The organism is Virgibacillus sp. FSP13 (assembly GCF_054048505.1).
The window spans coordinates 173,015-230,685 of sequence record NZ_JBSVKG010000003.1 but is presented as its reverse complement, the minus strand read 5'-3'; the positions used below and the strand labels follow the sequence as shown (position 1 = coordinate 230,685).

The window sequence follows — 57,671 nt, the reverse complement described above, 5'->3', positions numbered from 1 at the left end:
GGGAAGGTTGTTGTAGTGTTACTTTCTTCCTATTGCTTGAAATCAGTCTTCCATCTTATATCCTCCCCTCATTCATAGTGTATTAATGGTAGCACGGTCGACATTTTTCAATAAGCGAACATGATATGAAATTTCACTGATAATAAGGGTGGAAAAGAAGTTTTACGAGAGAAAAAAATAGATTTGTGTCGCTATACGAAGCACATTTAACTTTTACCGAATCATTTGCGTATATCCTCAACCATCAACTCTACCAATGCTTCCTGATACCCAGCTTTTCTCAAACTTCGCATCTCATCAGCAACCAAGCTTAAATCATCATCTGTAATCCCATTTAATTTCTCCAAGCGCTCAGCACCTAATTCTTTCACTGGAGCAGTTTTCTGATAGGCAGCAACATCCATCCGCCATAATTTAGAAGAATTAGGATATCTGTCCAACAGTCTTTGAGCCATACCAAGTCCTTCTGGATCGAAATCTCCAGCATAATGAAGGGTACATCCTTCCTTCGCCAATAAGTCCATCAACATCAGTGCTGCTAATTTAAACTGACCATTCGTGCAAATTATTGTCATGTCAGGTTCGTAATCCAATAATGTGGAACAAACACCTGAATTTTCAACGATCCATACATCATTTCCTTTTTCGGGATAAACGCGACTCAACGATGCCAGTTCGCGCAATGGAACATTTTGCACTGTATGGCTATTCACTGCGGCCTGCCATACAGGATGAATAGATCCATTACCAGTTTCTGCATAAAACCCTGCACAGGTGACGAAATTCAATAAATCATCACGGTAAATGTGATAGTTTTTCAACAGCTCATTAACTGCTTCGGTGCTAGATGGGACGCCAATCTCTTCATTCTTCTTAATAGCTAAAACGTGCAACAGCATCTTCCCAAGATCAGTATGTAAATCAAATGCATGGGGATTAGCAGTAATGCGTTGGCTGAACATTGGGAGCCGCTCAGCTGTAGTAGGCAACGAATCAAGAGCTGCTGCCAGCACATCTACTAACTGGGAAAATTGACGCGGATCATCCTCTGCAATCCGGAGAATCCAGCGTCCTTCCACTGGTGCACTTAAAAGATTGTCGAGCCAGAACGACATCACAGGATATTCCCCTTTTAAGTTACATAAAAGTGTATGCAATTTTTCTTCCGTATTTTGCTTCAACTGCTTTTTTGAAATAAGCGTCTCACCAAAATAAGCATCAAGTAGTTGCTTCAAACTTACACCCTGAAAGCGCGTATTCTGAAGTTGTTGCTCAAATGCCACAACGGAAATCGACTTTTTTGCCTTCAGCTTGTCCACTGACACGCCAAAAAATCTACCAATTATCTCAAGCTCATTACGGGAAAACAACCGAACGGGGATAGTCCCCCCGATACGGCCAAGTGATTCATATTTTTTCCGAAATTGCTTAAAGAGTGATTGATATGCTTTTTCATTTTTAAAAAATGCTGTAGCTTGTTGTATATTATTTCTCATCATAATCCCTCGAATTTAATTTTTTGTTTGATGCGCAAGTTTTGCCTGGGCAGTGCGCGGCTTCTTCGCCCGAGTGCGCGGCTTCTTCGCCCGAGTGCGCGACTTCTTCGCCCGAGTGCGCGACCCCGGATCAGATCTGTTCCGTATCCTTCCTAATCAAACCTCACTTGCCGCTGCAACTTCTTCATCGACAACTAGTGACCGCTTATTCCCATCCCAATGATAGCGAATCACGGTTACGAAATCTTTATTCTTCGGGCGAACGAGTTCACAAATCGATAGGGAGGAAATCGTTTCATAATCACCCCATAGCACTTGCGAGTTCATCATATAGTCAAATCCAAGTTCCTCGACGATGCGGAACATGACACTGATATTATCTTCATCAACCCCGGCAAATGCCTCATCCAGTGAAATGATATATGGCGCTGTTTCGTCTGCTTCCAAATAACGGGAATAACACGCAGTAAATAATGGTATATACATTGCCATTGCTTTTTCTCCACCACTAAATTGGTAAAAGGCATGATTTGTTAATTCGCGTTTCGGTTCACCTTCCCGTTTAAATGACAAGACAAACGAGAACCAGTTACGGTAATCAAGCACATCTTTCAGCACCTGCAAGAGTGTGTTTCCTTCCCCTTTCATTTCAACGATTTCCTTGGCCCGGTCAATTTTCGAGCGGAAGTGGTCAATTACTTGGTCAATGTCCTCATCTTTCAATAGACGTGGATCACGGCGCAGCAAATCGACAAGTTCCTTTGTGTCAAGTTCTGCTTCTGTCTCAGCAGTTCGCGGTTTCCAGCGAATCGAGAATGCGAGACCTGATGAAGAATCACTGTTTTCCATTAATTTATTCATTTTCTCTGTCCAATTCTGGGCACGTCCGATCCGACTGCGGAGTTTTTTTCCGACTGAATCGAATAAAATTTCTTCGTAAAGTTTGCGGTCCTGATCATCCAATAGATTCTGCTGGCGCAATTGATCTTTTTCAACCGTTTCCTGAATGTAGTATGGACTGACCCGCTTTCCTTGAAAATCAAGTTGGATCAAGCGTCGTGTTGCTTTTTGTCGCCAATTATTAATCTGAATTTGCTGCTCATCAGTCCATTCATCATTCATCCATGGAAAATCGAGTGCCGGCACTTGCGTATCAGTCATCCGGTATTCCATTAAATCGGTTTGTTGTTCGAAAAATGCACTTGTTAACTGACCTTCAATTTTTGCTTTATCCTTATCCTTCAGCACCTGTTTATACGTTTTATCAACCCAAACAGCAAGCGATTCATTCGAGTCCAGATCTTCCGGAAATGTCATAAATCCATAATTTACTTCTTGGGAAAATGCCTCATACCATGCTTCGATTAGCTGTTCCAGAAAGTGCATTTTTTGTTTCTGTTGATCAATTTCCCCTTGTAATGTTTCACGTTTCGCTTCTTTACGAGGCAATACGGAATTATTTTTGGCTAGCTCCTGATTTGCAGATTGCAGTGATGTTTGAACATCTTGGATTTGCTTTCGAATATCTGCTGCCCCATGCATTTCCAGTTGTTTCTCGATTTCGGTAATATTTTGCGAAATCCGGGTCTTTTTATCGCCCAGCAAATTCAATTCCCCATTCAAATCATCCACTTCTAAACTTAGTTCGTCTAAACGTTGCTGCAATTGATTTATATTCTTCTGCTGATGACGGTAACTTGTATGCACAGTAATTAACGTCTGTAGATCCTTTTCATAGCGACGCATCACTTGCTTTGCTTCTGCATATGCATCATAGGAAAACGCTACATTGAGATCTCGTGTTTTCGTATCCAATCTCCGCTTTACGTCATGGAATTCATGTGATGTTGCCTGCATTTCTTCATCAAGCCGCTGCAATTCTTTACCTAATTGATCAATAAAAAACCGTTTTTCCTTCATTTGTTGAAAACTAACTTGTAGATCTTCATCATTAGGGAAAAGTCCCATAGCATCGCGTGCAGCTTGAATCTTTCCATATAAAACATCAATCGAGCGAGTTACTTCCTGTTGTTCCTTTATTAACAAAGAAATTTCATTCATAATTCGTGATATCTGTTCTTCCCGGTAACGTTTCCGAGCATTGCGTCCGATAAACCGCACTGCCTCAACGGGTACCGCATGCCCACTTAATAGCCCAATTTGATAAGCACCGTCTTCTTGAATCTGAAAACCGGCATCTTCTACCACATCATCGACCAAAATACTCCGTAATACCTCATCAACCATCACCGCTGACACGGCTGCATCAGCTTCCAGATCCGGCATTAAGTAGTCGGCAAGCGTGTGGGCCATCATGTTCGGACGTGCTTGAATAACGCGATCATGTGTTATCGGCGTGCCCTCTGCCGTGATTAACGCATCAAGCAAACCACTGTCAAGTAATGCCGCCTCAATCCGTTTGCGAACATCATCTGACACATGTTCTTGAAATTCGACAGCTTCATAAAACGGCACAAACTTGTAACCTCCCTCATGTAAAATCCGGCGTGCTTCTTTTGTAGCAGCCTGTTGATTCGGTGGCTCTGGATCACGTTTTGCCTTCCATTCGGCTAGTTCCACTTCTTTCTCCTCCACCGCTGTCTTTAATTCGGTCAGCTTACTTTTCGTTATCGCGATCGTCTCATTAACATCCATTTGAAATTCGTTATTCACATTCATAAATGGCTTGCGAATTGTTTCATATGAATGTGGCTCATAAAGTTGATCAATACTGCGGGATGCTTGTTGTAAAACTGCTTCGTCTATAGCAAAAAAGGAAAATTGCTCTGCCCACTTATAGATTTCATTCAACTTTTCCTGCTTATCTTTTTCAAAAATAGCTAGCCAGTCTTTTTCTTCCTGTTTCGCCTTGTCGATGTCCAACTGCATATCGGCAATTTTTTTCTGAAAATCAGTAATCCGTTGTTTCAACTGTTCATACGTACGCAATTGCTCGCTTATCGTTTCCAGCTTTTGATAGTGATTTTCCGCTTCCTGGCTCCAAACCGTGAAATCAAAATCTCCTGCTTTATTTCGAATGAAGTCCTGTTCATTTAATGCATGCTGTTCAAATGATGCTTCATCCGCATCAGCCTGCAAATCGAGCAGCATGTCAGCAATGTTTTGCTCGTTCTCTTCCAGTTCCCCATCCAGCTTTTCCAGGTTTGCTTTTGTCGTTAGCTCCTGCCGCTTTTTCTCTGTTACCTGTTGATCTTTTTTAGCAAGTTCACTCTCCGCTTCATGTAATGCATGTTGTTCATCAGTTCGTTCCTGTTCTAAATTCCATACTTTATGATTTTGCAGACGTGTCCGTTTTTGCTCTAACACTTCAACAGATCGCTCAAGCTCCTGATTACGCACACCAAGTTCGCTAATCTCCTGACCAAGTACCCCCTCCATGTCCATTTTCTCCTGTGCAACATGTTCCACCTTCGCAAATTGCTTTTTCGCCTGAACATATTCATGTGCTTTGTCAGCAATACCATATTCGTTATAGGCATCATAGCGTTTGATTAACTTGTCCAACGCCTGGTGCTCACGCTCTAGTTGTTCGATCTGCTGCTTTGTCTGGTCCATGTGTTCGATCGTATCTGATAAATGACGTAAATCCTCATCCGTTAACGGTGGCAGTGCCGCTTCCAAAATTTCATAAATAACAGTCGGCTTGAAATCCTTTGATAGCTTTGGACTGCGTAATTGAATCAATAATTTGATCAAGTCCTCGTATGCTTCGATCGTTTCAAAACCAAAAATATACTTATTTACCAGTTTCATATAGTCGCCCTGTGTCCTGACAACATGCCCACCAGTACCGATTCGATTCTCCAGCTGCACACGGGATAATGGAATCTGTTGTTTTTCGCCAGCATTACGCTCCACTTCATATAAGGCAAAATCTTTTCCGATACGACGATTATCCGTAATGACAAACCCCCAGAAATTCATGGTTTTGTGACGGCGCGCCTGTAAGCCAATTCCGGTCGTTATATATTGATTCGTATCCTCCCGCTTATACTCAAGAAATAAATAACCTGTCCGCTCATCCCGGTCAACAATATCTTTTTCACCTAACAAGTAATCTTCCATTTTCCGAGCCTTTGAGCCAAACGGATCAAGCCTGTCAGGGGACTTTTTCCCATCTAGCAAAACAGGTAAAATACTTTGCATCGTCACCGACTTCCCTGATCCGTTACTTCCACGGAGCAATAACTTCCCGTCAGCAAAGTCAAAAATTTCATTGTCATAATACCAAAAATTTAACAATCCAGCCCGGTTCATTTTCCATTTATTTTGCTTCATCATGTGTTTGACCCTCCTTAGCTACGAAGTCTTTCGGAAATCTCCCAACGAACCTTCCTAGCAATGGTTTCAGAATATAAGCATTCGTCACTGCCTCTATTTCTAGCATTTCCCAATCCTCTAGCAAATTGATCAGTTCATTCATTGTGCTGTTAATTGTTCCTTCACGATATTGTTTACTCCACCCTTTTCCGTATAACGCATGTAATTCCGTAACAATCTGTTCAAACGTAACCCTCGTCAAGTGGACGTTTCCTAGTGCATCAGGTGGATATTCATTTGATCGTTCACGTAAAAAAGTAGCAAAATGAAGCGCTACATCCATGATTGCCTTTTGGTCAGGAAACAATGTCAATTCTTGCTTTTTCTCATCCGTCACAAGCAAGGCCGCATTTTTAAACACTTCAAAGCGAAACATCGTGTGCTCCTCCAAGTCATCACGCAAACGGTTCCGGTAGTTGCGAATGTATGCGAAATCAGGGTCATCCTCACTCTCTCGATGAACAACTGGAGAAATTAAAAGTTTACGATATACCCGTTTTCGCCGTTCATCCGCTTCATGTCGAGCCCATTCACTTTGCAAAATTTCCTCTGCTGAGTCGTATTCAAACAAATCTTTCGGATACGACCGCATAAAATAGCGTGCGTACACCGTAACTTCATAGAGAACTTCCTGCTCCTCGTTCATGGCAAATTGTTCGATTTCCCCTTCAACCGATGTCAAGATTGATAATTTTTCTAGCTGTCTAATCACCCTCACAACTGATTTGCGATGGTTATAATTCGTCCAATCAAGCGGAAATTCGCCTGGATACAGATCTTTAATATCCTCGCAAATATCCGAAAGTAAAAACTGCTCATCAACCGAACGATTTTCCGTAAATGCCAGAGCACAGCAAAACATCGCATAATCACGCGGTTCCTGAAATTCTTGCATCCCCATCCAGCTTTTTGCCTCAACAGGAATTTTTTCCAATTTAATAAAATGCTGATGCACAATTAAATCAAAACCGAACTTCTCATCAACGTATCGTTTCAATACTTTTTCCCGTTCACGGACAAGTTGATATAATTCGGGTTCTTTTGACCGGAGTATCCAGAACTTTTCCAATAACAGCCTTAGTGCCGTCTGTGCTTTATCATCAAAAATATTAGCTTCCATTTATACGTTCACCTCGTCCATGAACTGAAATGTTACAGCAGGCATTTCCATTACACCATCTTCTGCATGCAACAAGATTCGTTCATCTTTCGCAACCAAAACCTTCACATTCCGTCCGTGTTCCGTTTTAAATGTATGATCCTTTTTTGCCATCGCCTTACCGATCCAGCCTAACAACATTTTTCGAACGTGGGTCTCAATAATAGGAAGTGCATCTAAACGTATTTCGTTACCCTGCATGTACTTCTCTAACGCTTCCTGCTCTGCTAACTTATCCTGTAAATATTCCTGACGTGCTTCTTCTTTTTTCTGTTGTTGACTAACAATGGCACCGGCACGTGTTTTCTCCCGATAATTGCGTATCCGTGGTTTTGTCTCATGTGTAATCGGTTGTTCATCCCAAATATCCGTGTAAATATCATCGGTTGGCACATGATCACTGAACAAGTGCCGTGTGTGGAAAACCCCGAATGCAACTGCTGACAATTCGTGGGCTTCTTTTACAGAATCAAGGGAATCAAACCATTTTGCCAGATACAAATAATCCTTTTTCCGACTGCGAAAATACTGGTGACGCTCGCCTAAGCGCTGGACAACTCTTGTAATGCGGCGAATTTGCTCGTTTGTCCGTAACTCCAGCATTTCATACTCACTCTCACCATGTGCATTTCCTAGAAACCACGTAATCAGTGTCTGCCATTTTTGTTGTTGCTCATCGACTTGTTCTCTTTCATCTAAACCGAGGTCTTCAAATCTCGGAACCTGCTGCTGATGGATGATTACCTGGTTAATCAGTGGTGTGAGTTGTTCTGATGTAACAGTTTCCAAGAGTTGCTGAATTTTTAACGCCGTTTGTTTCAGGCCAATAATAAAATCGCGCAAATAAGTGGTAAATTGATCTTTATAAGCCAGAAACGCTTCTGTCTGCATACGCTCCTCGGCTTCTTCACTGTTGATATGGGCAATATAGTCAGAAGTATTTTTCGTTATCGCCCGAAAATACGTAAACACATCATTCCACAGCTGTGAACACTCATCAGCAGGTGGAAGTGAATCTTTTTTCAAAATCGATTCAACTTCAACAAGTGCTTGATATAACCGTTCGAACTCTTTCTTTTCCAGTGACCCACCAAAGACCTCGCCACCTTTTTCCATCTCCACAAGCATCCGCTCAAACTCAACCGTGTATGGTGTACATTGATAGCGAAACTTTTTCTTTTTAAATTCCTCAATCGTATGCGCCCGGCCCATTTCCTGACGGGCAATTAGGTTGTTCCATTTGACAAGCTGATCCAAATCCTGGTGTAGCTGTTCTTCGGTATAGTCACCAAATCCTTGATTATCCTTAAGATACGCATAGATCTCTTCCGGAAAAAGAAACTCACGCATCCGCTCATGCTGTATATAAAAATAACGCAAAATAGCTCGATAACTCCAAGCCTTTTCTGCCGTTAAATAACTCGCTTCGGTAACTTTTCTAAATGGTTGCACGTGCATGTGTACTCACCTACAATTTTCGACTTTCTTCTATTTTAATTTGTCGCACGAGATATGTCTATGGAAGGAAATCTCAATGTGGATAATATGCTGCTTTCTGCCTCGCATCCCGTATATACTTCGCTTTCCGAGGGCGGCTCAAGCATTACTCTATGCCCCTAACAAATATTAAAGCATAAAAAAGTGCTTAGGCCCTAACCCAAGCACTGTTAAGCAGGAAGATTACTTCAACCAAGCAGACGTAAACACTTTCGGCTGCTTTTCACGATATTCGACTTTTTTATCGCTATCGATCGATGCTGCCCAACCAATTTTGTCCACTTTCCATTGTTCATTGTCTTTATCATATATTAGTTCATAGCCATATTGCTCAGAAACCTCTTCCAGTTTTGGTTTTTCATCCTCTCCATACCAGGTATCCTGTTCATAAATCGTTGCTGTTTCTACTTCTACCGTCCAGCCATCACCATAATTCGTTATCTCAAAGGAATCAGAATTAAAGTCAACCCCAACAAATTTACCTTTGTAATACTTCTCATTTTCTTTTGCATTTTTAGCGTCATCAATAATATCTTTTACAAGATCTTCTGACGCTACTGTTAATTTCTTCTTATCAGCGGTGGTTGCTGCCGCTAAAAATTCCTGATTAAACTTGATAATCGTATCCTTCATTGCTTGCCTCACATCATCATTAACAGTAAAATCGGCCTCAACATAATACGAATCAATTGGAACTTCCTCTGTTTTCATTGTACCCCAAGGAAATTCACCTTCAAAGGATGCTGTAATAGAACCATCCGTAAGCAGCGGTCCAAATGTATCTTGTTCCATAATATTGATTCCGGTGTCTTCTCCATTGATGTAAAGTTTTACATTATCCAGTTCCTCACCAAATGGTTTCCTGAATGTTACTTCTTCCCCTTCAATACCAAGGTCAACATGATCAGAAAATCCGGGGTCAAAATTGGTACTATCCGCTTCAGCAGTCAATTCGACAAAATCATTTTTATATGTTGCAGTAAATGTGTATGTACCAGGAAGGAATGGACCTACTTCTTGGGTGAATTCATCTGTATCGGAAGTTACAATAACTTCATCGTTTAATAAAATATCCGTATCTTTGTAGTTCGTATAAACTTCGAAATATACTGGGCTTACTTGAATAGAATACTTGTCATACACAAGATACTTTTTACCATTTTCAATTAAATTAACTGCGTAATCATAACCACCATCATTCGCTTTTGCTAGATTTGGATTCTTATCATACTGCTTTACTTGATTTTGCAAATGATCCATCATATAAGCAAATTCACTTGGATTTTCGCCGTAATAATCAATAAAACCCTTTACTGTTTCTTTATTAATCGCAATTTTACCGTCGGCTTCCAACAGTCCAGCAACAGTACTTGCATCCTTTTGCGTAATGGCATCCTCAAACCTTTCAATAACTTTTTCTTTAGATGTCATAGACGCACCAACCTGGTAGGCAACAAATAATAAAACAATAAGTGCTCCTGCAATTGCCATTGAGATCTTCGCCTGTTTGGATAGCTTTTTAGCCGGTTGACTTTCTCTCGTTTTTTTAGAAGCAACCAATCCTCCCTGTAAAGGCTGCTTTGGCTGTTTAGGAGGCACCGGCTTCTGACTTAAACCACCTTGATTTTCATTCCCAGTCTGTTTGTTTTCTGGAATGGGTTGGTCTTCTTGCTTAGAAGTTTTTTCATCATTCGGCCCCATATCGTCAGCCTGAATTTCCTCACTATTTTCTTTATCCACATGATCTCCCGAGTTATTGACTGGCTTTTCTTCATCAAGCTTGCCCCCACTCGTTAGATCCTGTCCGCAATGTTTGCAGAACTTCGCATGATCAGCAAGTTCCCCTCCACAATGCTTACAATACCTCATGAAATTCCCCCTTGCTTTTTCACTATTTATCAAATGTTAAGAAAACGATAGTGCTATTATACTATACAAATGCCAATATTGGAGGGGATATTTGTATTAAGTTCGAATTAGCCATTAGGTCCTAAAGTCGTTCGGATTTTAGTTTAGTATAGGGATAAAGGCTTTCACTGTTAGAAACTTCTGCCTTTTCGTTTATTATCTTCTCCTTCTAAAAAAAACCAAAAGCGACCCCCGTATGAACCGGTTGCCGCTTTCATCATCCCTTGATCGCTCCTTCAGTCATTCCCTTTGCAATCCGTTGTTGGAAAATGGCGTACAAAATAATCACCGGCACGATCGCAATTACAAGTCCAGCAAATAAGGTCCCCCATGCGTTTGTATATTGTGCTTCATTACTGATATAATCAATTGCCAAAGCTAATGTATAATTTCCTTCTGATTGTAAGAAAATCAATGCCATAAAATACTCATTCCAAAACTGGATTGCATTCATTATCGTTACCGTTATAATCCCCGACATTGTGAGTGGTGTAATGATTTTCCATAAAACCCCATATGGCGTTATTCCATCCATTGCCGCTGATTCTTCCAATGACTTTGGTATCGTACTCATGAAACTAGTTAATACAAATATCGTGAACGGTAGCTGACTTACTGCATAAACGACTGCTAATCCATAAATATTATCCAGTAGATTTAAATCCATTAATAGGAAGAACAAAGGGATCCAGCCTAACACCATTGGGATCATCATGGCGGAAACATATAATGTAAACAATATCTTACTGCCACGAAAATTCAATCGTTCAATAGCGTAAGCAGTCGGGATAGCAAGTACCAACGTCAGAATTGAACCTACCGCAGTCACAATTAAACTATTAAATACACTCGTATCAATATTATAATTGGTCCAGGCATCAATAAAGTTTTGGAAATTCCATGTCTCTGGAAAGCCCCACGGATTCTTATAAATCTCGGCATTTGATTTAAACGAACCGATAAACATCCAAAAAATCGGATACAACACGGCTATCGTCCATAAAATCAATGGAATGCGTATCCCAGTTCGTCCCAGAATTTGGCCAACACTTCGCTTCACGTTCATTTCCTCCTTCCTATAGTTAGTATTCTACTTTTTCCCTTCGCATGAAGAATTGCAGGATTAACACCGTTAGTAAGGAAAGAATTAAAATCATCACGCCAATTGTTGCTCCATATCCAAAGTTATATTGTTTAAATGCTTGCTGATAAAGGTATGAGCCCATTACATGTGTGGCGTTATTTGGTCCCCCTCCCGTCATGACTTGAACAATGATAAAAGAACCATTCAACGTGGTAATAACAATGTAAAGGACGGATATTTTTATTTGTGGCCAAACAAGCGGCAATGTCACCTTCCAAAATTGTTGCCATTCACTTGCCCCATCAATCTCCGCAGCTTCATAATAGCTTTTCGAGACATTCGCTATTCCGCCCATCAGCATTAACATGAACAAACCGATACCAGCCCAAATCGAAGGTAAAACTAAACTCGGCAATGCCCATTTCTCATTCCCAAGCCAAGGTTTAGCCCATTCCTCTAAACCAAGAAATTCCAACCCAGAATTGATGAAGCCCATACTTGGGTTATAAATAAATGTCCACAGTATACCAATAACGACAACTGACATTATATTAGGAAAGAAAAAGATAATCCGATAGAATGGCGCTTCTTTTATTTTTAATTGTGTTAAGGCAACAGCAAAAAACATGGCTAGAATCATAATACCAATAACCTTCGTCACCACAAGGAAATAGTCATGCATAATCGTGTCTGGAATAATTGCATCTTGAAACAGTTTTATGTAATTAGCCAAACCGATGAATTCCTTACTCTCTGCTGACCCTGACCAATCAAAAAAGGAATAGTACAATCCACTAAATAAAGGATAAAGGGTAAAAATAGCAAACATAATGAAAGTCGGGATTAAACAAAAGGCAAGAAATAGATACTTTTGCTTTTTTGACTGTACCATTTGATTCACCTCCCTGTGTAAACCAGATGATGAAATGGAATAGAAAGGGGAATCCCAACCCTTTCTACTCCTAAATTCATGTTTCTATTTACTATTCCGATATTCTTTCGCTGCTTTTTCTGCTTCTTGAACAAATTCTTCCGCAGTGATATTTCCAAGCATCAGTGAAACAAGTGAATCGCTAATCGGCGTTTCCAAATCTGCACTCATTGGATGTGGCTTATTATAAATTTGCACTTGTTCTGGATCATTTATCATGGCATTGGCATCAATTAAATATTCTGGTACATTTTCGTTTGTTGACAGATCTACACCTGTCAAGTTCATAATTGCACCAGTGTGCTCGGAAAATAATGTTGCATATTCTTTTGTAAAGACAAACTCAACAAATGCTTTCGCTGCTTCTGGATTTTCCGCTTCCTTGGCAATGGCAAGTGGACGCAAATCAGGAACAATAGCGGCTGGTTCACCTTCATCATGCATTGGCGATGGAATGAAGCCATATTTAAAGTCGTCTGGTGTATCTTTTTCCATTTCATTCGGCAGCCAGAAGCCGACCGGAATGAATGCATTATCATGAAGCAAGAAATTCATTTGCGATTGTGTATGGTTTATTGCACCAAAACCAGGATCAATATACCCTGCCTTTTGCATCTCCTCTACCTTTTTCATAACTTCTAAAACTGGGTCACTTGTCCAAGCTCCTTCTTCTCCATCGATCACAGCGGCAAGTAACTCTTCACCACCCGCTGCACCAAATGCCGGGTATAGTACTCCACGCAAGAAGTAATATGGGTACTGTCCGGTAGTAACAAACGGTGCGATATCTTCCCCATCTTTAATCTCACCCATTGAATCCATGAAACTTGCAAAATCGGTTGGAACTTCATACCCTTTTTCTTCAAATAACGCTTTATCATACCATGTTCCCCACGTATCAAATACCAATGGTAGACTATAAATATTACCATCATCATATTGCGCTGGTTCCACAATAAAACTATCCATTAATGGTGTTCCGCCTTCTAACTTCACATCTTTTACCCAATCTGATAAGTCCATCAGCTGCCCATCTTCCACCATCTGCGTCTCACTTGAACCTGCCCCATCAATGTACACAACATCAGGCGGATCCCCCGAAACCCAACGCGAACGCATTTCTTCGTTAATATTTGGACCAGCATGCTCGGTAATCGTTACATCAGGATATTTTTCCTGAAAATCGCCTATTACCTCTTTCCACCACGAATCACCATAACCACCAACGAAATATTGGATTTCAAGGTTACCGGAAATTTCACCGTCGCTATTTTCACTGCTATTGTCGTCGTTTGACTTATCTCCTTCTTTTGCATCCTCATCATCCGATGAACACGCCACCGTTAATGCGAGCATGAGCACAGCCACAGCTATAAACCAGTAACGACCTTTCCATCTCTTCAATTTAGTTGCCCCCTTTGTTCTTTAAACAGCTATGAAGCACATTGATTCAGTTTAAAATGATCGTTTAGAAAATTTTCGTTTGCCTCCTTTCCCGTACTGAAGTGTTTTGGTTTTATGATAACTGGGATGAATAGTTCTTTTGGCTTGTAATATTCTTTTCTTTTAAACTATATGTGGGAGTTGTTTGGAGCATGCCTGATAATGTGAACTTGATTCGGTAAGAGGAATATTACTTGTAGTTGGATTAAATAACAAGCAAACGATGACTAGTAATAAATACATGTATAATCATAAATATAATGGCGCTCTATAGTTTTTCTTTACTATTATTTATTTTATTAAAGTTGGTTTGCAAACGGTGTATCGTGTTTTTATTTATTTTTTCACCTGCTGCAATATACGCAGCTATAATCGACCCGCCAACTGGAGGAATTGTAGGAATCACAACATTCACCATATTGGTATGGTTTTTTAATCCACTTTTAATTAGGGATGGAAGTATATCCAGATCTGAAAAAACACCACCACAAAGTACAAGTTTGACTCGTTCGTTTTTAAATAATTTTTTATACAATGTGGTTACACATACTATCAAATCATCGCTGGCATCGTTTATGATTTTTTCCGCGATAACATCTTTCCGTTTATACGCTTCAAAGACAAGCTTTGCTACCGATGATATTTCATTTTTGGGATTTGATGAGGAATAAACGTGGCTTATTAATTGTTCTCCATTTGTCACTTGGAAATAGTCATACAACATCTCTAATAAGACCGTTCCTTGTCCTCGTCCATCGTATGACTTTAATGAATCTGCAATTCCTTGCTGCCCAATAGTATAACCACTTCCTTCATCACCAACTAAATACCCCCATCCTCCTACTCGCCCTTGTTTGCGAAATTGGTTCATCCCATAAGTTACGGACCCGGTACCTGCAATTTGAACCATCCCATATTCTCCGTATGTACCGGAATATAAGGCGTTCATTGCATCTGTTTCAACAATCACGGTGATACGTTCAGACACAATATGATGGATAATTTGCTTTACTTTTTCTTTTGCCAATTCACCACTGGATCCCGATATACCAGCAAAAATAGTCATTACCTGTTCATACTGTCTTGGAGCCTCATTTTCTAATTCACCCATTATACGAGCAAATGTATTCATTAAAACCTGTTGTGAAACCGTATTCGGATTCGTTGATCCAGCAAAAGCTGTTGCGTAAATTTTCCCACCTAAGTCAGCTAAAACTGCTCTCGTATTTGTGCCACCACCATCAATTCCTATCACATAGGCCATTTAAAATCACCCTCTTATTATCAAATTCCTTCCCAACATTTTGTTATCTAAAAATATATTTATACACTGGTAGAAATATGTTCGTGCTGTCTTTAGTCAAATTATGGGACACAAACTGGGTGCTAATCCCTAAAAAATAAAAACCGTATCCCAGGGTTAAAAAACCAAAAGATACGATTTCTTTTATTTATGATTTTGTAGAACGATCAATATTATCGATCTATTGTAAGCAGTAAATCACCTGTTTTCATATTTTCGGACTCCGTACTAACGATAGATTGATAGTCACCTGAATTCATAATTACAAGTGGCGAGGTTAGGTCATAACCAGCATTTGCAATGCCTTCGATATCAATGACCGATAACAAGTCCCCTTTTTCCACCTTAGCATCCTTTTTGACTTTTACATCAAAAAACTTTCCTTCTGATTCCACAGTGTCAAGGCCGATGTGCATGAGAATCTCTACACCTTCTTTAGATGTGATCCCAATCGCATGCCCTGTAGGAAACACTGTTGTTACAGTTCCATTCACAGGTGCGCGTAACTGACCATCAGTAGGAATAATCGCAACTCCTTTTCCAACAGAACCGGATGAGAATACCTCATCATTTACCGCTTCAAGTGGGACAAGTGCTCCAGTTAATGGACTGAAAATTGCCTTGTCATTGACTAGATCAACATTTTCTTCTTTTTTGTTTTCATCCTTATTTTCTACCGTTTTTCCCGCTTCGCTATCATTGTATAGTTTATTAACCAATTTCTCCTTGTATCCGAATAAATAGGTTAAAACGAATCCACCTGCATATGAAATAATTAAGCCGGCAATGTAAAGTAGATAATTGTTATCTGCAATTAGCGGAATTAATGCTAAACCAGACGGCCCAACGGAAATTGCACCAACACTGCTAAGTGATAAGAATGCCCCACCAAACCCTGCTCCTAAACATGCTGTGATAAATGGTCGTCCTAAAGGTAGTACAACCCCGTAAATCAGTGGTTCCCCGATTCCCAGAATACCTACAGGCAAAGCGTTGGCAACTGTATTTCGCAAACGTTTATCTTTTGTTTTTAGATATATAGCAATTGCTGCCCCTACTTGTCCAGCGCCTGCCATTGCTAAAATCGGTAACAAAGTTGTTGAACCAGTGCTATTTATAAGTTCAAGATGAATTGGAATTAAACCTTGGTGCATACCAACTGTTACAAGTGGTAGGAACGTTGCAGCAAGTACATACCCTCCTAGTACTCCACCGATTTTCAACATTACGTCAACTAAAAACCAGGTAATGCCACTCATAATCCAGCCAGCAAGTGGTTGAATTACAACAAGTGTAATGACAGATCCTATAATAATTGTAATTAATGGTGTTAATAATAAATCAAGACTATCAGGTGTCCTTTTACGAATAAAGTTCTCAATCTTTGCAAAGATATATGCTGCTACAACAACACCTAATAAACCACCTAAACCAGTACTAATCTGTAAATCTAATCCGAAAAAATTCATGGAACCGATATCATTTAAGACCGGGGCGTAAATCATCAGCCCGGCAATACCACCAAGTACCAATGTTCCTTTAAATTCTTTTGCCGTATTGATTCCGACAAATACACCGAGTGATCCAAATAATAAACCACCAATTGATTTCAGTAACAAATACCAATTTGATTCTAGGATAGCAGGATCAAGTACACCCGCATCCGGATTTGCAAGGTTCAAGATAAGATTGGCAATTCCAAGCAGTAAACCGGAAGCTACAAACCCAGGAACTAGTGGAACGAAAATGTTTCCAATATGACGTAATACTTGTTGAACACTTGATGTTTGTTTCGCTTTATATGCTGCTTTAGTATCACTAGCAACATCGAATTCCTCTTCCGTATCCATTTCTTCTGCGTCCATATTCGTTAGATCTCGGAATTCATTCGCAACCTTTGTTACCTTTCCTGGTCCTAGCACTACTTGAATTGTTTCATTGTCAATAACACCTAAAACACCATCAAGTTGTTTAATGCTTTCTAAATCGATGTTCTCTCGTTTTTTAACATTAACCCGTAAACGAGTAATACAATTCGTAAAACTAGCGATATTCTTTTTCCCATTTAGTTGCTCTAAAATGGCTTGCGCAAGTTCTCGATTATTCATTGTTCCCACCCTCTTTGTTTGGATCTTCAATTGCCTGACGGACAAAGCCGCGCGAATCTACCAATTTTTGTTCTGCTTCTTCAAAACTACATTGATTTTCTATCATGACAATCGCAACTTTTGGTTTATAGTAGGCAGATACTAGATAATTAGCGGCCGTTTCATAATCGACCTGTGTTGCCAATGAAATAATATTTTTTGCCCGTTCCACAAGTTTTTTATTGGTTAATTGAACATCAACCATTAAATTACCATAAACTTTTCCAATTCCAATCATTGCCCCTGTCGAAATCATGTTAACAACCAATTTTTGGGCTGTTCCCGATTTTAAGCGAGTTGACCCCGTTAATACTTCCGGTCCTACCATTACTTCAATCGAAACATCTGCATCACGCCCGATTTCAGCATGCTTATTACAACTAACGGCTACCGTATTCGCCCCGATTTTTTTTCCATATGATAATCCACCGATAACATAAGGGGTTCTCCCACTTGCCGCTAATCCAACTAGTGTATCTTTTTCATTTAGGTCCAGCGCCCGCAAATCATTTTCTGCCAGAATCGGATCATCCTCTGCACCTTCCACAGCATTAATTAACGCACCTTGACCACCAGCGATTATTCCCTGTACCATTTCGAAATCGGTTCCAAAAGTTGGGGGGCACTCCACTGCATCCAAAATACCAAGACGACCACTCGTTCCAGCACCAATATAAATCAACCTGCCACCTTTTTGGAACGAGTCAATTACTAGTTTAACGGCCTTTTCAATCGATTTTAGTTCTTTTTCCACCGCTTGAGGGACCTTTTTATCCTCCTCATTCATTACATTTAAAACGTCATATGTTGACATTTCATCTAACTTCATTGTCTTTTCATTACGTGTTTCAGTTGTGAGCTTTTCAAGCACGTCTACTTTCCTCCCTTTTTACTTTGTTGTATGACCTGATGTGTTCGGTTTAAATGAGTGAGCGCGCTTTCATAATCTTCATAAGCACATGCTGTATATAACATATCGATCACATTTAGCTGTGCGATTCTTGATGACATTGCAGCGCTCCTAAATTCATCTTCCTGGGCCGCCACAAATAACACAGCATCCGCCATTTTACTTAAAGTTGAATCGGCATATTTCGTAATGGCTATTACCTTCGCACCCTGAGATTCTGCAATCTTAGCACAATCAATTATTTGCGGTGTCTCACCAGAGTACGATACTGCCACAACAACATCTTGATCACTTAGGTTTACAGCGGAAACTTTCTGCATGTGAAAGTCACTGTATGCAGTACAAATTTTATTGATCCTTGAAAACTTTTGAACCGCATCATAAGCAATTAGATAACTTGAACCGACTCCATAAAAGTCAATTTTCCTTGCCTCCACCAAATAGTGATACGCTATCTCTAATTGATCTTTATAAAGCAGTTGCAGTGTGTCGAACAGAGATTGAATATTATTGTTCGTTATCACTGACATAATATCTTCAATCGAATCACCTGGTACTAATGCTTCTTTATCCAGATCATGTAAATTAATAACAGATAGATCACCTGATAATTTTAATTTAAACTCCCTAAATCCTTTATAACCAAGTGATTGGCAAAATCTCATAACAGCTGCTGCACTTGAATAACTTTCAGCTGCCAATTTTTTCACAGACATCGATACTACAGATTCTGGATGTTTTAAAATATACTCGGCAACAGATTTTTCTGCCGGCTTTACATAGTCAAGAGATTCTCTTACTTTATATAAAACTCCGTCCAAGATTGATACCTCCAACCGAGATAATATAAGCGCTTACAAATACATCATATTCTCATTGGAATAAAAAATCAAGGTAATAAAAATTTATGGTACAAAATTTCAAAACATGAAACATTGTACATGCTTAGGAGCTTCCTTAAGTCTTCAAAAACAAAGAAAGGACCTTGACCCCAAGTATGGTCAAGATCCTTTCGATAAGAAAAACGTTTTACATGGTTACTTATTCCCTACCCAATAAAATCCTCCAACCCCTCTAACACTTCTTCCACAACTGGCAACTGTACGGTCACTTCCACTGGTAATTGCGCTTTTTCGATCAAAGGAAGCATGGTAATTGCGGTTTTCCTATCCATCAAAATATTTTCTGGAATCCCCTCAACAACGGATAACATGTTGATAAGTTCGCGTTGTTGTGCACCAATATCTGAACTATTGGTTAATAAATTTTGATAAAATACCAATCCTTGATCATGATCAGCGGCTACTACAAACAATGGGAAAACTCCCCGTCCACTTTCTTCATCCTGTACAGGCATGCTTAAATGTTGCATGGAAAATTCAACGGTTATGGGAATTACCTTGTTAAACTTTTGCACTCGTTTCAAGTCAAATTCCGAGACGGACAGTGGTGTTTCCGATGATTCTTCATCAGCTCCATACCCTTCCAATGAGAGAATTTGACTTTCAAAAACATAGCTATCATCGGCTTTTTGGGGAACCTTTGCGAATACTTGCTCATCCTCATACAGATTCGGTATTTCTAACCCTGCTTTTATTTCATTACAAACTTCAATTGCCTCTTCCAATACGATATTCATCATCCGTGCTTCTTCATCGTCAATAAACCATGGTACAAATCCGGGTTTAAAACTGCGGAATTCAGGCCATGTTTTTCGACCGCGGAATGGAACATTGTATGTTTTTATCAACTGATAATCTTCTTTTTCCAGTTCTTCTCTATCTTCAAAGGTAACGAGTAAACTTCGCTGATTTAACACTACATCGAAATCATCGATGGCACCATCCATAATGTCTAAGAATGCATTATATCCTGATTTCCCTACATAGACAGCCAGTCCAAACGTTTCACCACCAGATCCAAGAACTGAGCAAAATAACCGTTCTTTTGAAATGGGATCAACCACAGCGAAAATTTGACTATCATCCATGTAATTCCATGGCTTCATTTTATGGAATTCCTTTGCATTTAAAAATAGGTCCTCCCACAGATCAAATTCAGGATCTTTACCGTCTGCCAGATTTTCCATATGTTTTCCTGCTAATTCAGTATGCAAATCCTCATTTATTTGTTTAACCAATTGCTTGGAATCCGTAACGTTTAAATCAATTTCCTCCATAATAACTTCCATTCGGCTATCTTCAGGAGGAGCAACATTTCTTGCACCGACACAGCGTGGATATATGGTATCTTTTTCGGCTGTGATTTTTTTCATGAGTAAAATTTCATGCTGCCAATCATCACCAAAGTCGTATATGTACATTACCTTATCATTCACTTTTTTAAACCAATCGGAAAGAGCTTCCTCGTTTTCTTGATATGTTTCCTGCATTATTGGTGTATCTAAATCTATCTCTGTGTCCTGCGTTATTTCGATCTCATCCGTCTTTACGCCATTTGTTTTCTTTACAAAATAACTATGTAGATGCGTGTCAGTCCAATCAAATGCCAACTGTAATACGTTATGAAGTTCCTCAAACGTTATTCTGCTATCTACTTGAAGCTTACGCCAAACTGGCATACCAACATCACGCAATGTTACTTTTAATTCTAAAATCATTGTTTCACCTCATTTTGTTTAGTTTAACATATGGGCAGACGACGAACTACTGATATGAGATTGGGGTTGATATTTTTTCATCAGTGGGAATAGGATTTACGAGTGAGAATATAGTATAGTGAGGTTAAAAGGGGGAATGCGAAATGGTAAATGAGCATGCTTTTGTAAAAATTTCCGAAGTACCAACATTGAATCAACATCCTGAGCTCCCTACTGGTTGTGAGGCAACAGCATTAGCCATGTTATTGAATTGGGGCGGCCAACTAGTAAGCAAATTTGATGTAGTAGATAAACTTCCTAAAGGGGAAAAAGTAAAATTAATAGACGGTGGATGGTATGGGGCAAATCCAAATAAACAATTCGTCGGGGATCCATACTCCGATGATGGCAGTTTTGGTGTGTTTGAAAAACCTATTTTAGCAACGATTGAAAAATTCATGCCTGAAATAGGAATCAATTTGACCGGGCAAGATTTTGACATGCTACTTGATATAGTAAGATCAGGGAAACCTGTAATGGCGTGGACAACAATCGAGCAAAACGAAACGTTCCACAGCAAAACATGGATCGACGACAGCGGGAACACGATTGAATGGTACCGGTATGAACATGCCGTTGTTATTACAGGTTTCAATGACGATCATATAATCGTAAATGACCCATATACAGGAAGAGAAGAACATTATGACAGAAGGTTATTTGAACGGAATTGGGCGTCCATGGGGAAGCGTGCTGTGACGCTGGATAAGTGAGTTGGGATAGTCATTAGGACGGACTGGGAGCATGCAACCCCAGATTGAGTGCACAAATTTGGCCTAGGGCTGCGCGACTTCTCGGCCCGGGTGCACAATTTTTTCGCCCGAGTGTGCGACTTCCCGGCCCGAGTGCGCGACTTTCTGGCCCGAGTGCGCGACTTCCCGGCCCGGGTGCGCGACTTTCTGGCCCGAGTGCACGACTTATCTATCCTTTTATTTATCCAGTTCCTCCAAGAACCCTGCAGCAAAACGTTTACAATGTTCAATATCTTCATCATTTGGTTCTAGCTCAACTTTTAATTTTTCACCATACATTGTTCCACCGATTTTCGGTACTCTAGCGGCAATTGTTTCGAGTGCAGCACCATAGGAGTCATAAAATGAATCACAAGAGCCAAAGACTCCGACTAGTTTTCCTGTTAAATCAACATCGTCCAATTCCTCATAAAAATCTTCCACTTCATACGGCAAATCATCATCCCATGTATAAGATCCAATTAATATCCCATCGTAATCCAACAATTCTTGGACATCGATCGGATCAAAATCAAATGACTTTCTTACTATTTCATGTCCTGCATTTTTTATATAATCAGCAATGGCATCTGCCATCATTTCAGTGCTACCTGTCATACTTGCATCCATCATAATTATTTTGGCCATTAAAATCATCTCCTGGAGCTTGATTTATATTCTATTTACATTCTACTTGATAATGAGAATTACTTTCAATTAATACAATTATTGTTCACAAATTAAACAAAATTATTGTGACGAACTTATGAATTTTTGCTGAAAATGTGGATAAGTTATTTATTTTTTCGATTGTCACAGTACAAGATAATATGCCATAGCCTATTGGTGACTGTTTGCGGTATGAGTATGAATCTTTTAGCCAGTTGAAAATATAGCCAACACAAATAAAAATCGTTATAATTATATGGTAGATTATCGTACTAATATAATTTCTTATACGACGTTAAAGGAGACACTCTAATGGTGAAAGTTAAAATGAACGTTCAAACAGCATATCATGGTGATTTATTACGAGCAGGAAAAACTTATGAAATCGATGAAGAAACAGCAAAACGTTGGGTATCAAGTAAAATTGCTGAAATGGTTATCGGTGAGGAGGATCGCACATAAGGAATCCCAGGCCCGGGAAAATGGCTGATGTTTTTGTTTATTGACAGATGCTATCCGGATTTTGGTCGATGTCTCAGTTTCCGGTTGATATCCCCCCTCCCCATCCACCTCTGAACGTAAAACTGTCAATTCTTCAATAAAGAATTGGCAGTTTTTGTCTACTTTATAATGACTAATATGCTTACCTGAATGAGGCAAGCTTTCTATGCTACAAAAGCAAAGTACAAAATAAACAACAAACATAACACGTACATAATCGGATGAATTTCTTTAAAACGCTTTTGTGCGATTAAAGATAGCGGATAAAGAACAAATCCAAATGCAATACCTGTTGCCACACTAGAAGTAAGAGGCATCATGATAATCGTCATGAAAGATGGAATCACAACCTCCAATTTAGTCCAGTTTATTTTACTTATTTGCATTGCCATTAACGCTCCTACAATGATTAATGCAGGTGCCGTAACCTCGGCAGTTATAACTGCAAGAATAGGAGAAAAGAATAAAGCAATTGCAAAACAAGCAGCAATAATGACAGACGTGAATCCTGTTCGTCCTCCAACTGCAACACCGGCAGAAGATTCGACACTAGTGGCAGGGGTTGATGTTCCCAATATAGCCCCAATTGCACCAGCTGAAGAATCGGCAAGCAGTGCACGTCCAATGTTTGGAATTTTATTGCCTTTCATAATTCCTGCTTGACTGGTAATCCCAATTAATGCACCAGCTGTATCAAAGAAGGCAACAAATAAAAAGGTGAAGATAACTGCTACTATTTCAGGGGTGAAAATATCATTAAAATGTAAGAACACCTCACCAAACGTTGGTTCAAGACTTGGTATCTTTCCAACGATGGATGAAGGAATGTTAATTAACCCGATGATCATCCCAATAATGGTTGTAATCACGATTCCGTAGAAAATCCCCCCATTGATTCCTCGCACTAGCATAAATACGGTTATAATAAGTCCAATTACAGCAAGTGCTGTCATAGGGGATGCTATTTCTCCGATGGTAACAAATGTATCCGGATTTGAAATGATAATTCCTGCATTTTTCAACCCGATAAACGCGATGAAAAATCCTATTCCAGAAGCAATGGCAAATTTTAAATCCTGTGGAATAACATTAATAATCTTTTCCCGGATTTTCAGTAAACTTAATAACACAAAAATGATTCCAGCAATAAAGACACCAGTTAAGGCAACTTGCCATTCGATTCCCATCCCGATACAAACGGAAAAAGTGAAAAACGAATTCAATCCCATACTCGGCGCAATAGCGATTGGGTAGTTAGCGAGTAAACCAATAAGTAGGGTACCGATGATAGCAGTTAGAGCTGTTGCGGTAAAAACAGCCCCCCTATCCATCCCCGCTTGACTAAGGATAAGTGGGTTTACGACTAAAATATAAGCTACGGAAAGGAAAGTTGTCAGTCCTGCTAAAGTTTCCTGTTTATATGAAGTATTCCGTTCCGTAAATTTAAAAAAGTTTTTCATGATGTTCTTATCTCCCTATTCTGCTAGATTGAAGAATAGACGCGAATGATTCTGTAGTTAGGTTGCCACAGCCATTTCATTTTATTATTTCCTTGAAATTAAAAAAACTTTGGCCACAAGCATGCCAAAGTTTTATCTGCAAAAGGAATAAAAAATATCATCTATTTCCCATTCCTTGTAGACAAGCTATTTGGGGTAGCTGGTAGAAACGTCCAAGCCATATTCTTGAACTTATACAAGGTGCACTATTCTTTTAAAACAATAGAAAAATAATAACAACTTTGAATCAAGACGTCAATGGAAAATAAAATAGTCATAAAAAGATATAGAGCAATACCTAGATCCAAAGATGAAGGTTTATACCTCATTCAGCTTTGATCTAGGTAACATATACAAGGATGCTACAAGAAAGTGATACATAACAACAAATAAAAGCAAGTCCAATAGATTAATCAATGAGAAATCACCACACCTTTTACAACATGCTCCTAACCCTGTTGACAGTTTTCATGGGGTGATGAAGCATTTGAGAAGGCAAAACATGAAAATAAACCTATACACGAGCCATTAGTGTCATGTTCCTTATTAACAACTAGGGCACCATTTTGAATATATCACCGTCTTTTTCTCCTTCATTTGGTGCAAAGAAACTAAAAAAACAACCCATTTGCAACTCATAACCGTTCGTTTTATATGCTATAATAACTATAATATAAATAAAGGCCAGGGTGGTGTTTTTATGCCTGAAAACAGGACAGAGAACAAGAAGTATGAACGTAAATTTGCTTGGATTGATAAATGGGTGAAAATGACAGGAGATAGAGCAAGAATAGATGCAAAAGCAAATGATACGTGTATTGTATATGAAACAGAAAAGGGAATTGTTCAAGAATATCCAGATGGTAAAGTTATTAAATTAGATCAAAAATCATATGGTGAAAAAAATGAAACAAATTGATAAAAATCCCGTTATGTATGTTTTTGCAGGAAACAACGGCAGCGGTAAAAGTACGATTCGGAATTTATTGATCGACAAGTTGGGGTTGGAAATTAATATTGACCCTGATAGTATAGCTCGTAGGCTTGATTCCTCTGACCCTGAAAGTAAGCGATTTGCCGCTGGAAAAGAAGCTTTCAGAATGGTTTATGAATGCATAAATGAACAAAAAAGTTTTTCCATTGAAACAACACTTGGCGGAAAGAATGCAATAAGGCAAATGGATAAGGCAAAGATATGTGGCTTTGAAATTTCAATGTTTTATATTGGCCTTAAAAAGGTTAAGCAAAATATAGAACGGGTAGCCTGGCGTGTAAAAAATGGAGGTCATCATATCCCTACTGAAGACATCCTCAGAAGAAACATTACCTCTATGACTAACCTTCTGGAAAATTTAAAACTAATTGATAATCTGGTTGTCATTGATAACAGTAAGTCTGATGGTGAAACTATATTAGAATCCTCGCACGGTGTCATAACTTACGAGTCAAGCAATCAGCCACTTTGGGCAATCCACATTAAAAAAGAACTTAAAAATAGATGAAACCACAAAAGACAACAATGTCGTAATGTTAAGATACTCACTTGAGTGTCTTTTTCTTGTTTGTTGGGGTAACATAAAAACAAACCTACTAAGTGGAGGTAGTACCATATGACATCAAACAAAAATAGTATACCCAATGGATTAATCAATGAAAAATCCCCATACCTGCTCCAACATGCCTATAACCCAGTTAACTGGTATCCATGGGGTGATGAAGCATTCGAAAAATCAAAACAGGAAAACAAACCAATCTTCCTTTCCATCGGCTACTCGACTTGCCATTGGTGTCATGTCATGGCCCATGAATCGTTTGAAGATGAAGAAGTTGCAGCTATGCTAAATGAACATTATATCGCAATAAAAGTTGATCGTGAAGAGCGCCCTGATGTTGATTCGGTTTACATGAAGGTATGTCAGATGATGATTGGTCAAGGTGGCTGGCCGCTTACCATTTTTATGACGCCAGATAAGATTCCGTTTTATGCTGGGACTTATTTTCCTAAAGAAAGCAAGTACGGTAGGCCTGGTCTTATCGAAGCCCTTACCCAGCTCCAACAAAAGTACATAAACGATCCGGCACATATTCAAGAAGTAACGGAAAGTGTGACAGATGCATTGCAAAAAAGTGTAGCTGCGAAAAGTGATAAGCGTCTGACATTAGCTAGTACCAACGAGGCATTTGATCAACTCGGCAGGATGTTTGATATGGAATACGGTGGATTTGGGGCAGCACCCAAATTTCCCGCCCCGCAGAACTTGCTGTTTTTGATGCGCTATTATCATTTCACAGAAAATAAAGCAGGACTTGAAATGGTTGAGAAAACATTACATTCCATGGCAGATGGTGGGATTTATGATCATGTTGGCTTTGGTTTTTCCCGATATTCGACAGATAGAGCATGGCTTGTCCCCCACTTTGAAAAAATGCTTTACGATAATGCACTTTTGTTAATGGCTTTTACCGAGTGTTATCAAATTACAAAGGATCCATTTTATAAAAAGATAGCAGAACAAATCATCGTGTTCATCGAAAGAGAAATGACGAGTTCGGAAGGGGCATTTTATTCTGCAATTGATGCTGATTCAGAAGGTGAAGAAGGAAAATACTATGTGTGGGAGTACGAAGAAATATTTGATGTACTTGGTGAGGACCTTGGCGATTTATATGCTGCTGTTTATAACATGACACCCTATGGGAATTTTGAAGGGAAAAATATACCGAACTTGATCGACACCAATGTTAAGGAGTTTGCTCGGGAGAATAACCTTAGCTATGAATCATTGCAAAACGAACTAGAACAAGCTCGGGAACCACTTTTAGAAACGCGTGAAAAGCGGGTTTATCCACATGTCGATGATAAAATTTTAACTTCCTGGAATGGTTTAATGATTGCTGCATTAGCAAAAGCAGGAAAGGTCTTTGGCGAAAAACAATATATTTTAAAAGCGGAAAAAGCAATCACATTTATCGAGGAAAAACTCTTCCAAGATGATCGGCTAAAGGCACGTTATCGTGATGGCGAAGTAAAATACAATGGCTACATCGATGATTATGCTTTTCTATTATGGGCCTATATTGAGCTGTACGACACAACATTTTCATTGGATTACCTAAAAAAGGCACAAAACCTTACTGTTAACATGATCGACTTATTCTGGGACAAGGAGAATGGCGGGTTTTTCTTTAATGGAAATGATAGCGAGGAATTAATCTCACGTGAAAAAGAAATTTATGATGGTGCCTTGCCATCTGGAAACAGTGTTGCAGCGTTGATGCTTGTTCGGATCGGGTTTTTAACAGGGGAGACAAAATACCTCGATAAGAACGAAGAAATGTACGCCACGTTTTATGATGATATTGAACGGCATGCGCCTGGTAGTACACAGTTCCTGCAAAGTCTCCTTCTAACTGAAAACCCGACAAAAGAAGTGGTCATACTTGGTACGGAAAATGACCCCGACCGAAAGAAATTGTTGACACAGCTTCAAGAAGAATTTCTCCCTGCTGTTACAGTTTTAACAGGGGAAACGGCAGAAGGTTTTGCTGAAATTGTTCCTTTTGTAGTGGAATACAAGCAAATTGGAGATACAACAACTGTCTATGTTTGTGAGAATTTTGCCTGTAAGCAACCAACTACAGATGTGGAGAAAGCATTACGAAATATAACAGAATAACAAAAAAGGGAATTAGAGATTGACAACAAAAACGAATGAAGAACATCGAACCCGTTCTTCATTCGTTTTCATTTTTACAGCCTACAACAACGATCTATTCTTCCGGCATCTCTTTCAATTCTTCCCCATTTTTCCCTTGATAGCGTAACCCCCAGCCGGTTATCGCAGCGATCAGCATGACAATCACGAGGAACCAGCCTTGGAAAACGAATGGGAATACAGCAGTCGGTTCTACAACTGGTAACCACGAATATGTTTCTTGCATAAGTTTGATCGTGGACCACCCTAATAACACTGGTGCACCCCAAGGGAAAATATATCCAAGTGCTGAAGTTACTGCATCAAGCATGTTTGATCGTCGGTAGCGATGAATTTTATATTTTTCCCCAAGTTCTTTAACAAACGGTGCCGCCGCAATTTCTGCCGCTGTGTTAATCGTAATCGCACTGTTCAAGAGAGCAACAATCGCCCAAATGGCAAGTTCAGCACGACGAATAGAGTTTTTAATCCATTTCACTAAGCCCCTAGTAATAGCTTCCATTGTCCCGCCTAAACGTAATAAATGAGCTGCGGCAACAATTAAAAGGATGAGGATGGCCATATTAATATACCCGGCAATACCATCAATTAAAGCACCTTCAACAATCGCATCGGAATCCGGGTTGAAACTAATAATATCGCCAATTTTTCCTAAATTGAACAGCAAAATTAGTGGAACGGCAGCCACTATTCCCCATGTCAATGATGTGATCAAATGCTGTCCTGTTAACGCAAGAATAAGGACAATCGCAAACGGCACCAACATGATCAGCCCACTCGGATTCGTTGAGTCGATCATCGCGGTCAAAGCTGCCTGATCTGCTTCTACCGTTCCACCTCCACCAAAAATAGCAAATAGAACGACAGCAGGTATTGCGGCAACAATTGCATACTTGAAACGACTCCTTACAACACCAGGTACATCGGCATCCTGAGTCGTAGCAGAAACAATGGTTGTATCTGATACTGGTGCCAAGTTATCCCCAAAAACAGCACCAGCCAATATCGCCGCGAAAAGCATAACAGGATCAGCACCGACCGCAATCCCAGCAGGATACATTAACGTACAGAACGCTACCGTTGTACCATAGCCAGTTCCAACCGCTGTTGAAAAAGTTGATGCAAGCAAAAATGTTAAGGCAACAAATAGACCACCTTCTAACCCTGTTACTGCACCAATCCAGACAAGTCCTTCTACTAGACCTCCAACCTGTAAGATTTGCGCAAACATACCCGCATAGAACCAAGCCACCATTGCAATGACCCCAACCGGTTGAGCCAATCCATCAAACAAGCCTTGCGCATAATCTGCCCATTTACTTTTACAAAAAAATAACCCAAGTGTCAGCCCGAGAACTGCACCCATTACTAGTCCAATTTCCGATGACATTTGCAAAACACTTGTTGTGATCGCCCAAACAACAAAAAATATCAATGGAACAGCAGCACCAAAAGCACCAATATGAAAATCTAACTTATCAATCCGTTTCGTCCCAGTAGCACGCGCCAGCTCATCTTGACTATTCGACATCTTCTCTACCCTCCAATCTCCATAAAGTTTTAATACTAGGTGATAATCCTTGCTATTATCACTTGTCATTATCTTATTTTTAATATGGGGAATTATGAGTAAAATAATCTTTGCTTCAAACATAAAAAATCCCCTACCGGAGCAGAGGATCCTTCCATCTTATTTTTTAAGCTTGGCCAGTTGCTCAGCCAATGCATTATTTTTAAAACCATCGTCTTGTTTTTTCAAATATTTATTAACGTCTTTTTTCGATACTTTATTTTTCTTCTCATGTTGTTTCCGTTCATTAAACGTTGAAAGTTTTTCTCTGTGGCCACATTTACATGTGAACATTTGACCTTCCCCTTCACCGCGTAATTCCATACGCTTGTGACAGTTTGGGCAGCGAGCATTTGTGTGCTTAGCAATGTTTTTCTTGTGTCCACACGAGCGATCTTGACACACGAGCATACGTCCATGTTTATTGTTGACTTCAAGCATAAGTTTTCCACATTCAGGGCATTTTGTTCCTGTCATATTATCGTGTTTAAATGTTGCATCACTTGTTTTAATCTCGTGCACCACTTCTTTGGCATAACCTTTCATTTCAGCAATGAAGCGATCTTTTTTTAGCTGTCCTTCTGCAATTGCAGTTAGTTTTTGTTCCCATTCTGCAGTTAATGCTGGGGAGCGCAAATCTTCCGGCACAAGGTCAAGCAGCTGCCGGCCTTTTGATGTGATAAAAATATGTTTTCCTTTCATTTCCATGTATTGACTGTTGAACAGCTTTTCAATAATATCAGCCCGAGTGGCAACCGTACCAAGCCCACCTGTTTTATTGATTGTACCTGCCAAATGTTTTTCATCCTTACCCATGTAACGAACAGGGTTTTCCATTGCCTGTAATAGTGCACCTTCCGTAAAACGCTCTGGCGGTTTTGTTTCTCCACTTGTGATTGTCACACGCAAATCGGTAAACGTATCACCCTTTTTAACAGATGGTAACCGTTGATCTCCTGCTTCATCATTAGACTCATCGTTACCAGATCGATCATAAATTTCCTTCCAGCCTTGTTTTTTTACAATTTTGCCTTTTGCTGTGAACCGTTCTTTGCCGATCTGGGCTTCTATAGTCGTTTGCTCATATTCATATGGGTCTGACAATACTGCCAAAAATCGTTTCACTACTAGATCATATATTTTTCGTTCCTTGTCATTTAGATCAGCTAACATGACTGACTGTTCGGTTGGGATAATGGCATGGTGATCCGAAACCTTCGCATTATCAACTACAGATTTGGATAACTTCAAATCACGTTTTAACACTTTACCTGCAGCCTTGGCATATTGATCAACCCCACATGCTTTGACACGATCTTTCAATGTAGGAACAATGTCCGTCGAAATCACCCGTGAGTCCGTCCGTGGATAGGTCAACACTTTATGCTGCTCATATAATTTTTGCATAAGGGACAATGTTTGTTTTCCGGAAAAATTAAAAATCCGGTTTGCATCCCGTTGTAATTCGGTTAAGTCGTATAATTGTGGTGCATATTTCTTTTTGTACGACTTATCAACATTAACAACTGTTGCCGGTTTATTTTTCAATTCTACTAGCAAACTTTCTGCTTTCTCTTTTGAAAAAGTCCGGCTGCTATTATTCTTCCTGTCTTGCCAAGTTAGTTTAAAACCTTTCATTGTTTTTGCTTCAATTCCATAAAACTTCTCCGGTTTAAACGACTGAATTTCTTTTTCCCTTGCTGCAATCATCGCCAGTGTTGGTGTTTGCACACGCCCACTAGACAATTGTGCGTTAAATTTCGTTGTCAATGCTCGCGTTGCGTTCAATCCAACATACCAATCCGCTTCCGATCGAGCTACAGCCGCATCATATAAGTTTTCATAGTTACGGCCTGGCTTTAGATGTTTGAATCCGTCACGAATTGCTTTATCTGTCACCGATGAAATCCACAGTCGTTTCACCGGCTTGTTCACACGTGCCTTTTCGATAATCCAGCGGGCAACAAGTTCCCCCTCGCGCCCAGCGTCAGTTGCAATCACAATTTCCCCTACGTCTTTACGGGTCATTTGGGTTTTAACTGCATTAAATTGTTTACCCGTTTTTTTCATCACGACCAATTTCAGATGATTGGGGAGCATTGGTAAATCATCAAGCTTCCATGTTTTATATTTATCGTCATACACTTCCGGATCGGCAAGCGTCACCAAATGCCCTAATGCCCATGTTACAATATGGGTCGAACCTTCCATGTAGCCATTCCCTTTTTTCGTACAATGAAGTACTCTAGCAATATCTCTGCCAACAGACGGCTTTTCTGCTAATACGACTGTTTTGCTCATGTAAATAAAATCCTCTCTTTTAAAACTCAGTAGGTATTATATGTGTTCAAAAAGTCGGTAAATTAGAAACAAGAAGATCGAGGCGGCGAAGTCTTGAGGACCGGACTTGCACAGGACGTGCTGACTTCTGCGTTGGCTATTGACGTGGGCGGGTTTAGTAGAAGTTCCTTTGCCGTCAACGAAGAGATTCGCCGTTTATCATTTAGTGACTTTTTGAACATCCTATTATACTAGTTTACCATATCAACGCAAAAAGGATGAGCCCATGCTTCGCTCATCCTAAGGCAACATCCAATATCATCATCACGGTAAATCCGATCATTAGTGCTAATGATGCTAAATCTTTGTTTCCTTCCTCTTGTGAGCCTGGAATAACTTCCTCCGCTACAACGAAAATCATCGCACCCGCTGCAAAACTTAATGCATACGGTAATAATGGCTGAATAAAAGAAACTGCCAGCACACCAATGATAGCTGATATTGGCTCAACCATACCGGAAAACTGTCCATACATAAAGCTCTTCTTGCGCGACATCCCATCTCGTCGCAATGGCATGGAAACAGCTACACCTTCAGGGAAGTTCTGAATCCCTATCCCAATTGTTAAAGCGACTGCGCTGGCCAACGATGCCGAGTCAAAGCCAGCCATTACCGCACCAAATGCTACACCAACCGCCAGCCCCTCTGGAATGTTGTGTAACGTAATCGCAAACACAAGCAATGTACTCCGTTTTTTCTTCTCCGGATGAATACCCTCTGCGCTTTCCATTGGTTCCGGTGGATGTAAATGAGGGATAACTTTATCAACGCCCCAAAGAAAAAGTCCACCTAGCAAAAATCCAATTGCAGCAGGAATCCAGCCTGGCAATGGTCCATCTTCAGCCATTTCCAACGCCGGTGCCAACAATGACCAAAAGCTCGCTGCAATCATAACCCCACCAGCAAAGCCTAGCATGCCATCAAGAAATTTTTGATTCATATTTTTACTCGTAAAAACAACTGCAGCCCCAAGTGCTGTCATTCCCCATGTAAACAGTGTTGCAATTGTAACCTGAACCACAATATTCAATTCTAGAAAATAATCAATCATGATGTTGGTTCACTCCTTTATATGTGCTCATCCACCACTATATTCGCCAAACACATAAATGTTTCCCTTGGTAAAATCAACTATAAAACACCACCCATCACATGTCAACTTTACGGCTTAATACGACAAAACAGTAAAATTTAATCATACTTTAAAAGTGGCTGTCACACAGGTTTCGGCCGAACTCGTGCGCCTCACCCCGGCACAATTTCAAAATATTAGATTTCTCAACCTAACACACCCCGGATAACTGTATGAATCAAATTGGGGACTATTTCAAGAGAGTAGGTCATCTCCATCCGCTCCAATTTTTTGTGGGCATCAATTCCATATGGACCAATATTAATCACCGGAACATTTAAATCGCGAATATCCTGGTATTCGACATAATGTTTCGTTCCCCAGCTAGGATTGTTACTTATTACTGCCTCAATTTCTTCCGGCTTATCACTTAACGCAATAAAACTCATATCCGAAATATACGGAAAGAAATTTTTCGTAACGATCGGATAGTCATAGTATGGTTGTATTTGTTGAACTGCTTCATCAAGCGCATCAATCAAAACACATTCGTTATCAGTATCTCCGGTTATTTCAACTCTTGGCGAATATAATGATGAATAAAACAGGATAATGGTCGGGCTTTTGTCCTCCATCCATTTCCAAGTTTCCTCGACGACCCGAGCAGCAAACATTCTTGTATCAAGTGTTTCATCTTCCATTAATCCTTGCTTAAACGCATTCATATGCTGAATAAATTTTTTCCCATGGACCTGTATCAGTAATTTCTCCATTTCCTCATACAAAAAAACACGTGGCTGCCATGGCAATTCATGAAACGGCTGGTTACTTTGCAAAGAAAACTGGCGATGGCGTTGATCAAATGATGCAAGTGCGTTTGTGAAAGCAATATGTGCCTGTTCCCTTAATTTTTCCAGTACTTCTTTCGGTGACCAGGAATGGATGAAAAAGTTATAATACGTATATGCAGATAGTGCTGTCTGTACGTTATACGTTGGTTTTAAATCCATTTGTCTCAATGCAACGGGAGGTACTGTTGTTTCTCCCCTCGCCTCATTGCAAAGATCTGGATTATAATTAATTTGTTTCGTCAGTTCTGCAGCCAAATAATTTGGATCAAACCCTTCAAAGCAAGATCCGACATGGGTTTCCGCCCCCGTAATAAAAAACGATGGCAATAATTTACCTGCCGTTCCTTTATAAACATACCGATTTACATCCCCTTCATACCTTGGGGAAACAAAGTCAGCATTAATACAAGCAACATAATCAAATTGGTGCTCCTGTTTCCAACTTTTCAACGTTTTCAATGCGGATAATATGCCGTGTGAACCATCTTCTTCATCACATTCAGACACAAAAACAATATTTCCTTCTAATTCCTCTGGATGCTCAGAATAGTACTTTAACAGATAAAGATGACTGGCCACACCGCTTTTCATATCAAGCACACCTCTACCGAACAACCAATCCCCTGATTCCAATTGGTTCCTTGTTGAAAGTGGCAGATCCTCATCTTTTAATTTTTCCATCCATTCTTCAGGAGAGGTGGCATAACCTTTTAATTGATTAAAATCATCAACCCCTACCGTATCCATATGCCCCAACAAGATCACGGTGCGATTGCTATTTCCTTTTGTACCTTTAACAAACGCCATAACGTTATATCGTTCCAAATAATCATTGGTCGTTTGCTCAATAGTTACGTTTGATGGATTTTCCGTAAAATAACGAAAAGACGTAATCAACGTGTAAAGGGAATGTGCAATTACCTTTTCTCCATGTGTGTTTACCACACTTTCAATACTCACTAACTGTTTTGTAATCGTTAACACTTCGTCACGACATTGCAACATAAATGGACAACCCCTTTCTAATATTTACGTACAATTATATGTAGGTCTAATATACGCCTTAAAGCCAGCATTTAAAAGGTTAAAGTCAAAAAATTTTGTTTAATTTATGAAACTCCTTCCAGTGAAGTGTAAACATACTACTAACTTGCGCCCAAAATGTTGGCTTGATGCAATTTATGATCACATCCACCTCATTTATCCATACACTGTATTCTAGAAAGATAGTAAAGGATCTGATAGATGTGCTGTTTTATACAGGGTTGTTCTTCTTAGTTATCGCGGTAAGTCTTGATGGCTTTGGGGTAGGGGTTGCTTATGGAATGCGCCGTATTCGTGTACCACTGATCGCTTTATGCATTATTATGTTATGCTCTGGTATCATTGTCTTATTATCAATGACAGTCGGAAGTGTGCTTAGTTCGATTATTTCTGCCTTCACTGCCAAAATAATTGGTGGGGTCATCTTGATAGCCATAGGTCTGTTTACACTATGGAAAATGGTCACGGCAAAAAAAAATGACACAACATATGCATCATCAAAAAGTAAATCACAGCTTGATCAGTTCAAATCTGTGTTAAAAGAACCTCGGTATGCAGACTTAGATCAATCAGGAGTTATTTCAGTCCGTGAAGCTGTATTACTAGGGTTCGCCCTTGCCCTTGATGCATTTGCCGCCGGATTAGGTGCAGCAATGTTAGGTTACTCCCCCTTATTAACAGCTTCTTTAATTGCCTTCATGAGTGGATTATTCGTATTCTGCGGTATCAATATTGGGTTATTTCTATCCAATAGCAAATGGATGAAAAAATTGACATTACTACCGCCATTTTTGTTAATCGCACTAGGAATTTCCAACATGTTGCGATAAAGTTGCCTTTATTTATCTATTTGGAATAAACAATCACGTAGATTCCCTGAAAATGCATTACTACGTGCTATGTAATGCCGCCGAAGCTTTCCTCGTCCTGCCAGGAACAGTAGTCAGAAAGTGGCCCCACAGCACTGTTACTGGTATTAAGGCGATAAAAGTTACCAAATGGGTAGAACATCCCATCTGATGAGTTCTAAAGTTTTTATAAGAGCGAAATAATCCAGCCAATAACTACAATTGCACCGATTATCATTAAAATTGTACGTAACATCTTTTCACCCTTTCATTGGTGTATACCCATTAATACCCAAAATGACGGCAAAAGAAAACAATAAAATAAGAATCTTTTTTAAGGTTGGAATATCCTTATGAGAGTTGAAACTAATGAAGGCATGTAGCATAATTGGTTTTCGGTTGGGTTAGCGCGACCCGTATAATAGAAATGCTCGAACAAAGACTTGTCCAGCCTTTGTTCGAGCATGAATTTTCCTATTTAATCGCGCGGTTGTTCTTTTAACTCTTCCCCATTTTTTCCTTCATATCGCAATCCCCAGCTTGTAATCGCAGCAATCAGCATAACGATAACTAAGAACCAGCCTTGGAATACGAACGGGAAAACAGAAGTAGGAGATACAATTGGCAACCAATCATACGTATCTTGCATCATTTTAATGGTTGACCAGCCAAGGAGTAATGGTGCTCCCCATGGAAAAATATATCCAAGTGCCGATGTTATCGCATCGAGCATATTTGCCCGGCGGTACCGGTGAATTTTATATTTATCACCAAGTTCCTTCACGAATGGAGCCGCAGCAATTTCTGCAGCAGTGTTAATTGTAATTGCACTATTAAGCAATGCGACAATCGCCCACATTGCAAGCTCTGCACGGCGAATCGAATTTTTTATCCATTTTACCATGGCGCCAGTAACTGCATCCATTGTCCCACCAAGTTTTAATAAGTGGGCTGCAGCAACAATGAGTAATATTAAAATCGCCATGTTCATATATCCCATGACACCATCAACAAGTGCACCGGTAATAACTGTCTCACTATCTTTATCAAAACTGATAATATCAGCAAAATCACCCAAGTTCATGAAAACAATGATTGGTATCGATACAAGAATCCCCCATGTTAACGAGGTTACTAAATGATGTCCCGATAATGCTAAAATGAGTACAATCGCAAATGGAACAAGCATGATGAGTCCCCTTGGGTTAGTAGAATCCATCATCGCATCTAATGCACCTTGATTGGCAATTGATGTGTCTCCACCACCACCAAATATCGCAAATAAAATAACGGTTGGAACTGCTGCCATAATCGAATATTTAAACCGGCTACGGACAACTCCCGGAACATCGGCTTCTTGTGTTGTAGCAGAAACAATCGTTGTATCAGAAACTGGTGCAAGGTTATCACCGAATACAGCACCAGCTAAAATCGCTGCAAATAACATTGTCGGGTCTCCACCAACAGCAATACCAGCCGGGTACATTAAAGTACAAAATGCAACCGTTGTGCCATACCCAGTTCCAACTGCTGTAGAAAACACTCCTGCCAATAGAAATGTCATGGCAACGAATAATCCACCTTCAACACCAGAAACACCGCCAAGCCAGACAAGCCCTTCTACCAACCCGCCAACTTGTAAAATTTGCGCGAACATCCCAGCGTAAAACCAGGCAACTATTGCTACAACTCCTACCGGTTGCGCTAAACCGTCAAACAACCCTTGTGCGTAATCGCCCCACTTACTTTTACTAAAAAATAAACCAAGCGTTAGGCCAATCAATGCCCCCATCACAAGTCCTATTTCGGATGAAAGTTTTAATACACTTGTCGTAATTGCCCAAACGACGAAAAATATTAGTGGCACGGCTGCTCCGAATGCCCCTAACCTGAACTCTAATTTTTGTATGCGCTTACTTCCTGTAACCTGGTCTAGTTCGTCTTTTTGACTAGCCATTCTTTCTCTCCTCCCAAAATCGTTGGTGTCTGTTAATTTTCTATTTTCTCTATTAACTTTACCATATATGAGCGTGTTCAAAAAGTGCCAAATTAATAATAAGAGCGACAAAATGGCTCAACCATTTGTCGAAACTGGAGTAATAAATAATTTTTCAAGGAATTCTATTTGCCACAACTTTTAAATAACCTCTATATTAAGAAAAGCGGAAGCGTCCGTTTATTTTATAATTTCTTAGCTATGTACAGAAATCGAAGCAGGCTCAAGTTTCGTATAGAACTTGAGCCTGCTGGATCTATTTCCTAAAGAAATTTTCCGCTTTATCCAAATAAACTTCCTGATCTGCTGTGAGGTCATACTCCTCTTCAATCGCATCGACTGGGCATACTGCTTTACATGCTCCACAGTCAATACAAACATCTGGATCAATATAGAATTGATCTGGTCCTTCTTCTATACAATCAACAGGGCAAACACTGACACATTCTGCCGATTTTTCTTTGCCACATGGTTCTAATATAACAAAAGCCATTAAAATTTTCCCTCCCCATTCCTAAAAATAAGGCTCCATATTAATTTAATACTAATTTATTCTACCATTTCAAGTAATTCGATTTAAGAGGTTGTTCAAAAAGTCACCAAATAATAAGCGGCGAATCTCTTCGTTGGCTTTTGACGTGACGTTCTTAGTCGACCTTTCTTCCAATTTGGCAACTTTTTGTACACGCACTTTAAGTCACTAGAAATTACGTTCCAAAATATAAATGGTGATGCAGCGAACACCCGGGATTGAAATTCGCACCGCATTTTGAACATGTTGCTCCACCCTTTAAATAAGCATTAATTGTTATCTCTGTCCCACAATTTCCACACAAAATGGCAGTTTGATCAAACTTTTCCCTTGGCCAAACTTTTGTGCTACCACATCCGTGTTCAGCATGACATTTATAACAAGCAAAATACTCCCCACAGCAATAAAATTTTATCGCAATCCGATCATTCTCCCCATGATAATGGCGGCACCGGGTTTCCTGATCGATTGCACCATGTACGGCGATTCTGTTCTGCATAACAAATCTCCTTTATATTATTGGTAGTTTTATTATAGCAGTCACCGGGAAAAGATAAATAACATTAGAGATAAAGGAGTTTTACAGTGAAAAAATTTAGTGTTGCACCAAACAAAGATGTTACAGGTTGGTATGTTAAGTTAGAGGATGTGGCACCAACAGATGAATATATTGCAAAAGACGATGCCATTGAGAAAGCAGAACAATTGGCCAAAGATAACAAACCTAGCAAAGTTATTATTTTGAATAAAAATCATGAGATCACGGAAGAAAAAATCTATTAACTGATTATTTTTTATTGGGTGTTGACAGAACAGCAAAAACATGAGATTATAGTTTAGTTAACGAAATGAAGTAACAAATAAGTATTTCTGGCATTCTACGTCATGTTTTTGCAGATGCTTATTCACACTGGCGCGACTAAGGGGTCGCAAGGACGTTAGAGCAGGTAGGGCTGACGTTGCTTAAGTTAGAAAACACCCAGTGGAACATAGACCGCGGTATGAGTGAAACTCGAGTATATATGAGATTTCTCACTCAAGTAAAAAATGGGTATATATTAAAATTCCAAACAAGAAACCCACCTGAATGTTTTCAGGCTAAAAATAAAAAATGTAAATCTTATGTGTTACTTTAGTAATCAAAGGGGTACTCTTAACAATGAGGGTACCCCTTTTCCAATACATAAACCAAAAAATAACTTTATATAAAATTAAAAGAAAGTAGGTTTTACGACGATGAACACATTACCTATTGGCACGATCCAAACGATGACAGTTCTACGAAAAATTGACACTGGCTATGTCTTAAAAAAGAATACAGAAGAGGCATTGTTACATCATAACGAAACAGAAACAGAACTCGAACCTGACCAGGAAATCGATGTGTTTTTGTACCAGGATAAAAAGGGACAAACTGTTGCCACTACTCAGTTACCGTCCGTTCAAATGGACACCTATGACTGGGTTGAAGTTGTCGAAGTAATCCCCAACCTAGGGGCATTTGTAACGGTTGGTATTGCCAAAGAAATACTAATCTCTAAAGATGATTTACCATTATTCGAAAGTGCTTGGCCTGTAGTAGGCGATATGCTTTATGTTACGTTAGGTAAAGATCGTAAAGGGCGATTACTTGCAATTCCAGCAACAGAAGGTGTTTTTGCTCGGGAATGGGAGCTTGCCCCGGATAATGTCTTAAACGCACCGATTAATGGGCGTGTGTATCACACCAGTAAAGAAGGAACAGTAATTATTACAGAAGAAGGCTACCGCGGATTCATTCACCACACAGAGCGAAAAGAAGAACCACGGCTCGGAGAATGGGTTAATGGACGTGTAATTGAGGTAAAAGCAGATGGTACATTAAATATCTCGCTAAGACCATTGAAGCAACACGGTATGACTGAAGACGCCGAAGCAATTTTAGCACATTTAACGGACAGCAATGGTGTTATTCCATTCAGTGACAAAAGTGATCCTGAAGACATTCGGGGAACCTTTAATATAAGCAAGGCTGCATTTAAACGGGCATTAGGTAAACTGATGAAAGATGGTAAAATTGAGCAGCGTAATGGCTCCACCTATCTCAAATAATGATGAAAATAACCACTTTCAAAGGAAGTGGTTATTTTTTTATCCAGATCAATATGGATATGAGTTAGGCAAATCAATTTCTGGATCTGTCAGGACGCCAATAATATGAGGCTCATCCATCCCTAGTTGATCGCCTGATGGTTCTAATCCTATAACAATATAAAGCTCGTTATAATTAACGTGATCACCAATTAAATCTTGCTGAATAAGCTTGTTCCATTTGATATCCGTTACAGCGAAATTACTTGCATTTATCGTTGGATTAAGTAGGTGATATTCAAAATTTGTTAGTGCTATTTTAGGTACGGGAATCCCCCCAGATTCTTCAGACAAATAAGGTACCATCCGATCCACCTTCACAATACACAAACTTCTTTGACGTTTATTTACCGTATCCTCAAATTCCGCCTGTGACTCGACCACTTCTTCCAAAAACCAAAGCAAATTGGCATTTGAAAGCCGTTTTTTCAATGTCATGCCACCCGAAACAACGATATAATCCTCACCATATAAATGCTGATGTTCTTCTGGTTTTTTCTCTTGAAATTCAATGATATCTCCGTGTCTGATAAAACCAAAGCCCGTATCAAATCTTAAATGTGTATCATCCCAAAAAGGTGCTGTAGACCCATCAGAAATCGGTCTTACCCACTCACCCTGTGTACTTATTCCGGCAATACTGAAATATTCTCCAACTCGGGTCACAGATAAAATACAAACGTTCACTATAATCCCCCATTTCTACCCTTTCCAGCAATTTAAATTATCTCAAAATCCGACATGAATAGCTAGTTATTCCGCTTAAGTACCAGTCCCCTTTTGAATTACAAATTAATAGTAGAAACCAGCCTTCAATAATTGGAATTTTCCAAAACCATGATGAATACTTTAATGAAAAGGAGGTGAAAAGTTGGTATAAATCGCATTTATGGAGAGGAGGATTCCATGAAAAAGAGCTTCATATGGCAAATTGTTGGTGCTTTTATTTTGGCAATTATTGTTGGTTTGATTTTTGGTGAAAAAACGGTGTACGTGCAACCGCTTGGGGATTTATTTTTACGGCTCATTAAATTTATTATTGTTCCATTAATTTTATCAACCATTATCGTTGGGGTAACAAGTGCTGGCGACATTAAGAAGCTGGGCCGCTTAGGTGGTAAAACAATATCTTACTATCTAGCTACAAGCTTCATCGCCATATCTATCGGCTTACTTGTTGGATTTATCATTTCACCAGGAACGGGCATGAATCTACAGGTTGCAGAGGAATCTGTTTCAGCAAATGAAACAGAAGGTGTTGTGCAAACAATTCTAAATATTATTCCACTAAACCCAATCGAGGCATTAGCTACCGGTAATGTTCTTCAGATCATCTTTTTTGCTATATTTGTTGGCATTGGTATCAAATTAGTCGGGGAAACTGCTGCTCCTGTTCAACGCTTTTTTGACGGATTTGCCGAAGTCATGTATAAAATCACAGGAGTCATTATGACATTGGTACCAATCGGAATCTTTGGTTTGCTAGCACCTGTTGTTGGTGAATATGGTGCTTCTGTTCTGCTACCTTTAATCAAATTAATACTCGCACTTATCGTTGCTTGTATCGTTCATGTAGCAGTCGTGTATTCGATCGCGGTAAAATCACTTGGAAAAATGAATCCAATCGAATTTTTAAAAGGAATTTTTCCAGCTGCAGCAGTCGCATTTAGTACGTGTAGCAGTTCTGGGACATTACCTGTTACCATGAAAAATACGCAAGAAAATCTAGGGGTATCCAAAGAAACGAGCAGTTTTATCTTGCCGTTAGGTGCAACAATAAACATGGATGGAACGGCAATTTATCAAGGAATTGCCGTTGTCTTCGTTGCTCAATATTTCGGCATTGACCTTACTTTTGCCCAAATCTTGACGGTAGCATTAATTGGCACACTCGCTTCCATTGGTACTGCAGGTGTACCTGGGGCAGGATTAATTATGCTGACGATGGCTCTTGCTGCCGTTAATTTGCCGCTTGAAGGAATTGCACTCGTTGCAGGTATTGATCGAATTCTTGACATGTTTCGAACATCAGTTAACATTATTGGGGACGCATCAGCTAGTGTCGTCGTTGAAGCGTCAGAAAGAAAACGACATTCAGAAGCAGCAGCGACAGAAATTTAACGAATACGTCCGTGTTTGTCATTCAGTATGCACATGCAAACTGGAAAACGCAAGCTATATATATAGCTTGCGTTACTCTTTTTTATATGCATTTACCATGCTTGAACATTTCCCTTTTCATCTTTATATACAACATGTTCCCGATCAAACTTCACTGGTGAATCTAGACCTGCTGCTGCGGCAATTCGGAACAATCCCTTTCGCATCGTAATGACGTAATTCGCTGTTCGCCATTTCTTTTCATCAATAACAAGTGCCTTTTGTAGTTCAGGATCTGTCGTTGCTACCCCTACCGGACATATATTGGACGCACATTTTAACGTCTGAATACAGCCAACCGTGATCATAAACCCTCGTGCAATATTACACAGATCAGCACCCATCGAAAGGGCAATTGCTACACGATCCGGGGAAAATAGTTTACCAGATGCAATCAATTTCACCTGATCACGAACACCATATTTTAGTAATGCTTCATGGACTAATGGAAGGGCAGATCTAATTGGCAATCCAACACTATCCGTGAGTTCTTGATATGAAGCACCTGTTCCGCCTTCTCCACCATCTACTGTAATGAAGTCCGGGCTTTTTCCTAGATCTTTTATATGTTTTGCAAGCTCTTCTGCTTCACCGGGGCTTCCAATCACAATTTTCATTCCAACAGGCTTCCCAGTATGTTCACGAATTTTTTCAATAAAGCCAAACAATGATGGAATATCACTATATTCCGTAAACCGATTTGGACTATCAATTGATTTAAATGGTTCCACTCTGCGTATTCGTGCTATTTCTTCGGTAACTTTTTCCCCATCAATGTGACCACCACGCGTTTTGGCTCCTTGGGCTAATTTTAATTCAAATGCCTTTACTTGCGGGATTTTGCTTTTCTCCAGCAATTCATCCCAATCAAATGTACCGTCTTTTTCCCTCACACCAAATAAACCAGGGCCAATTTGCATGATAATATCGACGCCACCTTTTAAATGATAATCGGAAAGCCCTCCTTCTCCAGTATTCATCCATGTCCCTTTCGCAATCCCCAATCCTTCAGAAAGAGCTGTGATTGCTTTGTCACCAAGTGAACCATAACTCATGGCCGACATACCAATTAAACCCTTTGCTACAAACGGGTGCTTTGTATTTTCTCCAATTACAACTGCATCTTCATCCCGTAACAAATAAGCTGATGATTCATGCTTTTCCAGTTCTTCTTTTCTTTCGGTGAATAGCGGATCTTTTAATAGTAAATAGCGATTTGTTGTTACTTTTGTTTCCTCATCCATCTTCAATTCTTCTGTTAGCTTCGGAAACATTGAATTTCGCACATAAAAGCCGGCTGCATCAAAATCACGTTGCGATCCAAACCCGATAACATCTCGTTTGTATTTCGCCTTTTTCACAATATGCTGGTAATCCCGACGTGAAAAAGGCTTCCCTTCGTTATCATTGTTGAAAAAATACTGACGCAATTCCGGACCTATTTTTTCAAAAAAGTATCGAACTCTTCCGACTACTGGATAATTACGGAGAACTGGATGCTGCTTTTGTGACCGGTCTACAAAAAACACATATAAGCCCACAATTATTAACACAAGCAATACAACAACGACAGCAACAAACCCAATGATTGTCATTATGTTTGCAATATTCATCCCTAATGACCTACCTTTGCAATAAATAATCTCATAAGGTTAGGATGTATCAGTTGGGGGAAGAATATCCATCAAAGTTATTTGTTCATTTTGTCAAAGTACCCAAGAGAATGAATCAAATGAATCACTTGCTTTGTTTGCCCAAATAATAAAGTGTCAGCATGCCTCATACATTCTTTCAAAGATAATGGTTTTTGTATAATCGAAAAACAGCCTGTGAATTTTTCCAAGAGAATATTCACTTCGCCTACGATGCTTCCGGAAATTAATATCACTGGCACATTATTTTTCACAGCAAGATCAGCCACATAGCCGGGGACTTTCCCGTATAATGTTTGTTCATCACTTTGCCCTTCACCAGTTAAAACAAGACCAGCATGGTTTATGGATTCTTCTAAATTCACTGCATCAGCTATCAAATTTGAACCAGATACCAAGTCTGCATCAATTGCTAATAATGCAAAACCTAACCCACCAGCAGCCCCTGATCCAGGCACATCTTTATATGATTTGTTTACTTTTTCCTCAATTAGATCCCCATATTTGTTTAAAGCCCGGTCATATTGGGTGACTTGATTTGCTGTTGCACCTTTTTGCGGACCATAAATTACACTTGCTCCTTTCGTTCCACATAACGGATTATCAACGTCACAAGCTGCCATAATATTAACGGATGCTAATCGTGTATCCAAACCCGTTAAACAAACATCAGAAACAGCAAACAAATCGCGCTCATACGGACCGACTTCCACGCCATATTTATCTAACACCTTCATTCCCAGAGCTTGAAGCATGCCTAACCCACCGTCATTTGTTGCACTTCCACCCAATCCCACAACGATCGATGTGCATCCTTTGTCTAGAGCATCAATTATTACCTGGCCTATTCCATAAGATGTTGTAATGTCAGGGTTGCGCTTTGCTTCTGGGACTTGTGTCAAGCCTACAATCTTTGCACATTCAATAATCGCAGTTGCCTTGTTTACTATACCGTAAGACGTGTTTATTCTTTCACCTAATGGACCCATACAGCTTATTGAAACCCGTTCACTGTTTGGCGATGATAGCAATGAATCAAGTGTCCCTTCTCCTCCATCTGCCATCGGTTTTAGTTGTATGTCGCAATTATGTAGTACATCTAAAACAGCTTTTTTCATAATAGTTGATGCCTGTGTAGAAGTTAAACTCCCTTTAAATGAATCGGGTGCAATAACGATATTCATCATGAGGCTCCTTTCCTTTATGAAATAAGCATTCTACAACTTCACCCTATCCCCATATTCCGCAATCAACTTTTGGTTATGCTCATCTGCTCCGTCAATATTGCCACTCAAAAATACAGGTGGCTCAAAACCATTCTCAGCCATAATTGCAATTGACTCTGCAAAAACTGCATTCAATATCGTTGCACCAATTACTGTTGAGCTTGGTGAAAAGTTGACCTTTACTTTTTCATGAGAAAGCATTGCATCCCCTGTTGGTGCATGACTATCAATGACAAGATCGACCGCTTCAAACAAATGCTTTCCACTTTCATGACGTGATGGTTGGTTCGATGAATATTCCACGGATGTGATTGCAACCACGTAGGCACCTTTCTCTTTAGCAAAATGTGCAACATCAATTGGTACTGGATTTCTTCCTGATGTTGAAAGAGCAAAAAGCACGTCATCTTTACGAATGTCTTCTCGATTAATAAATTCCTCCGCATAATTACGTTTCCGTTCGAGTTCCGATGATCGCAATGCACCCTCATGCAACATAAGCGGTTCATGCAAAATCGGATGGACTGGTACTAATCCACCAGCACGATAATAAACCTCTTCTGCTAACATATTTGAATGACCACAGCCAAATAAGTGGATTACTCCACCAGTTTGAATTGCATCAGCAATTTTCTCTGCTGCTTCATGCATTGCTGTTGTTTCTTCTTTTTCTACCGTATCTATTAATTGTTTGATTTTATCCATATACTGATTGATCAATTGTATCCCTCCGTTATTCTCCCAACCTGTCCGTCTTGCAAACGAACTTTAATGCCGTGTGGATGAAAATCCGAATTTGTAAGGATGTCCTTGACCACACCACTTGTCGTCTTGCCTGTGCGTTGGTCTTTTTTCAGCACGATCTTAACTTCTAATCCCGCCTGAATATTTTTTCGATACCGTCCATCAATTGTCATTTTTATCCGTATCCTTTCTACTTCTGAATCTCAAATATATCGTCTAGTTTCTCCGTCATATATGCATGACAATCTTCAACCCCGATATTGTAGAATGTAGGTGCAAGTTCCTCTATGAAAAACTCTAACAGCAGCATTGCGGCTAAATCACCAATCTGCTCATCACGCTCTTTCTCAAAGTATCCCTTAATTAACCCAACCATTTCCTCTTTTCGCTCTTTGGTTACTTCAAATTTTGGTTTCATTTTTATCTCCTTCTAGCGGTTATTCAAAAAATCACCGAATGTTAAACGGCGACCTTATGGAAACACACTTTTCTGTAGAATAGTTTCATTATAACAAGTGTCATTCCTATTATCGATTAAATCCTAGAAAAAGCAGGAATCCGTACATTTTTGTCGAATTATTACAATACTAAAAGGAGGATTTGCATGCAGACGTTTGAGGAATTTACATATGAACGGCCAGATTTACAGAAGGAAAAGGATTCATTTGCTGATTTACTTCACACATTTAAATCGGCTGCTTCCCTTGATGAAGCCAACAAAGCAATTAAAGCGATCAATGCATTTCGGGACAGATTATCGACACTGTTTAATTTAGTGTACATTCGGGCGTCCATTGACACAAATGATGAATTTTATCAAAAGGAACGCGACTTTTTCGATGATATGGAACCGGAAATAAGAGCGCTAAACACCACTTTTTACCAAGCTCTAGTTCAATCGCCATATCGAGATGAACTTGAGCAACAATGGGGTTCACAGCTCTTTCAACTTGCTGATTGTGAAATTAAATCTTTTTCACCAGAAATCATTTCCCTATTACAAAAGGAAAACAGGCTTATATCGGAGTATTCAAAGCTAGTTGCCTCAGCAGAAGTAGAATTCCAAGGGGAGATATACACACTGGCACAGCTCGGTCCGTTTGCTCAAAGCAAGGATCGCACAGTTCGCAAGCAAGCTATCGAAGCAAGTGCAGGATTTTTCGATAATAATGCATCAAAGTTCGATGATATTTATGATCAACTTGTAAAAGTCCGTCATGAAATAGCAACAACACTTGGTTACAAAAACTTTGTGGAGGTCGGCTATTTACGAATGCAAAGGGTCGACTATGATGCAGAGATGGTAAATGTGTTTCGCAAACAGATACGCGATTCGATTGTTCCACTAGTGAGTAAGCTATATAAAAAACAGGCAGAACGGATTGGTGTCGATTCACTGAAATATTACGATGAAGCCCTCGAATTCAGCAGTGGAAACGCACAACCAAAGGGAAAGCCGGAATGGATTATTGAAAACGGTAAGAAAATGTATAAAGAGTTATCAACTGAAACAAAGGAATTCTTTGACTATATGCTCGATCGGAACTTGATGGATCTGGAAGCGAAAAAAGGGAAAGAGGCTGGGGGATACTGTACATTCATTGAAGATTACCAGTCACCATTCATTTTCGCGAACTTCAATGGAACGTCTGGTGATATTGATGTACTGACGCATGAAGCTGGACATGCCTTTCAATTTTACTCCAGCCGAAACATTGGTATTCCGGAATATTTGATTCCAACTTCCGAAGCGGCAGAAATACATTCCATGAGCATGGAATTTTTCACCTGGCCATGGATGGAGCTGTTCTTCAAAGAGGATACAGATAAATACAAATATTCGCATCTGGCTGGCGGACTCGAATTCTTGCCATATGGTGTTGCGGTTGATGAATTCCAACACCTCGTTTATGAAAATCCGGAATGGACACCAGAAGAAAGGAAACAAGCGTGGAAGAAACTTGAACAAACCTATCTCCCACATCGTGACTATGATGGCAATACCTATTTGGAAGCTGGTGGTTTTTGGCAACGTCAAGGACATATTTACGAAGTACCGTTTTATTACATTGATTACACCCTGGCCCAGATTTGTGCATTCCAATTTTGGAAACGATCACGGGAAAACCATGAAGAAGCATGGAAAGACTACCTTCATTTATGTAAACTGGGCGGGTCCAAATCATTCCTCGGCCTAGTTGAGGCAGCAAATTTACGCTCCCCATTTGAGGAAGGTTGCGTTGAATCTGTCGTTGATACAATTGAGGAATGGCTGGAATCCGTGGATGATAAAGCACTGTAATTAAGATGGACACTGCCCTGTAACAAGAGCAGTGTCTTTTTGCTTTGATGATGTTTTCGTTCTCGGGTTGATGTTCTTGCTTTCCGGTTGATGTTTCTGCTCTCGGGACGATGTTTTCGTTCTCGAGCCGATGTTTTCCCGCTCGCGCTGATGTTCTCGCTCTCGAGCCGATGTTTCCATTCTCGCGCCGATGTTTTCCCGCTCGCGCCGATGTTCTCGCTCTCGGGACGATGTTTTCGTTCTCGCGCCGATGTTCTCGCTCTCGGGACGATGTTTTCGTTCTCGCGCTGATGTTCTCGCTCTCGGGACGATGTTTTCGTTCTCGCGCCGATGTTCTCGTTCTCGAGCCGATGTTTCTGCTCTCGCGCCGATGTTTTCCCGCTCGTGCCGAAGTTCTCGCTCTCGCGCCGATATTCCCCCTGCACAGGTAGACAAAAAAACAGGAGGCTGTTATAGCCCCCACAACTCGATATCGGATGTTGATATCGCCTTTGCTCCTGCACCATAAGCCAATTGGACGTCTTCATCTGTTCTAATCAAACCACCAGCGATGATAGGTGTTTCTGTCCGCTCGTAAATTTCTGTAATTAGCGTTGGAACTATACCTGGCATGATCTCAATATAGTCTGGTTTCACCCGATTAACGATATGAATCGTATTTTCCAATGCATGGGAATCCACCGCAAACATTCGCTGAATAGCTAAAATATGATGTTGTTTCGCCATAGAAATTACATTACCTCTCGTTGATATAATCCCATCAGGCTTTATTTCTCGGAAAATAAACTCAATTCCATATTCGTCTGTTTTTAATCCTTGAATTAAATCAGCATGCACAAGTACTTTTTTATTCGATCGTTTAGCATATGACACAAGTGACTTAATTTGCGAAAGTCGCGATTCTAAAAAAATAATATAGTCATGATTGCTGTCAAGTAGTTTTTCAAAATCCTTCATCTCCCTGACAGCTGGTAAAATTCCGCTTAGTTCAGCGATAGTAATCACCTAATCCTAAAAAATCATTTAATAGTAATTCCGAAACATTATCATAGCATTGCCGAAACTTTTTTGAAAGGGATGTACAAAATTATTAAGTTATTATTCCAAATCATTCGGTTGGAATTAGCTTCAATTCTTCCCCTTCACTACTGGCTATATTTGTTTCATGGTAATTCCCTTCGACCCAATCATCCATTTGATCATGATACCATTCACTTTTAAAATGCCCCGACTGCCCAGGTCCAACAGTATGATACCCTAACGTCATATCATTTGTATCAATGACAAATCGCCATGATGCACCATGGTCAACTTCACCAGTAGATTCATCATAACTCGCGGCCATTGGTGTCACGCTGCTGCCACCAACGGGAATAGAATCCTCACGATTAAAAAAGAATGCTAGGACTGGACTCACATCTGAAAGTGGGTGGTAAAACTGGACTTGGTGATATTCCCCCCATTCCCACTCGGATAAATCATCACCAAAACTCGATGTCAATTGATTCATTGTATTCGTTAACGATGTATGTAACACTTTTGCGAGGCCACCATTATCCTCGACCCAAATGGAGCCTTCCCCATTCGCGGCTTTTCTTAATAACTCATCTGTTGTTTGACCCCTGCTACCAAATAGATCCATCATATTTTCTGGAATCTCATCATCATACAATACTTCCTCAATCTCATCCATCCACGTATGGAAAATTAATGGTTGGGCATAACGAACATCATCTTTGTAATCCCATTCTTCCAGTAACTTCAACGCTTCTGACTCCATATCAGAAATATCCACACCTTCCAATGCTTCTGCAAACATTGGAACAAACTCCCGAGCTTGCAAATCCATTTGATCCATCTGTAAATTTTGCATGTCTTCAACGGTTAAGTCATCGTTGGCTGCCAATACCTCTGCAATTCGTTCATATCGATATGGTTGGGCCCACACATTGCTTATATGGTAGGGATATTGTTCTCCGACTACCTTATTATTTGCTGTAGCAATGAACCCTTTATCTGGATTTACGACTGTTGGTAGTTCATCAAATGGAATGTAGCCCTGCCAGATATTTTCTTCTTCCCAGCCTGACAATGGCAATAAGGCGTCATCACCATTTTCATAGATAGGAATATTACCATTTGCTTTATAAGCAATTGTCCCATCCTTCGCGGCAAAAACAAAATTTTGTGCTGGCGCTAAGAAATTTTCTAAACCTTTTTCAAATTCATTCCAATTTTTAGCCTTGTTCATTTTTAGGATAGCTTGAAGTTCTGTTGTTGGATCTAGTGCAGTCCATCGCAATGACATTACAGTATCCTTTCCACTTTCCTCTGCAAATTCTGAGACAATTGGACCGTGTCGGGTTTCGAAAACCTGATAGTCTATCGTATCCCCATCTTTCACTTTGATCGGTTCATCAATCACGTCCGCCTGTTCCCAATCATCCTCAAACAAAAATTCATTTGGATTATCAGGATTGCGTTTTTCAATATACAATTGTTGTACATCTGGTCCTGTGTTGGTCACGCCCCAAGCAATATGTTGATTATGTCCCAAAATAATCCCTGGAACTCCTGCAAAAATCACTCCACTTACATTCATATCATCCGCTTCCAAATTCATCTGATACCAAATAGACGGTGTGGCCAAACCTAAATGTGGATCATCTGCCAATAACGGCATCCCAGATTTTGTTTTTTCCCCACTAACCACCCAGTTATTACTGCCATTAAATGCATGTGGAATAACCGCATGTTCAAAGCTGCTTGCAACGTCTACTTCTGTTTCATTTATAATGGTAGGCTTTGATTCTGGATAGCTGGGAAATAACTCATAGGCCTTTTCCTCATCAAAGTTGTGTAATGCATAATAATTGAAGGCCTGTCTTTCCCAATGTCCACCTAAGTCAAACGCCATATACTTCCCAATTGTTAGCGAATCGATTGGTGTCCATTCCGCCGGCTCTGATCCCATTAAAGTAAATTCAACTGGTAAACTACTATCCTCTTTCGCCTCATTAATATATGCATTCACCCCATCTGTAAACCACTGCAAAACTTGCTTTGATTCCTCTGTATAGATATCATACGATTTTTCAGCAGCTCTCCTTAACCCAAGTGTCCGAAAATATTGGTCCTGTTCAACTGCTGCTTCACCAACAACTTCACTGAGTGTGCCAGAAGCTTGCCTTCTTGACATTTCCATCTGGAACATTCGATCTTGTGCTTGAATATAGCCTTGAGCCATAAATAAATCATGCTCATTTTCGGCTTTTATATGTGGTACACCATTCTCATCAGTAATAACGGTTACTTCTTGTTGTAAATTTGGTAACTCAATTTGCCCTTCCAGTTGTGGAAGTGACTTGTTTACGTATGTATTTATAAAAAAGAATACAGCAAGTCCTAAGGCAAGCAAAACACCTACAATATAAAGAACAATCTTTTTCTTATTACGCCTCTTTTTCCGTGGTTCCGGGTTTGGCGGATTTGATTGATGTACTTCCAACGAAAATTTCCTCCTTTGAAAAAGCCAAATTCCAGTATTTTCAGTTATATTATAATAATTCTACATCAACCAAGAAAACCCTCTATTTCGAAACCTAAAAAGTATGTCAGCGCCAAGTTAGGTCTAGACGTGTACATAGCGCAAAAAAATGGCTGACCAATCAAAATAACGAATGGTACAGCCATTAACACCCTAAAAATTTCGTTTAAGTGCAGCGATTATGTCATCAACCGTTTTTCCCATGCCTGCTTCAACTGCAGCAACATACGCCCCTTCCAGCAATGGTGCCTCCGCAATTTTTATCGTTTCTTTCTCAGCCATTTCTACAACCATCTCCGCATTCATCTTGGCACTGCCCAGGTCATACATCAGTAATACGCCGTCACCATTATCTGCCCGGTCAATTGCCCCTTGGATTTTTTCAACGCTGGTCCCAATTTCGCCATCATCGGTTCCCCCAGCTAGTTCAATTGGAACATCCTGATTCACTTGTCTAATTAAATCCTTTATACCTTCAACTACCTTTGGGCTATGCGATATTAGCACAATTCCCGTATAAGCCATTTTTTCACGCCCTTTCATCGACAATTCCGGCTAAGGTATCGAACAAATAAAATGAGGAAACAGAGCCAGGATCCAAATGCCCGATGGAACGTTCCTTTAGATAAGCTGCTCTGCCTTTTGTTGCCATAGTTTCCTTCGTTCTTTCCATTGCTGATTTTGCCGTTTCACGAATTAAATTACCATCAAACGCATCTGTTTCCTGAAGTTTTTCTGCTACAGATGACCAGACATCGATAAGTGTTTTCTCGCCAACTTCTGCTTTGCCTCGCTGTTTCACGCCATCAACTGCATGCTCCATGCCTTTAGAAAAAACGCGATAATCGATGTCCTGTCCCTTAAAAGCCATGGACATTTTTAAAAATGCTGTACCATACAATGGACCAGCTGCACCGCCCACTTTAGACATTAACGTCATCGCTACATCCTTCATCACATCTGCTACATGCTCATATGTTTCACCATTCAACTTATTTACCACTTCTTGGAACCCACGAGCCATATTAATCCCATGATCCCCGTCGCCTATTGCTTGATCAAGCTCTGTTAAATACTCCTTATTTGTTTGTATCTTTTCGTTTGTATGTTTCATCCATTTATGTGCATGTTCAATTTGAAAAACGTCCACGATCATACCCCCTTCTGTTAAATATGAAAAGCTGGAGCACTTGACGGTGCATCTAGTAGTGTTTTGAGCTCATCGTCTAGTTTCAATAACGTCACGGAACATCCAGCCATTTCTAATGCTGTCATATACTCACCGACAAATGTTTTGTATACATGTATTCCTTTTTCCGCTAGTATTGCTTGTACTTTATGATTTAGAATGTATAGTTCCATTTCCGGTGTAGAGCCTAATCCGTTTACCATCACCGTTACATCACTGCCCGTAAAGTCAATGTCAGCTAAAATTTTTTCCGTAAGTGTGATTGCGATTTCGTCTGCAGAACCCATTTTTTTCCGCTCGATTCCAGGCTCGCCATGAATCCCAATTCCGACTTCCATCTCGTCATCAGCAAGTTCAAAGCTTGGTTTTCCTGAAGCAGGGACAATGCAAGGACTAGTTGCCATTCCCATCGATCGAACATTCGCTACCACTTTTTCAGCAACAGCTTTTACCTCTTCTAGTGATCCACCTTTTTCAGCGATTGCACCAGCTATTTTATGCACGAAAACCGTTCCTGCTATACCGCGGCGGCCGGAAGTAAACGAACTATCCTCCACAGCCACATCATCATTTACAACGACTTTTTCTACTTGAATTCCTTCTGCTTCTGCCATTTCAGCAGCCATTTCAAAATTCAGAACATCACCAGTATAATTTTTAATAATTAGTAATACCCCGGCACCACCATCGACTGCTTTGATTGCTTCAAGAACCTGATCTGGTGTTGGCGAGGTGAAAACTTCCCCAGCTACTGCAGCATCAAGCATTCCTTTTCCAACATACCCTGCATGTGCCGGTTCATGTCCACTACCGCCACCGCTGACAAGTCCAACCTTGTTTGCAATTGGAACATCTTTTTGGGCGATTACGGTTGTACCTGGTAAATTTTTCATAATGTCAGGATGTGCTGCAATCAAACCCTTGATCATATCTTGTACTACTTGTTCTGGATCATTAATGATTTTTTTCATCCACTATCACTCCATCCCACATATTTTTCCTTTTAAAGAGAGACCAACTTTTGCAGTTGGCCTCTTATCTCCTTCTTATTTAGCATAACACGAATTACTTAAAAGCTCGTGTTGCTGCCACGGCCTTTTTCCATCCGTCATATCGTTCATTTCTTTTTTCCTTTTCCATCTCGTTTTTAAACGTCTTTTCAATTTGCCATTGTTTGGCGATTTCGTCTTTATCTTTCCAATAACCAACAGCTAATCCCGCAAGATAGGCTGCACCTAATGCAGTTGTTTCTTGGACAACTGGCCGTTCAACCGGCACTCCTAACATATCACTTTGGAATTGCATAAGGAAGTTATTTTTCACTGCGCCACCATCAACGCGTAACGTTTTCAAATCAATTCCGGAATCCGCAATCATCGCGTTTAGTACATCTTTTGTTTGATAAGCCAATGACTCGAGTGTTGCACGGATAAAATGTTCCTTGCTCGTTCCACGTGTTAAGCCAAGAACAGCACCTCTTGCCTCACTATCCCAATACGGTGTTCCGAGTCCGACAAATGCCGGTACCATGTAGACGCCGTCCGTTGAATCAACTTTGGTGGCAAAATCTTCACTTTGTGGTGCGTCTTCAATAACTTTCAAACCGTCACGTAGCCACTGAATTGCGGAACCAGCTACAAAAATACTACCCTCTAGTGCATACTCTACTTTTCCATCGACTCCCCAGGCCAATGTTGTTAGTAACCCATTCTCTGATTTCACACCTTTTTCTCCCGTGTTCATCAACATAAAGCAGCCTGTTCCATACGTGTTTTTCGCCATTCCTTCGTTAAAGCAAGCCTGACCGAATAGTGCTGCTTGTTGGTCACCGGCAATTCCTGCAATCGGTACCTCATGCCCAAAGAAGTGATAGTCAACGGTATTCGCGTAAACTTCAGACGATTGCCGTACTTCAGGAAGCATACTTTTTGGAACGGATAAAATATCAAGTAATTCATCATCCCATTTCAGATCATAAATATTAAACATTAATGTGCGAGATGCATTTGAATAATCGGTAATATGCTTTTTTCCACCCGACAGCTTATAAACAAGCCATGTATCCATAGTTCCAAACAACAAATCACCATTATCCGCTTGCTCTCTTGCGCCCTCTACATTGTCAAGAATCCATTTTACTTTTGTACCAGAAAAATACGGGTCAAGTAACAATCCCGTTTTTTCTCTGAATAAGTCGTTGTAACCCTTTTCACGCAAGTCTTTACAAATTTCCTCGGTTTGACGAGATTGCCAAACAATCGCTTTATAGATCGGCTTCCCGGTATTTTTGTCCCAAACGACCGCTGTTTCCCGTTGATTTGTTATCCCAATACCAGCAATCTGACTTGGATCAACGTCCGCCTTTCGTAGCACTTCCGCGACACAAGCTAAAACCGAATTCCATATTTCATTGGCATCGTGCTCAACCCAACCTGGATGCTGAAAAAATTGCTCAAATTCTTTCTGGGCTGTTTCGACGATTGCTCCACTTTGATCAAACAGAATGGCCCTTGAACTTGTTGTCCCTTGATCCAATGATAAAATAAATTGTTTCTTCATTATCGTTTCCCCCTAATTTATGTTTTCTTCTAATTTGTCAGCTTTCGTTCTCCCTTTTGTTAATTCAGAACTAGCTGCACCAATCAAAATTACAGCAATAATGACACTTAGCACCCAAAAGAATGCGGAAAATTCACCTTCAAATATCGCTTTGTAAAAAACAGCGCCGTAAATTCCGCCTATGATTGGTCCAACGACTGGGATCCAAGCATAACTCCAATCTGATCCACCTTTTCCTGGTATCGGAAGAAGCGCATGTGCAATTCTCGGTCCAAGGTCACGCGCTGGGTTAATCGCATATCCAGTCGCTCCCCCTAATGACAAACCGATCGCTATAATCAATGCTCCAACAATTAATGGGTTTAACCCTTCTGTAAATTCGTTGGCACCAATAAACATAAGCCCCATTAACAAGACGAATGTGCCGATAATTTCACTAACCAGGTTGGAAAATGGACTGCGAATAGCTGGATCTGTAGCAAATACGCCTAGCTTTGCCGCCTGATCCTTTGTTTCCTTCCAATGTGGTAAATAATTCAAAAAGACAATAGCCGCACCAATAATTGCCCCAATTAGTTGTGCACTTATATACATTGGAACTTTTGACCATGGGAAATCTCCAGCGGCAGCGAATCCTAAAGTCACGGCTGGATTAATATGGGCACCGGTAAAATTACCAACCGCATATACCCCCATCGCAACGGCAAGACCCCAACCAACCGTAACAACGATCCAGTCAGATCCCTCTGCTTTGGACCCTTTTAGAACTACACCACCAACAACTCCTCCACCTAAAATAATCAGAATCATTGTTCCGATTAATTCAGCCAAAAACTCAGACATCTTATACACCCCTCTGCTCTATTTATAACCTATTTACAATAACAAGAAACTTTTGCGAATAGAAAAAGACCCACACTTCCGTACACACCTTCCCTAGGGAAAGTATTACCGAAATGTGAGTCTCCAATTCTCCACCACGTGATTAACTTGTTATTCGTTATTGTAAATCAATCTGAAAACGCTGTCAACAGTCTTTTTATTTCAAATCGGCATAATTATATAGACAGTAAATCACTTTGGCTACTATTAAACAGCGGGGTCAACGAAGATTTTTTGCTACGTTCGGTCGATGCTCCAAAAAATTTCGCGAGGCAAATCCTCGGACCTGATCTTCTGTGTAATGTTTCAACAATTCATTGATGACATTTTGATAGTTGGCGGCATTTTCCAAGCCTTTAATATAACTGCTTATTCCATCAAAATCAGAACCAAAGCCTATTTGTTTAACCCCGCCAAGGGAACATAAATGGTCAATGTGTTTCAAAAGGTCTGTAATGGTTGCGTTTTGTTCATTGCCTGATGTGAAAAGTGGGTGAAATACAACATGAATAAGCCCATTCTTTTCAAACATCGCTTTTATTTGATCATCATATAAATTTCGTGGGTGGTCACAAATAGCCCTTGCATTGGAATGACTGGCAATTGGATAATCTGCAAGTTCGATAATGTCCCAAAATCCCTTTACAGTAGCGTGCGATACATCAGTGAAGACACGATGCTCATTGTTATATGTAACGACTTCTTTTCCAAGCAGTGTTAAGCCGCCGCCACGAGGCTCCTCGGCACCGTCCGCACACAGGTTGGCATTGTTCCATGTCAACCCAATTGATAAAACGCCCAAACGGTAGAGATGTCGTAGTTTCATAAGGTCATTTCCGAAAGCATCTGCTCCCTCTAATGTTAGAACTGCGCCAATTTCATCATCTTTGAGGTTGTCCAGGTCATCCCATTTTTTAATATGTTTCATTTCGGAGTTTTTCCCAAGTACTTCGGAGTAAAATAAATCAATTTGCTCCAATGCATGTTGCCATTTTTCGTCTGACGGTACATCAGGATGGATAAAAATCGCAAA

General features: G+C 40.0%; 47 protein-coding genes, 1 pseudogene and 1 riboswitch (1 of these 49 cut by a window edge). Of the genes and pseudogenes, 11 read left to right on the top strand and 37 right to left on the bottom strand.

Annotated elements, in window-relative coordinates:
• Nucleotides 1-221: 221 nt before the first annotated feature.
• The 13 genes from ACW2QC_RS04870 to ACW2QC_RS04810 form a co-directional block, all read right to left on the bottom strand.
• The gene (locus ACW2QC_RS04870) at nucleotides 222-1,499 is read right to left on the bottom strand and encodes a TIGR02679 family protein (RefSeq protein ID WP_457542851.1); all 1,278 of its coding nucleotides are present in this window, start codon (nucleotides 1,497-1,499) and stop codon (nucleotides 222-224) included.
• A gap of 153 nt (nucleotides 1,500-1,652) precedes the next feature.
• Complete coding sequence (locus tag ACW2QC_RS04865) at nucleotides 1,653-5,798, bottom strand: TIGR02680 family protein (RefSeq protein WP_457542850.1); 4,146 nt, start codon at nucleotides 5,796-5,798, stop codon at nucleotides 1,653-1,655.
• A complete protein-coding gene (locus ACW2QC_RS04860) occupies nucleotides 5,782-6,957 on the bottom strand; it encodes a TIGR02678 family protein (RefSeq protein WP_457542849.1) in 1,176 nt (391 codons plus the stop codon). Before ACW2QC_RS04860 ends, ACW2QC_RS04865 begins: the two co-directional genes overlap by 17 nt.
• Nucleotides 6,958-8,454: a TIGR02677 family protein gene (locus ACW2QC_RS04855; RefSeq protein ID WP_457542848.1), complete on the bottom strand. Its 1,497-nt coding sequence runs from the start codon at nucleotides 8,452-8,454 to the stop codon at nucleotides 6,958-6,960.
• A 222-nt stretch (nucleotides 8,455-8,676) separates the two neighbouring features.
• Entirely contained in the window at nucleotides 8,677-10,362 is a 1,686-nt protein-coding gene (locus ACW2QC_RS04850; RefSeq protein WP_457542847.1) for a zinc ribbon domain-containing protein, read from the bottom strand.
• Between the two features lie 256 nt (nucleotides 10,363-10,618).
• On the bottom strand, nucleotides 10,619-11,461 hold the full coding sequence (locus ACW2QC_RS04845) for a carbohydrate ABC transporter permease (RefSeq protein ID WP_457542846.1): 843 nt from the start codon (nucleotides 11,459-11,461) through the stop codon (nucleotides 10,619-10,621).
• A gap of 22 nt (nucleotides 11,462-11,483) precedes the next feature.
• The gene (locus ACW2QC_RS04840) at nucleotides 11,484-12,377 is read right to left on the bottom strand and encodes a carbohydrate ABC transporter permease (protein WP_457542845.1); all 894 of its coding nucleotides are present in this window, start codon (nucleotides 12,375-12,377) and stop codon (nucleotides 11,484-11,486) included.
• 84 nt (nucleotides 12,378-12,461) lie between these two features.
• A complete protein-coding gene (locus tag ACW2QC_RS04835) occupies nucleotides 12,462-13,772 on the bottom strand; it encodes an ABC transporter substrate-binding protein (protein WP_457542890.1) in 1,311 nt (436 codons plus the stop codon).
• Between the two features lie 355 nt (nucleotides 13,773-14,127).
• Nucleotides 14,128-15,123, bottom strand: coding sequence for an N-acetylglucosamine kinase (locus ACW2QC_RS04830; RefSeq protein ID WP_457542844.1), 996 nt, complete (start codon nucleotides 15,121-15,123; stop codon nucleotides 14,128-14,130).
• A gap of 212 nt (nucleotides 15,124-15,335) precedes the next feature.
• Nucleotides 15,336-17,270, bottom strand: a complete 1,935-nt coding sequence (locus tag ACW2QC_RS04825; RefSeq protein ID WP_457542843.1) for a glucose PTS transporter subunit IIA — start codon at nucleotides 17,268-17,270, stop codon at nucleotides 15,336-15,338.
• The gene (gene murQ, locus ACW2QC_RS04820; protein ID WP_457542842.1) at nucleotides 17,263-18,180 is read right to left on the bottom strand and encodes an N-acetylmuramic acid 6-phosphate etherase; all 918 of its coding nucleotides are present in this window, start codon (nucleotides 18,178-18,180) and stop codon (nucleotides 17,263-17,265) included. The genes ACW2QC_RS04825 and murQ overlap by 8 nt, the downstream gene beginning before the upstream one ends.
• Nucleotides 18,181-18,182: 2 nt before the next feature.
• Nucleotides 18,183-19,040 carry a MurR/RpiR family transcriptional regulator gene (locus tag ACW2QC_RS04815; protein ID WP_457542841.1) on the bottom strand — a complete coding sequence of 286 codons (858 nt, stop codon included), beginning with the start codon at nucleotides 19,038-19,040 and terminating at the stop codon, nucleotides 18,183-18,185.
• A 227-nt stretch (nucleotides 19,041-19,267) separates the two neighbouring features.
• Nucleotides 19,268-20,839, bottom strand: coding sequence for a plasmid pRiA4b ORF-3 family protein (locus ACW2QC_RS04810; protein WP_457542840.1), 1,572 nt, complete (start codon nucleotides 20,837-20,839; stop codon nucleotides 19,268-19,270).
• 143 nt (nucleotides 20,840-20,982) lie between these two features.
• On the opposite strand from ACW2QC_RS04810, the gene ACW2QC_RS04805 reads away from it, so the two are divergent.
• On the top strand, nucleotides 20,983-21,591 hold the full coding sequence (locus tag ACW2QC_RS04805; RefSeq protein WP_457542839.1) for a C39 family peptidase: 609 nt from the start codon (nucleotides 20,983-20,985) through the stop codon (nucleotides 21,589-21,591).
• A gap of 216 nt (nucleotides 21,592-21,807) precedes the next feature.
• Here ACW2QC_RS04805 and ACW2QC_RS04800 read toward each other — a convergent pair whose 3' ends face one another.
• Nucleotides 21,808-22,257 (bottom strand): flavodoxin domain-containing protein, encoded by a 450-nt coding sequence (locus ACW2QC_RS04800; RefSeq protein WP_457542838.1) that lies wholly within the window; start codon nucleotides 22,255-22,257, stop codon nucleotides 21,808-21,810.
• A 333-nt stretch (nucleotides 22,258-22,590) separates the two neighbouring features.
• Between ACW2QC_RS04800 and ACW2QC_RS04795 the strand changes: the two genes are divergently transcribed.
• A complete protein-coding gene (locus ACW2QC_RS04795) occupies nucleotides 22,591-22,740 on the top strand; it encodes a hypothetical protein (protein WP_457542837.1) in 150 nt (49 codons plus the stop codon).
• Nucleotides 22,741-22,943: 203 nt separating this feature from the next.
• Here ACW2QC_RS04795 and ACW2QC_RS04790 read toward each other — a convergent pair whose 3' ends face one another.
• On the bottom strand, nucleotides 22,944-24,239 hold the full coding sequence (locus ACW2QC_RS04790; protein WP_457542836.1) for an NCS2 family permease: 1,296 nt from the start codon (nucleotides 24,237-24,239) through the stop codon (nucleotides 22,944-22,946).
• A gap of 158 nt (nucleotides 24,240-24,397) precedes the next feature.
• A riboswitch (purine riboswitch) is annotated at nucleotides 24,398-24,498 on the bottom strand.
• A gap of 159 nt (nucleotides 24,499-24,657) precedes the next feature.
• Here ACW2QC_RS04790 and ACW2QC_RS04785 point away from each other — a divergent pair.
• The 4 genes and pseudogenes from ACW2QC_RS04785 to ACW2QC_RS04770 form a co-directional block, all read left to right on the top strand.
• A pseudogene (locus tag ACW2QC_RS04785) lies at nucleotides 24,658-24,797 on the top strand (DUF255 domain-containing protein); the annotation flags it as partial.
• Nucleotides 24,798-24,978: 181 nt separating this feature from the next.
• Complete coding sequence (locus ACW2QC_RS04780; protein WP_457542835.1) at nucleotides 24,979-25,197, top strand: hypothetical protein; 219 nt, start codon at nucleotides 24,979-24,981, stop codon at nucleotides 25,195-25,197.
• Complete coding sequence (locus tag ACW2QC_RS04775) at nucleotides 25,184-25,780, top strand: zeta toxin family protein (RefSeq protein ID WP_457542834.1); 597 nt, start codon at nucleotides 25,184-25,186, stop codon at nucleotides 25,778-25,780. Before ACW2QC_RS04780 ends, ACW2QC_RS04775 begins: the two co-directional genes overlap by 14 nt.
• Before the next feature lie 108 nt (nucleotides 25,781-25,888).
• The gene (locus tag ACW2QC_RS04770; protein ID WP_457542833.1) at nucleotides 25,889-27,955 is read left to right on the top strand and encodes a thioredoxin domain-containing protein; all 2,067 of its coding nucleotides are present in this window, start codon (nucleotides 25,889-25,891) and stop codon (nucleotides 27,953-27,955) included.
• A gap of 94 nt (nucleotides 27,956-28,049) precedes the next feature.
• Here ACW2QC_RS04770 and ACW2QC_RS04765 read toward each other — a convergent pair whose 3' ends face one another.
• The 4 genes from ACW2QC_RS04765 to ACW2QC_RS04750 form a co-directional block, all read right to left on the bottom strand.
• The gene (locus tag ACW2QC_RS04765) at nucleotides 28,050-29,525 is read right to left on the bottom strand and encodes a Na+/H+ antiporter NhaC family protein (protein WP_457542889.1); all 1,476 of its coding nucleotides are present in this window, start codon (nucleotides 29,523-29,525) and stop codon (nucleotides 28,050-28,052) included.
• Between the two features lie 159 nt (nucleotides 29,526-29,684).
• Entirely contained in the window at nucleotides 29,685-31,865 is a 2,181-nt protein-coding gene (locus tag ACW2QC_RS04760) for a DNA topoisomerase III (RefSeq protein WP_457542832.1), read from the bottom strand.
• A 274-nt stretch (nucleotides 31,866-32,139) separates the two neighbouring features.
• Complete coding sequence (locus ACW2QC_RS04755; RefSeq protein WP_457542831.1) at nucleotides 32,140-32,955, bottom strand: ZIP family metal transporter; 816 nt, start codon at nucleotides 32,953-32,955, stop codon at nucleotides 32,140-32,142.
• 227 nt (nucleotides 32,956-33,182) lie between these two features.
• Entirely contained in the window at nucleotides 33,183-34,832 is a 1,650-nt protein-coding gene (locus tag ACW2QC_RS04750) for a M20/M25/M40 family metallo-hydrolase (protein WP_457542830.1), read from the bottom strand.
• 242 nt (nucleotides 34,833-35,074) lie between these two features.
• Between ACW2QC_RS04750 and ytaF the strand changes: the two genes are divergently transcribed.
• On the top strand, nucleotides 35,075-35,701 hold the full coding sequence (gene ytaF, locus ACW2QC_RS04745; protein WP_457542829.1) for a sporulation membrane protein YtaF: 627 nt from the start codon (nucleotides 35,075-35,077) through the stop codon (nucleotides 35,699-35,701).
• A gap of 496 nt (nucleotides 35,702-36,197) precedes the next feature.
• On the opposite strand, the gene ACW2QC_RS04740 is transcribed toward ytaF, so the two are convergent.
• The 3 genes from ACW2QC_RS04740 to ACW2QC_RS04730 form a co-directional block, all read right to left on the bottom strand.
• Nucleotides 36,198-37,676, bottom strand: a complete 1,479-nt coding sequence (locus ACW2QC_RS04740) for a Na+/H+ antiporter NhaC family protein (protein WP_457542828.1) — start codon at nucleotides 37,674-37,676, stop codon at nucleotides 36,198-36,200.
• 295 nt (nucleotides 37,677-37,971) lie between these two features.
• A complete protein-coding gene (locus ACW2QC_RS04735) occupies nucleotides 37,972-38,208 on the bottom strand; it encodes an indolepyruvate ferredoxin oxidoreductase subunit alpha (protein ID WP_457542827.1) in 237 nt (78 codons plus the stop codon).
• Between the two features lie 214 nt (nucleotides 38,209-38,422).
• Complete coding sequence (locus ACW2QC_RS04730; protein WP_457542826.1) at nucleotides 38,423-38,746, bottom strand: CHY zinc finger protein; 324 nt, start codon at nucleotides 38,744-38,746, stop codon at nucleotides 38,423-38,425.
• Between the two features lie 86 nt (nucleotides 38,747-38,832).
• On the opposite strand from ACW2QC_RS04730, the gene ACW2QC_RS04725 reads away from it, so the two are divergent.
• Both ACW2QC_RS04725 and ACW2QC_RS04720 read left to right on the top strand, forming a co-directional pair.
• The gene (locus ACW2QC_RS04725; protein ID WP_457542825.1) at nucleotides 38,833-39,030 is read left to right on the top strand and encodes a DUF2188 domain-containing protein; all 198 of its coding nucleotides are present in this window, start codon (nucleotides 38,833-38,835) and stop codon (nucleotides 39,028-39,030) included.
• Between the two features lie 453 nt (nucleotides 39,031-39,483).
• Entirely contained in the window at nucleotides 39,484-40,338 is an 855-nt protein-coding gene (locus tag ACW2QC_RS04720; RefSeq protein WP_457542824.1) for a CvfB family protein, read from the top strand.
• A 48-nt stretch (nucleotides 40,339-40,386) separates the two neighbouring features.
• On the opposite strand, the gene ACW2QC_RS04715 is transcribed toward ACW2QC_RS04720, so the two are convergent.
• Nucleotides 40,387-41,064 (bottom strand): dual OB domain-containing protein, encoded by a 678-nt coding sequence (locus tag ACW2QC_RS04715; protein WP_457542823.1) that lies wholly within the window; start codon nucleotides 41,062-41,064, stop codon nucleotides 40,387-40,389.
• Between the two features lie 219 nt (nucleotides 41,065-41,283).
• Between ACW2QC_RS04715 and ACW2QC_RS04710 the strand changes: the two genes are divergently transcribed.
• Nucleotides 41,284-42,498, top strand: coding sequence for a dicarboxylate/amino acid:cation symporter (locus ACW2QC_RS04710; RefSeq protein ID WP_457542822.1), 1,215 nt, complete (start codon nucleotides 41,284-41,286; stop codon nucleotides 42,496-42,498).
• Between the two features lie 92 nt (nucleotides 42,499-42,590).
• Here the strand turns inward: ACW2QC_RS04710 and ACW2QC_RS04705 are convergent, their stop codons facing one another.
• The 5 genes from ACW2QC_RS04705 to ACW2QC_RS04685 form a co-directional block, all read right to left on the bottom strand.
• On the bottom strand, nucleotides 42,591-44,150 hold the full coding sequence (locus ACW2QC_RS04705) for an FMN-binding glutamate synthase family protein (protein WP_457542821.1): 1,560 nt from the start codon (nucleotides 44,148-44,150) through the stop codon (nucleotides 42,591-42,593).
• Between the two features lie 77 nt (nucleotides 44,151-44,227).
• Nucleotides 44,228-45,376, bottom strand: coding sequence for a glycerate kinase (locus ACW2QC_RS04700; protein WP_457542820.1), 1,149 nt, complete (start codon nucleotides 45,374-45,376; stop codon nucleotides 44,228-44,230).
• A gap of 30 nt (nucleotides 45,377-45,406) precedes the next feature.
• Nucleotides 45,407-46,135, bottom strand: a complete 729-nt coding sequence (locus ACW2QC_RS04695; RefSeq protein ID WP_457542819.1) for an SIS domain-containing protein — start codon at nucleotides 46,133-46,135, stop codon at nucleotides 45,407-45,409.
• Nucleotides 46,132-46,332: a YwbE family protein gene (locus ACW2QC_RS04690; RefSeq protein ID WP_457542818.1), complete on the bottom strand. Its 201-nt coding sequence runs from the start codon at nucleotides 46,330-46,332 to the stop codon at nucleotides 46,132-46,134. Before ACW2QC_RS04690 ends, ACW2QC_RS04695 begins: the two co-directional genes overlap by 4 nt.
• A 17-nt stretch (nucleotides 46,333-46,349) precedes the next feature.
• The gene (locus ACW2QC_RS04685; protein ID WP_199794666.1) at nucleotides 46,350-46,577 is read right to left on the bottom strand and encodes a DUF2164 domain-containing protein; all 228 of its coding nucleotides are present in this window, start codon (nucleotides 46,575-46,577) and stop codon (nucleotides 46,350-46,352) included.
• Nucleotides 46,578-46,763: 186 nt separating this feature from the next.
• Between ACW2QC_RS04685 and ACW2QC_RS04680 the strand changes: the two genes are divergently transcribed.
• Nucleotides 46,764-48,461 carry a M3 family oligoendopeptidase gene (locus ACW2QC_RS04680; RefSeq protein WP_457542817.1) on the top strand — a complete coding sequence of 566 codons (1,698 nt, stop codon included), beginning with the start codon at nucleotides 46,764-46,766 and terminating at the stop codon, nucleotides 48,459-48,461.
• Here the strand turns inward: ACW2QC_RS04680 and ACW2QC_RS04675 are convergent, their stop codons facing one another.
• The 9 genes from ACW2QC_RS04675 to ACW2QC_RS04635 form a co-directional block, all read right to left on the bottom strand.
• Nucleotides 48,462-48,896, bottom strand: a complete 435-nt coding sequence (locus tag ACW2QC_RS04675) for a hypothetical protein (protein ID WP_457542816.1) — start codon at nucleotides 48,894-48,896, stop codon at nucleotides 48,462-48,464. It lies immediately after the preceding gene.
• A gap of 15 nt (nucleotides 48,897-48,911) precedes the next feature.
• On the bottom strand, nucleotides 48,912-49,457 hold the full coding sequence (locus ACW2QC_RS04670) for a glycerol-3-phosphate responsive antiterminator (protein WP_457542888.1): 546 nt from the start codon (nucleotides 49,455-49,457) through the stop codon (nucleotides 48,912-48,914).
• Between the two features lie 112 nt (nucleotides 49,458-49,569).
• Nucleotides 49,570-51,969: a penicillin acylase family protein gene (locus tag ACW2QC_RS04665; protein WP_457542815.1), complete on the bottom strand. Its 2,400-nt coding sequence runs from the start codon at nucleotides 51,967-51,969 to the stop codon at nucleotides 49,570-49,572.
• A 192-nt stretch (nucleotides 51,970-52,161) separates the two neighbouring features.
• Complete coding sequence (dhaM, locus tag ACW2QC_RS04660) at nucleotides 52,162-52,533, bottom strand: dihydroxyacetone kinase phosphoryl donor subunit DhaM (protein WP_457542814.1); 372 nt, start codon at nucleotides 52,531-52,533, stop codon at nucleotides 52,162-52,164.
• A gap of 4 nt (nucleotides 52,534-52,537) precedes the next feature.
• Nucleotides 52,538-53,164, bottom strand: coding sequence for a dihydroxyacetone kinase subunit DhaL (dhaL, locus tag ACW2QC_RS04655; RefSeq protein ID WP_457542813.1), 627 nt, complete (start codon nucleotides 53,162-53,164; stop codon nucleotides 52,538-52,540).
• Nucleotides 53,165-53,175: 11 nt separating this feature from the next.
• A complete protein-coding gene (gene dhaK / locus ACW2QC_RS04650; protein WP_457542812.1) occupies nucleotides 53,176-54,168 on the bottom strand; it encodes a dihydroxyacetone kinase subunit DhaK in 993 nt (330 codons plus the stop codon).
• A gap of 94 nt (nucleotides 54,169-54,262) precedes the next feature.
• Nucleotides 54,263-55,756: a glycerol kinase GlpK gene (gene glpK / locus ACW2QC_RS04645; protein ID WP_457542811.1), complete on the bottom strand. Its 1,494-nt coding sequence runs from the start codon at nucleotides 55,754-55,756 to the stop codon at nucleotides 54,263-54,265.
• Between the two features lie 12 nt (nucleotides 55,757-55,768).
• A complete protein-coding gene (locus ACW2QC_RS04640) occupies nucleotides 55,769-56,599 on the bottom strand; it encodes an MIP/aquaporin family protein (RefSeq protein WP_457542810.1) in 831 nt (276 codons plus the stop codon).
• 259 nt (nucleotides 56,600-56,858) lie between these two features.
• On the bottom strand, nucleotides 56,859-57,671 hold the 3' portion of the coding sequence (locus ACW2QC_RS04635; RefSeq protein WP_457542809.1) for a dipeptidase. The gene runs 156 nt beyond the window's last position; the window shows 813 of its 969 coding nt (coding positions 157-969); its start codon lies off the right edge, out of view — the gene reads right to left on this strand; the stop codon is at nucleotides 56,859-56,861.

What these genes read in the sequence shown, in the direction of transcription:
- ACW2QC_RS04850 (WP_457542847.1), bottom strand. Translation starts at nt 10,362, where the DNA reads ATGAGGTATTGTAAGCATTGTGGAGGGGAACTTGCTGATCATGCGAAG.
- ACW2QC_RS04755 (WP_457542831.1), bottom strand. Translation starts at nt 32,955, where the DNA reads ATGATTGATTATTTTCTAGAATTGAATATTGTGGTTCAGGTTACAATT.
- ACW2QC_RS04730 (WP_457542826.1), bottom strand. Translation starts at nt 38,746, where the DNA reads ATGCAGAACAGAATCGCCGTACATGGTGCAATCGATCAGGAAACCCGG.
- ACW2QC_RS04770 (WP_457542833.1), top strand. Translation starts at nt 25,889, where the DNA reads ATGACATCAAACAAAAATAGTATACCCAATGGATTAATCAATGAAAAA.
- ACW2QC_RS04870 (WP_457542851.1), bottom strand. Translation starts at nt 1,499, where the DNA reads ATGATGAGAAATAATATACAACAAGCTACAGCATTTTTTAAAAATGAA.
- ACW2QC_RS04760 (WP_457542832.1), bottom strand. Translation starts at nt 31,865, where the DNA reads ATGAGCAAAACAGTCGTATTAGCAGAAAAGCCGTCTGTTGGCAGAGAT.
- ACW2QC_RS04720 (WP_457542824.1), top strand. Translation starts at nt 39,484, where the DNA reads ATGAACACATTACCTATTGGCACGATCCAAACGATGACAGTTCTACGA.
- glpK (WP_457542811.1), bottom strand. Translation starts at nt 55,756, where the DNA reads ATGAAGAAACAATTTATTTTATCATTGGATCAAGGGACAACAAGTTCA.
- ACW2QC_RS04855 (WP_457542848.1), bottom strand. Translation starts at nt 8,454, where the DNA reads ATGCACGTGCAACCATTTAGAAAAGTTACCGAAGCGAGTTATTTAACG.
- ACW2QC_RS04830 (WP_457542844.1), bottom strand. Translation starts at nt 15,123, where the DNA reads ATGGCCTATGTGATAGGAATTGATGGTGGTGGCACAAATACGAGAGCA.
- ACW2QC_RS04775 (WP_457542834.1), top strand. Translation starts at nt 25,184, where the DNA reads ATGAAACAAATTGATAAAAATCCCGTTATGTATGTTTTTGCAGGAAAC.
- ACW2QC_RS04740 (WP_457542828.1), bottom strand. Translation starts at nt 37,676, where the DNA reads ATGGCTAGTCAAAAAGACGAACTAGACCAGGTTACAGGAAGTAAGCGC.
- ACW2QC_RS04690 (WP_457542818.1), bottom strand. Translation starts at nt 46,332, where the DNA reads ATGACAATTGATGGACGGTATCGAAAAAATATTCAGGCGGGATTAGAA.
- ACW2QC_RS04800 (WP_457542838.1), bottom strand. Translation starts at nt 22,257, where the DNA reads ATGGCCAAAATAATTATGATGGATGCAAGTATGACAGGTAGCACTGAA.
- dhaK (WP_457542812.1), bottom strand. Translation starts at nt 54,168, where the DNA reads ATGAAAAAAATCATTAATGATCCAGAACAAGTAGTACAAGATATGATC.
- ACW2QC_RS04790 (WP_457542836.1), bottom strand. Translation starts at nt 24,239, where the DNA reads ATGAAAAACTTTTTTAAATTTACGGAACGGAATACTTCATATAAACAG.
- ACW2QC_RS04780 (WP_457542835.1), top strand. Translation starts at nt 24,979, where the DNA reads ATGCCTGAAAACAGGACAGAGAACAAGAAGTATGAACGTAAATTTGCT.
- ACW2QC_RS04840 (WP_457542845.1), bottom strand. Translation starts at nt 12,377, where the DNA reads ATGGTACAGTCAAAAAAGCAAAAGTATCTATTTCTTGCCTTTTGTTTA.
- ACW2QC_RS04865 (WP_457542850.1), bottom strand. Translation starts at nt 5,798, where the DNA reads ATGATGAAGCAAAATAAATGGAAAATGAACCGGGCTGGATTGTTAAAT.
- ACW2QC_RS04810 (WP_457542840.1), bottom strand. Translation starts at nt 20,839, where the DNA reads ATGATTTTAGAATTAAAAGTAACATTGCGTGATGTTGGTATGCCAGTT.
- ACW2QC_RS04795 (WP_457542837.1), top strand. Translation starts at nt 22,591, where the DNA reads ATGGTGAAAGTTAAAATGAACGTTCAAACAGCATATCATGGTGATTTA.
- dhaL (WP_457542813.1), bottom strand. Translation starts at nt 53,164, where the DNA reads ATGATCGTGGACGTTTTTCAAATTGAACATGCACATAAATGGATGAAA.
- ACW2QC_RS04710 (WP_457542822.1), top strand. Translation starts at nt 41,284, where the DNA reads ATGAAAAAGAGCTTCATATGGCAAATTGTTGGTGCTTTTATTTTGGCA.
- ACW2QC_RS04680 (WP_457542817.1), top strand. Translation starts at nt 46,764, where the DNA reads ATGCAGACGTTTGAGGAATTTACATATGAACGGCCAGATTTACAGAAG.
- ACW2QC_RS04825 (WP_457542843.1), bottom strand. Translation starts at nt 17,270, where the DNA reads ATGAATAATCGAGAACTTGCGCAAGCCATTTTAGAGCAACTAAATGGG.
- ACW2QC_RS04705 (WP_457542821.1), bottom strand. Translation starts at nt 44,150, where the DNA reads ATGAATATTGCAAACATAATGACAATCATTGGGTTTGTTGCTGTCGTT.
- ACW2QC_RS04765 (WP_457542889.1), bottom strand. Translation starts at nt 29,525, where the DNA reads ATGTCGAATAGTCAAGATGAGCTGGCGCGTGCTACTGGGACGAAACGG.
- ACW2QC_RS04805 (WP_457542839.1), top strand. Translation starts at nt 20,983, where the DNA reads ATGGTAAATGAGCATGCTTTTGTAAAAATTTCCGAAGTACCAACATTG.
- ACW2QC_RS04685 (WP_199794666.1), bottom strand. Translation starts at nt 46,577, where the DNA reads ATGAAACCAAAATTTGAAGTAACCAAAGAGCGAAAAGAGGAAATGGTT.
- ACW2QC_RS04750 (WP_457542830.1), bottom strand. Translation starts at nt 34,832, where the DNA reads ATGTTGCAATGTCGTGACGAAGTGTTAACGATTACAAAACAGTTAGTG.
- ACW2QC_RS04860 (WP_457542849.1), bottom strand. Translation starts at nt 6,957, where the DNA reads ATGGAAGCTAATATTTTTGATGATAAAGCACAGACGGCACTAAGGCTG.
- dhaM (WP_457542814.1), bottom strand. Translation starts at nt 52,533, where the DNA reads ATGGCTTATACGGGAATTGTGCTAATATCGCATAGCCCAAAGGTAGTT.
- ACW2QC_RS04735 (WP_457542827.1), bottom strand. Translation starts at nt 38,208, where the DNA reads ATGGCTTTTGTTATATTAGAACCATGTGGCAAAGAAAAATCGGCAGAA.
- ACW2QC_RS04700 (WP_457542820.1), bottom strand. Translation starts at nt 45,376, where the DNA reads ATGATGAATATCGTTATTGCACCCGATTCATTTAAAGGGAGTTTAACT.
- ACW2QC_RS04835 (WP_457542890.1), bottom strand. Translation starts at nt 13,772, where the DNA reads ATGCTCGCATTAACGGTGGCGTGTTCATCGGATGATGAGGATGCAAAA.
- ACW2QC_RS04640 (WP_457542810.1), bottom strand. Translation starts at nt 56,599, where the DNA reads ATGTCTGAGTTTTTGGCTGAATTAATCGGAACAATGATTCTGATTATT.